This window comes from Pseudidiomarina salinarum (assembly GCF_000753715.1).
GTDB classification, from domain to species: Bacteria; Pseudomonadota; Gammaproteobacteria; order Enterobacterales; family Alteromonadaceae; genus Pseudidiomarina; species Pseudidiomarina salinarum.
The window spans coordinates 57,380-115,050 of record NZ_JPER01000001.1 but is presented as its reverse complement, the minus strand read 5'-3'; the positions used below and the strand labels follow the sequence as shown (position 1 = coordinate 115,050).

At 54.4% G+C, this 57,671-nt stretch carries 52 protein-coding genes, 1 other RNA gene, 1 pseudogene and 1 riboswitch (2 of these 55 running past the window's edge); of the genes and pseudogenes, 15 read left to right on the top strand and 39 right to left on the bottom strand.

What is annotated here, in order from left to right; genetic code table 11:
• The 10 genes from IDSA_RS00545 to ampD all read right to left on the bottom strand — a co-directional run.
• A protein-coding gene (locus IDSA_RS00545) for an efflux RND transporter permease subunit (protein WP_034773451.1) crosses the window boundary here: on the bottom strand, positions 1–922 show its 5' portion. The gene continues 2,207 nt to the left of window position 1, outside the view; 922 of the gene's 3,129 nt are visible here — the first part of the coding sequence; it begins with the start codon at positions 920–922; its stop codon lies off the left edge, out of view.
• Positions 912–2,153 (bottom strand): efflux RND transporter periplasmic adaptor subunit, encoded by a 1,242-nt coding sequence (locus tag IDSA_RS00540; RefSeq protein ID WP_051985962.1) that lies wholly within the window; start codon positions 2,151–2,153, stop codon positions 912–914. The genes IDSA_RS00545 and IDSA_RS00540 overlap by 11 nt, the downstream gene beginning before the upstream one ends.
• 51 nt (positions 2,154–2,204) lie before the next feature.
• A complete protein-coding gene (locus tag IDSA_RS00535; protein ID WP_034773449.1) occupies positions 2,205–2,552 on the bottom strand; it encodes a hypothetical protein in 348 nt (115 codons plus the stop codon).
• A gap of 21 nt (positions 2,553–2,573) precedes the next feature.
• The gene (locus IDSA_RS00530; RefSeq protein WP_034773448.1) at positions 2,574–4,637 is read right to left on the bottom strand and encodes a M13 family metallopeptidase; all 2,064 of its coding nucleotides are present in this window, start codon (positions 4,635–4,637) and stop codon (positions 2,574–2,576) included.
• A gap of 137 nt (positions 4,638–4,774) precedes the next feature.
• Entirely contained in the window at positions 4,775–6,202 is a 1,428-nt protein-coding gene (gene lpdA, locus IDSA_RS00525; RefSeq protein WP_034773446.1) for a dihydrolipoyl dehydrogenase, read from the bottom strand.
• Between the two features lie 80 nt (positions 6,203–6,282).
• Positions 6,283–8,091, bottom strand: coding sequence for a dihydrolipoyllysine-residue acetyltransferase (aceF, locus tag IDSA_RS00520; RefSeq protein WP_034773445.1), 1,809 nt, complete (start codon positions 8,089–8,091; stop codon positions 6,283–6,285).
• A 21-nt stretch (positions 8,092–8,112) separates the two neighbouring features.
• On the bottom strand, positions 8,113–10,782 hold the full coding sequence (aceE, locus tag IDSA_RS00515; RefSeq protein WP_034773443.1) for a pyruvate dehydrogenase (acetyl-transferring), homodimeric type: 2,670 nt from the start codon (positions 10,780–10,782) through the stop codon (positions 8,113–8,115).
• 9 nt (positions 10,783–10,791) lie between these two features.
• Positions 10,792–11,547, bottom strand: a complete 756-nt coding sequence (pdhR, locus tag IDSA_RS00510; protein WP_034773440.1) for a pyruvate dehydrogenase complex transcriptional repressor PdhR — start codon at positions 11,545–11,547, stop codon at positions 10,792–10,794.
• Positions 11,548–11,624: 77 nt separating this feature from the next.
• Positions 11,625–12,437, bottom strand: a complete 813-nt coding sequence (ampE, locus tag IDSA_RS00505) for a regulatory signaling modulator protein AmpE (protein ID WP_034773438.1) — start codon at positions 12,435–12,437, stop codon at positions 11,625–11,627.
• Positions 12,438–12,449: 12 nt separating this feature from the next.
• Positions 12,450–13,001, bottom strand: coding sequence for a 1,6-anhydro-N-acetylmuramyl-L-alanine amidase AmpD (gene ampD / locus IDSA_RS00500; RefSeq protein ID WP_034774868.1), 552 nt, complete (start codon positions 12,999–13,001; stop codon positions 12,450–12,452).
• A 213-nt stretch (positions 13,002–13,214) separates the two neighbouring features.
• Here ampD and nadC point away from each other — a divergent pair, with 213 nt between their 5' ends.
• The 7 genes from nadC to zapD all read left to right on the top strand — a co-directional run bounded on the left by nadC (position 13,215) and on the right by zapD (position 20,207).
• Positions 13,215–14,057 (top strand): carboxylating nicotinate-nucleotide diphosphorylase, encoded by an 843-nt coding sequence (gene nadC / locus IDSA_RS00495; protein ID WP_034774867.1) that lies wholly within the window; start codon positions 13,215–13,217, stop codon positions 14,055–14,057.
• Positions 14,058–14,163: 106 nt separating this feature from the next.
• A riboswitch (cyclic di-GMP riboswitch) is annotated at positions 14,164–14,264 on the top strand.
• A gap of 168 nt (positions 14,265–14,432) precedes the next feature.
• Positions 14,433–14,885, top strand: coding sequence for a pilin (locus tag IDSA_RS12230; RefSeq protein ID WP_051985961.1), 453 nt, complete (start codon positions 14,433–14,435; stop codon positions 14,883–14,885).
• 114 nt (positions 14,886–14,999) lie between these two features.
• Positions 15,000–16,697, top strand: a complete 1,698-nt coding sequence (pilB, locus tag IDSA_RS00485; protein ID WP_034773436.1) for a type IV-A pilus assembly ATPase PilB — start codon at positions 15,000–15,002, stop codon at positions 16,695–16,697.
• A 9-nt stretch (positions 16,698–16,706) separates the two neighbouring features.
• Positions 16,707–17,936 carry a type II secretion system F family protein gene (locus tag IDSA_RS00480; protein ID WP_034773434.1) on the top strand — a complete coding sequence of 410 codons (1,230 nt, stop codon included), beginning with the start codon at positions 16,707–16,709 and terminating at the stop codon, positions 17,934–17,936.
• 5 nt (positions 17,937–17,941) lie between these two features.
• Complete coding sequence (locus IDSA_RS00475; RefSeq protein WP_034773431.1) at positions 17,942–18,814, top strand: prepilin peptidase; 873 nt, start codon at positions 17,942–17,944, stop codon at positions 18,812–18,814.
• Positions 18,814–19,437: a dephospho-CoA kinase gene (coaE, locus tag IDSA_RS00470; RefSeq protein ID WP_034773428.1), complete on the top strand. Its 624-nt coding sequence runs from the start codon at positions 18,814–18,816 to the stop codon at positions 19,435–19,437. Before IDSA_RS00475 ends, coaE begins: the two co-directional genes overlap by 1 nt.
• Positions 19,434–20,207 carry a cell division protein ZapD gene (gene zapD / locus IDSA_RS00465; protein ID WP_051985960.1) on the top strand — a complete coding sequence of 258 codons (774 nt, stop codon included), beginning with the start codon at positions 19,434–19,436 and terminating at the stop codon, positions 20,205–20,207. Before coaE ends, zapD begins: the two co-directional genes overlap by 4 nt.
• Positions 20,208–20,216: 9 nt before the next feature.
• On the opposite strand, the gene mutT is transcribed toward zapD, so the two are convergent.
• From mutT to IDSA_RS00450, 3 genes are read right to left on the bottom strand one after another with little or no spacing between them, the layout of a single operon-like run.
• A complete protein-coding gene (gene mutT / locus IDSA_RS00460; protein WP_034773426.1) occupies positions 20,217–20,630 on the bottom strand; it encodes an 8-oxo-dGTP diphosphatase MutT in 414 nt (137 codons plus the stop codon).
• The gene (secA, locus tag IDSA_RS00455; RefSeq protein ID WP_034773424.1) at positions 20,617–23,313 is read right to left on the bottom strand and encodes a preprotein translocase subunit SecA; all 2,697 of its coding nucleotides are present in this window, start codon (positions 23,311–23,313) and stop codon (positions 20,617–20,619) included. The genes mutT and secA overlap by 14 nt, the downstream gene beginning before the upstream one ends.
• Positions 23,314–23,349: 36 nt before the next feature.
• On the bottom strand, positions 23,350–24,279 hold the full coding sequence (locus IDSA_RS00450; protein ID WP_034773421.1) for a M23 family metallopeptidase: 930 nt from the start codon (positions 24,277–24,279) through the stop codon (positions 23,350–23,352).
• A gap of 40 nt (positions 24,280–24,319) precedes the next feature.
• On the opposite strand from IDSA_RS00450, the gene IDSA_RS00445 reads away from it, so the two are divergent.
• The gene (locus IDSA_RS00445; RefSeq protein ID WP_034773419.1) at positions 24,320–24,796 is read left to right on the top strand and encodes a DciA family protein; all 477 of its coding nucleotides are present in this window, start codon (positions 24,320–24,322) and stop codon (positions 24,794–24,796) included.
• A 7-nt stretch (positions 24,797–24,803) separates the two neighbouring features.
• Here IDSA_RS00445 and lpxC read toward each other — a convergent pair whose 3' ends face one another.
• From lpxC to mraZ, 16 genes are all read right to left on the bottom strand, one after another.
• A complete protein-coding gene (gene lpxC, locus IDSA_RS00440; RefSeq protein WP_034773417.1) occupies positions 24,804–25,718 on the bottom strand; it encodes a UDP-3-O-acyl-N-acetylglucosamine deacetylase in 915 nt (304 codons plus the stop codon).
• Between the two features lie 124 nt (positions 25,719–25,842).
• Positions 25,843–27,063: a cell division protein FtsZ gene (gene ftsZ, locus IDSA_RS00435; protein WP_034773415.1), complete on the bottom strand. Its 1,221-nt coding sequence runs from the start codon at positions 27,061–27,063 to the stop codon at positions 25,843–25,845.
• Between the two features lie 77 nt (positions 27,064–27,140).
• Complete coding sequence (gene ftsA, locus IDSA_RS00430; RefSeq protein ID WP_034773413.1) at positions 27,141–28,373, bottom strand: cell division protein FtsA; 1,233 nt, start codon at positions 28,371–28,373, stop codon at positions 27,141–27,143.
• A 6-nt stretch (positions 28,374–28,379) separates the two neighbouring features.
• A complete protein-coding gene (locus IDSA_RS00425) occupies positions 28,380–29,126 on the bottom strand; it encodes a cell division protein FtsQ/DivIB (RefSeq protein WP_034773411.1) in 747 nt (248 codons plus the stop codon).
• A gap of 1 nt (position 29,127) precedes the next feature.
• Entirely contained in the window at positions 29,128–30,045 is a 918-nt protein-coding gene (locus IDSA_RS00420; RefSeq protein WP_034773408.1) for a D-alanine--D-alanine ligase, read from the bottom strand.
• Entirely contained in the window at positions 30,042–31,541 is a 1,500-nt protein-coding gene (murC, locus tag IDSA_RS00415; RefSeq protein WP_034773406.1) for a UDP-N-acetylmuramate--L-alanine ligase, read from the bottom strand. The genes IDSA_RS00420 and murC overlap by 4 nt, the downstream gene beginning before the upstream one ends.
• Complete coding sequence (murG, locus tag IDSA_RS00410; protein ID WP_034773403.1) at positions 31,528–32,637, bottom strand: undecaprenyldiphospho-muramoylpentapeptide beta-N-acetylglucosaminyltransferase; 1,110 nt, start codon at positions 32,635–32,637, stop codon at positions 31,528–31,530. Before murG ends, murC begins: the two co-directional genes overlap by 14 nt.
• The gene (gene ftsW / locus IDSA_RS00405; RefSeq protein ID WP_034773401.1) at positions 32,634–33,872 is read right to left on the bottom strand and encodes a cell division protein FtsW; all 1,239 of its coding nucleotides are present in this window, start codon (positions 33,870–33,872) and stop codon (positions 32,634–32,636) included. Before ftsW ends, murG begins: the two co-directional genes overlap by 4 nt.
• Positions 33,865–35,232, bottom strand: a complete 1,368-nt coding sequence (gene murD / locus IDSA_RS00400; RefSeq protein ID WP_034773399.1) for a UDP-N-acetylmuramoyl-L-alanine--D-glutamate ligase — start codon at positions 35,230–35,232, stop codon at positions 33,865–33,867. The genes ftsW and murD overlap by 8 nt, the downstream gene beginning before the upstream one ends.
• A 13-nt stretch (positions 35,233–35,245) precedes the next feature.
• A complete protein-coding gene (gene mraY / locus IDSA_RS00395; protein ID WP_034773397.1) occupies positions 35,246–36,328 on the bottom strand; it encodes a phospho-N-acetylmuramoyl-pentapeptide-transferase in 1,083 nt (360 codons plus the stop codon).
• Positions 36,322–37,758 (bottom strand): UDP-N-acetylmuramoyl-tripeptide--D-alanyl-D-alanine ligase, encoded by a 1,437-nt coding sequence (locus tag IDSA_RS00390; protein ID WP_034773394.1) that lies wholly within the window; start codon positions 37,756–37,758, stop codon positions 36,322–36,324. The genes mraY and IDSA_RS00390 overlap by 7 nt, the downstream gene beginning before the upstream one ends.
• Complete coding sequence (gene murE, locus IDSA_RS00385) at positions 37,755–39,233, bottom strand: UDP-N-acetylmuramoyl-L-alanyl-D-glutamate--2,6-diaminopimelate ligase (protein ID WP_126760546.1); 1,479 nt, start codon at positions 39,231–39,233, stop codon at positions 37,755–37,757. Before murE ends, IDSA_RS00390 begins: the two co-directional genes overlap by 4 nt.
• Positions 39,226–40,965 (bottom strand): peptidoglycan D,D-transpeptidase FtsI family protein, encoded by a 1,740-nt coding sequence (locus tag IDSA_RS00380; RefSeq protein WP_034773392.1) that lies wholly within the window; start codon positions 40,963–40,965, stop codon positions 39,226–39,228. The genes murE and IDSA_RS00380 overlap by 8 nt, the downstream gene beginning before the upstream one ends.
• Positions 40,956–41,273: a cell division protein FtsL gene (ftsL, locus tag IDSA_RS00375; protein WP_034773390.1), complete on the bottom strand. Its 318-nt coding sequence runs from the start codon at positions 41,271–41,273 to the stop codon at positions 40,956–40,958. The genes IDSA_RS00380 and ftsL overlap by 10 nt, the downstream gene beginning before the upstream one ends.
• Positions 41,263–42,213 carry a 16S rRNA (cytosine(1402)-N(4))-methyltransferase RsmH gene (gene rsmH, locus IDSA_RS00370; protein WP_034773387.1) on the bottom strand — a complete coding sequence of 317 codons (951 nt, stop codon included), beginning with the start codon at positions 42,211–42,213 and terminating at the stop codon, positions 41,263–41,265. Before rsmH ends, ftsL begins: the two co-directional genes overlap by 11 nt.
• Positions 42,213–42,671 carry a division/cell wall cluster transcriptional repressor MraZ gene (gene mraZ / locus IDSA_RS00365; protein WP_034773384.1) on the bottom strand — a complete coding sequence of 153 codons (459 nt, stop codon included), beginning with the start codon at positions 42,669–42,671 and terminating at the stop codon, positions 42,213–42,215. The genes rsmH and mraZ overlap by 1 nt, the downstream gene beginning before the upstream one ends.
• Before the next feature lie 466 nt (positions 42,672–43,137).
• Here mraZ and IDSA_RS12280 point away from each other — a divergent pair.
• Positions 43,138–45,102, top strand: a pseudogene (locus IDSA_RS12280) (putative bifunctional diguanylate cyclase/phosphodiesterase); the annotation flags it as partial.
• 76 nt (positions 45,103–45,178) lie between these two features.
• On the opposite strand, the gene rnpB reads toward IDSA_RS12280, so the two are convergent.
• An RNA gene (rnpB, locus tag IDSA_RS11825) (RNase P RNA component class A) lies at positions 45,179–45,541 on the bottom strand.
• 10 nt (positions 45,542–45,551) lie between these two features.
• The gene (gene rsmI, locus IDSA_RS00355; RefSeq protein ID WP_034773382.1) at positions 45,552–46,403 is read right to left on the bottom strand and encodes a 16S rRNA (cytidine(1402)-2'-O)-methyltransferase; all 852 of its coding nucleotides are present in this window, start codon (positions 46,401–46,403) and stop codon (positions 45,552–45,554) included.
• 84 nt (positions 46,404–46,487) lie between these two features.
• Here rsmI and IDSA_RS00350 point away from each other — a divergent pair, with 84 nt between their 5' ends.
• From IDSA_RS00350 to dolP, 4 genes are read left to right on the top strand one after another with little or no spacing between them, the layout of a single operon-like run.
• Positions 46,488–48,326: a penicillin-binding protein activator gene (locus IDSA_RS00350; RefSeq protein ID WP_034773380.1), complete on the top strand. Its 1,839-nt coding sequence runs from the start codon at positions 46,488–46,490 to the stop codon at positions 48,324–48,326.
• A 37-nt stretch (positions 48,327–48,363) separates the two neighbouring features.
• Positions 48,364–48,714, top strand: a complete 351-nt coding sequence (locus IDSA_RS00345; protein ID WP_034773378.1) for a YraN family protein — start codon at positions 48,364–48,366, stop codon at positions 48,712–48,714.
• Between the two features lie 12 nt (positions 48,715–48,726).
• Positions 48,727–49,296 (top strand): SIS domain-containing protein, encoded by a 570-nt coding sequence (locus tag IDSA_RS00340; protein WP_034773374.1) that lies wholly within the window; start codon positions 48,727–48,729, stop codon positions 49,294–49,296.
• Positions 49,293–49,865: a division/outer membrane stress-associated lipid-binding lipoprotein gene (gene dolP / locus IDSA_RS00335; protein ID WP_034773372.1), complete on the top strand. Its 573-nt coding sequence runs from the start codon at positions 49,293–49,295 to the stop codon at positions 49,863–49,865. Before IDSA_RS00340 ends, dolP begins: the two co-directional genes overlap by 4 nt.
• Before the next feature lie 15 nt (positions 49,866–49,880).
• On the opposite strand, the gene IDSA_RS00330 is transcribed toward dolP, so the two are convergent.
• The 8 genes from IDSA_RS00330 to zapE form a co-directional block, all read right to left on the bottom strand.
• Positions 49,881–50,294: a ClpXP protease specificity-enhancing factor gene (locus IDSA_RS00330; RefSeq protein WP_232221261.1), complete on the bottom strand. Its 414-nt coding sequence runs from the start codon at positions 50,292–50,294 to the stop codon at positions 49,881–49,883.
• A 5-nt stretch (positions 50,295–50,299) separates the two neighbouring features.
• Positions 50,300–50,929, bottom strand: coding sequence for a stringent starvation protein SspA (gene sspA, locus IDSA_RS00325; RefSeq protein ID WP_034773369.1), 630 nt, complete (start codon positions 50,927–50,929; stop codon positions 50,300–50,302).
• 21 nt (positions 50,930–50,950) lie between these two features.
• Complete coding sequence (locus tag IDSA_RS00320) at positions 50,951–51,697, bottom strand: cytochrome c1 (protein WP_034773367.1); 747 nt, start codon at positions 51,695–51,697, stop codon at positions 50,951–50,953.
• A complete protein-coding gene (locus IDSA_RS00315; protein WP_034773365.1) occupies positions 51,697–52,959 on the bottom strand; it encodes a cytochrome b in 1,263 nt (420 codons plus the stop codon). The genes IDSA_RS00320 and IDSA_RS00315 overlap by 1 nt, the downstream gene beginning before the upstream one ends.
• Positions 52,959–53,549 (bottom strand): ubiquinol-cytochrome c reductase iron-sulfur subunit, encoded by a 591-nt coding sequence (petA, locus tag IDSA_RS00310; RefSeq protein WP_034773363.1) that lies wholly within the window; start codon positions 53,547–53,549, stop codon positions 52,959–52,961. Before petA ends, IDSA_RS00315 begins: the two co-directional genes overlap by 1 nt.
• Positions 53,550–53,767: 218 nt before the next feature.
• Entirely contained in the window at positions 53,768–54,160 is a 393-nt protein-coding gene (rpsI, locus tag IDSA_RS00305) for a 30S ribosomal protein S9 (protein WP_034773361.1), read from the bottom strand.
• Positions 54,161–54,177: 17 nt separating this feature from the next.
• Positions 54,178–54,606, bottom strand: coding sequence for a 50S ribosomal protein L13 (rplM, locus tag IDSA_RS00300; protein WP_034773359.1), 429 nt, complete (start codon positions 54,604–54,606; stop codon positions 54,178–54,180).
• Positions 54,607–54,771: 165 nt separating this feature from the next.
• Entirely contained in the window at positions 54,772–55,869 is a 1,098-nt protein-coding gene (zapE, locus tag IDSA_RS00295) for a cell division protein ZapE (protein ID WP_198024025.1), read from the bottom strand.
• Between the two features lie 100 nt (positions 55,870–55,969).
• On the opposite strand from zapE, the gene IDSA_RS00290 reads away from it, so the two are divergent.
• Both IDSA_RS00290 and IDSA_RS00285 read left to right on the top strand, forming a co-directional pair.
• Positions 55,970–56,407 carry a Z-ring associated ZapG family protein gene (locus IDSA_RS00290; RefSeq protein ID WP_034773357.1) on the top strand — a complete coding sequence of 146 codons (438 nt, stop codon included), beginning with the start codon at positions 55,970–55,972 and terminating at the stop codon, positions 56,405–56,407.
• Positions 56,408–56,480: 73 nt separating this feature from the next.
• Positions 56,481–57,671: the 5' portion of a DegQ family serine endoprotease gene (locus tag IDSA_RS00285; RefSeq protein ID WP_415752589.1), read on the top strand. 156 nt of this gene lie beyond the right edge of the window; 1,191 of the gene's 1,347 nt are visible here — the first part of the coding sequence; the start codon lies at positions 56,481–56,483; its stop codon lies off the right edge, out of view.

Sequence of the window (57,671 nt, the reverse complement as noted above, 5' to 3'; positions counted from 1 at the left end):
TTTCCTTTACCCGCTCGATGGTGGCCAGGGCGTTTTCACCATGGCGCATCACCACGATACCACCAACCACTTCGCCCTCACCGTTCAGCTCAGCAATACCACGCCGGCTTTGGGGGCCACGCCGCACATCGGCGACATCGTCCAGGGTAATGACGGCGCCCGCTTCACTGCGCACCGGCAGCGGCAGGGTTCGTAAATCCTCCAGCGACTGGATGTAACCGGTTCCCCGTACCATATATTCGGCTTCAGCCATTTCCACGATACCACCGCCCACTTCACGGTTAGCAGCGGTAATGCTTTGCTGAAGCTGCTCCAGGGTCAGGCCATAAGCCTGCATGCGATCGGGATCGACCACCACCTGATAAGCCTGCACCATGCCGCCAACAGTGGCGACTTCGGATACGCCGGCAACACTTTGTAGTTCCTGTTTCAGGAACCAGTTCTGCAGGCTGGTGAGCTCGCCGAGGTTATGTTCGCCGCTGCGATCCACCAGCGCGTACTGAAACACCCAGCCGACACCGCTGGCATCAGGACCGAGTGAGGGGGTAACGCCGGCCGGCAAGCGATCGCTGGCCTGATTCAGATACTCCAGTACCCGGCTGCGGGCCCAGTAAATATCCGTGCCGTCTTCAAACAGGATATACAGATAAGAGTCACCAAAAAATGAATAGCCACGCACCTGGGTTGAACCCGGCACCGACAGCATCAGGTTGGCCAGCGGCCAGGTAACCTGTTCTTCGACTAACTGCGGAGCCTGCCCCGGATAAGGGGTTTTGACGATGACCTGTACGTCGGACAGATCCGGTATGGCATCCAGCGGGGTGTTCATCATCGCCCGCCAGCCCATCCAGGCCGCCAGAATAGCGGCGATGATCACCAGCATCCGGTTCGCCAGCGACCAGTTAATGATCTTAGTGAGCATGGGCATCTCCCGCAGGCTGCGGCTGACGCAGACGGCTGCCACGCAGGCTGGCTTCGGAATCCAGCAGGAACTGGCCTGAAGTGACTACTCTCTCTCCGGCGCTGAGACCATGCAAAATTTCAGCCTGGTTACCGACGACAAGGCCGACATGCACATCCCGTTGTTCAAAACTCTGATCCGGACGCTGCACAATCACGCGGTTCTTCTCACCGATGATGATCAGGCTTTCCAGTGGCACAGTCAGCACTTCGCGTTTCGGGCCGCCATAAAGTTCCACATTCGCCTGCATGCCAACCAGCAGATTGGACTGATCACTTTCTTTCGGCAGCATAATTCGGACCCGCTGAGTCCGCGCTACAGGATCCAGTTCCGGATAGATGTAATCCACTTCGGTTTCGTATTCATGGAGACCGGCTTGCGCCAGCGTGACATCAACCGGTGCCTGCACGTTCAGCCAACTGCTGTAGCGCTCTGGTACATCGGCAATCAGCCACATGCTGTTGTCAGCAGTGATAGTCATCACTTCGGTGCCGGGCTCAACGTACATGCCTTCAGCCACGCCAAGCGCGGTGACGGTACCGCTCTGGGGCGCGTACACGGCAACCTCGTACATGAGTTCTTTGCTTTTCTGGAGGGTTTCGATCTGCGCTTCGTTCATGCCCAGTAGCTTAAGCCGCAGCTTGCCATCGCGGATCAGCCGTTCACGCTGGATATTGTTAAAGGCACTAATAGCATCAAGGGTCTGCAGAAAATCCTGCTGGGCCACCACTAAATCCCGGCTATAGATTTCATACAGCTTATCGCCCTTATTTACCCGCTCGCCAACGCTGCGTACGTTCAGGGCTTCGAGCCACCCCGAGGCGCGCGGATGCACATGCATGCGGGCATTATCATTCCACTGGACAGTGGCTATGGTGGCGTAATAGCGCCAGAGCGTATCGTAGTCGACCACCGCAGTGGTGATGCCCAGATTCTGTTGCATCTGCCCGCTGACTTCGACGCGGATCTCTTCCACCATCACCTGCGGCTCCAGATCCATACCACAGATCGGACAATTACCCGGCTGGTCGCGCACAATATGGCTGTGCATGGGGCATACATACTGGATTTCTTCTTCGGCTTCTACCACGATGTCTTCGTGGTCGTGAATATCCGTCATGTCTTGCGCGACGGCCGGAAAAACGGCCAGCTGCAAGGCCAACAGAGCGACTAATAAATAGCGGTGTATCATACAAAACTCCTGCAAAAATAAACTACGGCTATCAGGCGATAGCGGAACCAGTTAGCTTATTACAGGAAGTGGGGGGCGATCCTGACGTTCGATTCGGTTTAACGGGGAAGTAATTTCAGCCGGCCACTGTGCCTGCCCAGCCAGATTGGAATCCAGTAACCGCACTGTCATCAGCCCTGAGGCGAATGAACTGCAGTGGTGCTGGCAATCGGTACAGTTGGGTTCACAGTCCTGATGTTGCATTTGCGCAACAGTCATCGTGCCCTGCTCATCGCAACAGTCATGTTCATCAGCAGCGACAGTCTGATGATGGGCCTGATCAGCAGCAACAGCCTGTGCCGGAGCCGCAAGCGGCCCCAGCATCAGACTTACTATGATCAGCATCAGAAATGTTTTCATAGCTCCAGTATACGCAATTTATTACCAGATAGTCACGCGTTCTTCTGGCGGCAGATACAATTCATCACCAGGTTTAACGTCAAAGGCTTCATAAAACGCCGGAATATTCACCACGGTACCGTTCACCCGGTAATCCGCTGGTGCGTGCGGATCGCTTAACACCTGATTACGGACATATTCATCACGCGCTTTGTTCTTCCAAACCTGAGCCCAGCCAAGGAACACCCGCTGTTCGCCGGTGAAGCCATCCATTACCGGTGCTGACTCATCACCGAGTGACTTCTGATAAGCACGGTAAGCGATAGTCAGGCCAGCCAGATCGCCGATGTTCTCACCTAAGGTCAGCTTGCCGTTAATGAACACATCGTCGATGACTTCATAGCCATCATACTGTGCCGCCAGCTTGCCACCGCGCTCATCAAAGGCGTTGCGATCGTCGTCGGTCCACCAGCTGCGCAGGTTGCCTTCGCCGTCATATTTCGAGCCCTGGTCATCAAAGCCATGACCCAGTTCGTGCCCTATAACCGCGCCGATGCCGCCGTAGTTCACCGCATCTTCAGCGTTCATGTTGAAGAATGGCGGCTGCAGAATACCAGCCGGGAATACGATTTCGTTACGCACCGGGCTGTAGTACGCATTAACCGTCTGTGGCGTCATGCCCCAGTCTTCTTCATCCACCGGCTTGCCGATCTTGCTGATATTTTCTTCATAATCAAAGGCTCTGGAACGCTTGTAGTTACCGACCAGATCGTCAGTCGCCACCACCAGCCCAGAGTAGTCCCGCCACTCGCTCGGGTAACCGATATAAGGGGTAAACTTGTTTAGCTTTTCCAGGGCTTTTTGCTTGGTCTCATCCGTCATCCACTCCAGATCCTGGATGGAATCTCCGTAAGCGACAATCAGGTTGTCAACCAGTTCTTCCATGCGGGCTTTGGCTTCCGGCGGGAAGTATTCAGCCACATAAACCTGCCCCAGCACTTCGCCTAAGGCATTATCGGTAGCTGAAACGCCACGCTTCCAGCGCTCTTCCTGTTCCGGGGTGCCTTGCAGCACCGCACCGTAAAAGGCGAAGCGGCGGTCATTGATTTCTTCGGTCAGCGCGCTTGAGAAGCGATCCACTAACTTCAGCGTCATGTAGTGCTTCCAGGTTTCCAGCGGCACATTGTCAAACAGCTCGCCAAAGGCGTTAAAGTACGACGGCTGGCGTACAATAGCGGCATCAGCGACAGTAATTCCGGCAGGCTCCGCGAAGGCGGCGAAATCAAAGCTGCCAAACAGTTCCTGCAGCTCTGCAGTGGTGTGCTTATTGTAGGTTTTATCCGCATTGCGGCTTTCCACCCGGCTCCACTGAATTTCTGCCAGTTTGGTTTCCAGCTCAAGGATAGCTTCAGCAGCGGCTTCAGTCTCGCTATAGCCAACCAGTTCCAGCATATCGGCGATATAGTCCTGATACTGGGCACGGATCTCGTTAAACTTCTCTTCGTCTTTCAGGTAGTAATCGCGATCCGGCAGACCCAAACCTGACTGTGACATGTACATGGCATTGGTTTCAGGATCTTTGGCGTCGGGGTAGACGTAAAAACCGAACGGATTGCTGACCCCCATGCGCGCATGGGTGGCCATATGCGTCGCTGCGTCAGTATGGTTATCCAGTAACGCGATCGCTTCCAGGTCGCCGGCAATCGGCGTGATGCCCAGGCTGTTCAGGCGCTCAACGTCCATAAAGCTGTTGTAGAAGTTACCGAGTTTTGCTTCGTTGCTACGTGGCTCAGGATTACTGGCGGCTGCGGTTTCGATGATTTTACGCAGACGTTCCTGGTTTTCATCACGCAGCTCATGGAAAGAGCCAATCCGTGATTTATCCGCGGGAAGCTCAGTACGCTCGTACCAGCCGCCGTTAACGTAAGTAAAGAGATCGTCCTGCGGACGCACTTCCGTATTAAAATCTGCCAGTTTCAGGCCTGACGTCAGCTCTTTTTGTTCTTGTTGTTGTGCTGTTTTCGTCTGTTCGCCCTGCTGGGGTGAGCAAGCTGCGACACCAAGTGCCAGCGCCACGCTCAGTGCTAAAGTTGATACTTTATTCATGTATGGGTTTCCACTGTAGAGAATAAATTTGTTCGCGTTACGACCATACTTGATCAGTACAGCGCAGACAATAAAAAACCGGTCATTGCGCCGCAATGACCGGTTGATTCGTCGACTTTAGCAAGACCGCTGCAGGCTTATTTCTTTTTAACAGCTTTCTTGTTTGGTAAGTCGGTAATTGAGCCTTCATAGACTTCCGCGGCCAGACCAACTGATTCATGCAGCGTTGGATGCGCGTGGATAGTCAGGGCGATGTCTTCTGCATCACAACCCATTTCGATAGCCAGGCAGATTTCGCCCATCAGTTCGCCACCGTTAGAACCTACTACAGCACCACCGATAATGCGGTTATTTTTGTCAAATAACAGCTTGGTCATACCGTCGGTAGAGCCCTGGGCAATCGCCCGGCCTGAAGCCGACCATGGGAACACCGCGGTGTGGTACTCGATACCCTGCTCTTTGGCTTCTTTCTCGGTGACACCAGCCCATGCGACTTCCGGATCCGTATAGGCAATCGAAGGAATCACCTTAGGATCGAAATAGTGTTTCTTACCGGCAATCACTTCAGCAGCAACATGGCCTTCATGGGTGCCTTTGTGTGCCAGCATTGGCTGACCTACTACGTCACCAATGGCGAAGATGTGCTTGGCGCTGGTGCGCATCTGCTTATCAACTTCAATAAAGCCGCGATCGCTAACCTGAACACCGGCATTTTCAGCGCCGATTTTCTTACCATTGGGTGAACGGCCTACTGCCACCAGCACCGCATCGTAACGCACTGGTTTTTCCGGAGCGTCTTTGCCTTCAAAAGTTACGTGTACGCCGTCTTTCTTTGCTTCAACTTTAGTGGCCTTGGTGTTCAGCCAGATATTGTCAAAGCGCTTGGTGGCACTTTTCATAAAGGCTTTCATGATGTCTTTATCAGCCGGTGGGATCAGCTGATCGGTCATTTCCACCACATCAACTTTAGAGCCCAGTGAGCTGTATACGTTACCCATTTCCAGGCCGATGATGCCGCCGCCCAGCAGTAACATGCGATCCGGTACAAAACGCAGTTCCAGCGCCGCGGTTGAGTCCCAGATACGTTCGTCTTCATGCGGCACGAAAGGCAGCTTGATCGACTCAGAACCTACCGCGATGATAGCGTTCTTAAAGTTAACCTTGGTATCGCCTTCATCGCCTTTTACGGTGATGCAGGTATCACTGGTGAACTCGCCATAGCCATTAACAACTTTGACTTTGCGCAGCTTCGCCATCTGATCCAGGCCGCCAGTTAACTGACCGACGACTTTGTCTTTGTGCTTGCGCATCTGGTCGAGGTCGATTTTCGGATCACCGAAATCCACGCCTTCGCTTTTCATATGCTTGGCATCGTCAATGTGCTTGGCAATGTGCAACAGGGCTTTGGACGGGATACAACCCACGTTCAGACAGACACCTCCTAAGGTGCTGTAGCGCTCAATCAGGACAGTGTCCAGGCCTAAGTCGGCAGCGCGGAACGCCGCAGAGTATCCACCAGGACCAGAACCAAGTACCACTACCTCGGCGTTAATTTCTTTGCTCATGACGACCTCTTTTATTCGTTCAAATCGGGGCTAAAATGCGATGGGGCGCATTATAACAGCCCCATCGGCAATTGTTTACTTTACAGCACAAGTTTCCGTATATCGGACAGCACATTGCTCAGGTACACACTGAAGCGCGCTGCCAGTGCACCGTCGATAACCCGGTGATCATAGGACAAGCTCAGCGGCAGTATCAGCCGTGGCTCAAACTCATCACCATTCCACTTCGGCTTCATCTCGCTTTTCGAAACACCGAGAATAGCCACATCAGGCGCATTTACGATCGGCGTGAATGCCGTTCCGCCAATGCCGCCAAGGCTGGAAATTGAGAAGCAGCCACCCTGCATATCCTGGGTTTTCAGCTTGCCATCGCGCGCCCGTGAACTGATATCCGCCAGCTCATCGGATAACGCGTAAATGCCTTTTTTATCGACATCACGAACCACCGGAACCATCAGGCCATTTGGCGTATCCACCGCAATGCCCAGGTGGATGTATTTCTTCATGATCAGGTGCTCGCCGTCTTCGGCCAGTGACGAGTTGAACTGCGGGTATTCCTGCAGTGCTTTGGCCACCGCCTTCATGATAAACACCAGCGGCGTGATCTTGATGCCGTCTTTTTTCTTCGCCTGCGCTTGGTTCTCGCTCTTACGGAACGCTTCCAGCTCAGTGATATCGGCTTCATCAAACTGCGTCACATGCGGGATAGTCACCCAGTTGCGGTGCAGGTTGGGGCCGGAGATCTTCTGAATACGCGTCAGCGGCACCTCTTCGATTTCACCGAACTTGCTGAAATCAACTTTCGGTTGTGCGATAACCTGCAGACCACCGGCGCCTTTGGCTGAACTACCGCCAGTTGCTTTGGGCCGTGACAGTTCGTATTTGACGTGATCCTGGACGTCTTCTTTGAGGATACGGTCTTTACGCCCCGAGCCTTCGACCTGATTCAGATCCACACCGAACTCGCGCGCCAGACGCCGCACTGCAGGCGAAGCGTAGGCCAGGCCTTCCGCCTTGCCCTTGCGGTCCATCGGATGATCAGGAACCGGCGGCTTGCGGATACCCATGGCTTCGTCCGGCGAGAACTCCGGCTCATTCTGATCATAAGCCTTGCCGCGCTGCTGGGATTTATCCCGGCGATCCGACTTGTCGTATTCTTTGTCTTCGCCCTCGTCAGATTCCTTTTGCTTCGGCTCTTCTTTCTTCTCTTCTTTTTTCGCTTCTGACTTCTCTGACTTTTTGCCGGCGCTCTTGATTTTCAGTTTGAGGATCAGCGAGCCTTCTTTAACCTTGTCACCGACACTGACTTCCACCGATTCCACCACGCCCGCTTCAGGGCTGGGGACATCCATGGTTGCCTTGTCGGTTTCCAGCGTAATCAGGCCGTCTTCTTTGCTGATTTCGTCGCCTTCACTGACCAGCACTTCGATGATCTCGACTTCGTCAGCTTCGCCAATATCAGGGACTTTGACTTCGATGACTTTGCTTTCACCTTCCTCTTCATCTTCATCTTCGTCAGAGGTTTCGGTTTCTGCAGCACGCTCTTTGTGCTCTTTTTCGTCTTCTTCGTCCTGATCTTCTTCAGGCTCTTCGCCCTTTTCTTCTTTCTGTTCTTTTTTATCCTCAGTGTCTTCGTCAGCTTCATCATCGCCGGCTGCTTCAAACATGGCGATCAGATCGCCTTCACTGATTTTGTCGCCGGTTTTGACTTTGAGTTCGGCCACTTTGCCAGCGAAAGGTGCCGGAATATCCATCGATGCCTTATCACTTTCAACAGTGATCATGGCGTCTTCCTGTTCCAGCTGGTCGCCTTCGCTGACCAGAACCTCAATCACTTCAACTTCTTCGCCGCCCAAATCGGGGGCCAGCACTTCTTTTTTATCTGCCATGGTTGCCTCCGCTCCCGTCGCTTATGCGTACAGTGGGTTGAGTTTATCGGTGTCGATATCGAAGTCTTTGATTGCTTTGGCAACCACTTTCTTGTCGATATCCCCGGCTTTAGCCAGCTCGCTCAATGCGGCCACAACAATATACTGCGGGTTCACTTCAAAGTGACGGCGCAGGTTCTCGCGGCTGTCCGAGCGGCCGAAGCCATCTGTACCCAACACGCGATATGGCGTCGGTACCCAGGCGCGGATTTGATCCGCATACAGCTTCATGTAATCCGTCGCAGCAATGGTTGGCCCTTTGGCCTTCTTCAACAGGTCCGTTACGTAAGCAGTTTTGGCTTTCTTATCCGGATGCAGCATGTTGTAGCGATCCACATCCATACCGTCACGCGCCAGTTCATTGAACGAGGTTGCGCTGTATACGGTGGCTGAGATACCAAAGTCATCCGCCAGCATTTTCGCTGCTTCGCGCACCTGCTGCAGAATAGTACCCGAGCCTAACAGCTGCACTTCGCCTTTGGCTTTTTTGGCTTTATGCTGCTCAAGTTCATACATGCCTTTGAGGATGCCTTCCTCAATACCTTCCGGCATTTCTGGCTGCAGGTAGTTTTCGTTCATTACGGTCAGGTAGTAGAAGACATTTTCCTGATCTTCATACATCCGGCGCATACCGTCCTGCACAATCACCGCCACTTCGTAACCGAAGGTCGGATCATAAGTAATACAGTTAGGTACTGTATTAAACAGGATATGGCTGCTGCCGTCCTGATGCTGCAGACCCTCACCGTTGAGGGTCGTTCGCCCGGCGGTACCACCGACCAGGAAGCCGCGCGCCTGCATGTCGCCGGCCGCCCACACCAGGTCACCGACGCGCTGGAAACCGAACATCGAATAATAGATGTAGAACGGAATCATCGGCTCGTCGTTGTTGGCATAGCTGGTTGCTGCGGCAACCCAGGATGCCATGGCACCCAGTTCGTTAATGCCTTCCTGCAGTACCTGGCCTTGCTTGTCTTCACGGTAATAAGCTACCTGGTCGGCATCCTGGGGCTCGTATTTCTGGCCCTGGCTGGAGTAAATGCCAACCTGACGGAACAGGCCTTCCATACCAAAGGTGCGGGCCTCATCCGGGATAATCGGCACAATGCGCTCACCGATTTTCTTATCTTTCAGTAAGGCGTTCAGTACCCGTACAAAGGCCATGGTAGTGGAGATTTGACGCTCACCCGAACCCTTGGTAACTACCTCAAAGGCTTTCAGTGAAGGAACTTCGAGTTCAACTTTGGTTTTTGGCTTGCGCACCGGCATGTAACCGCCTAACGCCTCGCGGCGCTCGCGCAGGTATTTCATCTCTTCGCTGTCATCAGGGAATTTGTACAGCGGAATGTCTTCCAGTTCACTGTCTTTAATCGGAATGTTAAAGCGGTCACGGAAATGCTTGAGCGCATCCATGTCCATCTTTTTCACCTGGTGGGCAATGTTCTTGCCTTCACCAGCCGCGCCCATGCCATAACCTTTAACAGTTTTCGCCAGGATAACCTGCGGCCGGCCTTTGGTATTTACCGCTTTATTGTACGCCGCGTACACTTTCACCGGATCATGGCCGCCACGATTCAGACGCCAGATATCTTCGTCTGACAGATTCGCAACCATAGCTTCAGTTTCTTTGGTTTTGCCAAAGAAGTTTTCGCGGGTGTAGGCGCCGCCCTTGGCTTTGTAATTCTGGTATTCGCCGTCAACGCTGTCTTGCATGATCTGCGCCAGCTTGCCTTCGGTATCCCGGTACAACAACGGATCCCAGTAGCGGCCCCAGATCACTTTAATGACTTCCCAGCCGGCACCGCGGAAGGTGCCTTCCAGTTCCTGGATGATTTTACCGTTACCACGCACCGGGCCATCGAGGCGCTGCAGGTTACAGTTGACGATAAAGGTCAGGTTATCCAGCCCTTCACGGGTCGCCAGGCCGATAGCGCCCAGGCTTTCCGGCTCGTCTACCTCGCCGTCACCCAGGAAGCAGTAAACGCGCTGGTTAGAGCAATCTTTAATGCCACGGTCGGTAAGGTATTTCAGGTAACGCGCCTGATAAATCGCCTGAATCGGGCCCAGACCCATAGAAACCGTAGGGAACTGCCAGAATTCCGGCATCAGCTTGGGGTGCGGGTAAGACGACAACCCTTTGCCGTCCACTTCCTGACGGAAATTATTCATCTGCTCTTCAGTAATGCGGCCTTCAAGGAAAGCGCGGGCATAGATACCCGGCGAAGCATGACCCTGGATAAACAGAAAATCGCCGCCGTCTTCATCAGTCGGAGCGCGGAAAAAATGGTTAAAACCAACGTCATACAACATTGCCGATGAGGCAAAGCTGGAAATATGACCACCTAGCTCGAGCTCTTTCTTGGAAGCACGTAATACCATCGCCAGCGCGTTCCAGCGAATTGCCGCGCGGATCCGTGATTCCATGCTCTGATTACCCGGAACTGTTGGCTCCTGGCTGGCCGGGATGGTGTTCAGGTACGCTGTGGTGGCTGCATAAGGTAAGAAAGCACCGCTACGGCGGGCTTTCTCAATCAGCGATTCCAGCAGAAAATGACCGCGCTCAGGGCCGTCTGCTTCCAGTACGACCTCAAGCGCGTCAATCCACTCGCGCGTTTCCTGTGGGTCGATGTCATCTTTCAAATGATCAGTCATACTTAATCCTTACCCTGTCTGAGTTCGGCGTAGCGACCGCTGAATCCGTGACTGTTCACGATTCGAGGTAAGCAACGCATGTTCAATATAGGCCAGCAGCTGGTGACAGGCTTCACGCGCCTGTTCCGGCTCGCCGGCAGTAATCGCAGCGACAATTTGCCGCCGGTGTTCATGAAGCTGCTGCATGATGCCCGGCTTATGGGCCAGGTCCTGCAGGTTTTGCTCAATATTCTTAACCAGTAACGGTTGCATACTGCGAACCAGATGCAGCAGGATCACATTGTGTGAGGCCTCGCAGATCCGCAGATTAAAATCGACTAAGGCCTGAGCCTGTGCTTTGAGCTCAGCGCCCGGGTCTTCCGCGATATTCCGGAAACTCTGTTCAATTTGCTCCAGATCCTGAGCGGTGCCGCGTAAGGCAGCATAGTAGGATGAAATGCCCTCCAGCGCATGGCGGAATTCCAGCAAATCAAATTGTGACTCAGGATGCTTAGCCAGTAGTTCTAATAACGGCTCGGCGACCCGCTGCTGCATGTTATCGCAGACATAAGTACCGCCACCTTGACGCCGCTCAAGCAAACCACGGGCTTCGAGCTTTTGAATTGCTTCCCGCAAACTGGGGCGGGAAACTGAAAATTTATGGGCAAGATCACGCTCAGACGGCAGCCGGGCACCGGCTGCCAGAGTGCCGTCAACGATCATGGCTTCAATGCGCTCCATGATCACATCCGACAATTTTGTCTGTTGTATACGTTCAAAAGCCATATGTTGTGACCGTGTTGGTAAGACCAATTACCCACACATTGTAGATCAAGTTCCGGCAAAGCCCAAACTTTTCTCGATCAGAACCAGCCGCCTATGGTTAGCACCGCCAGTAATACGATAAATAACAGCATGTTGCGTTTCACCAGCGCGACGGTGGTCAGAGCAGTACTGGTAATGTCATCCTCATGCTTTGGTGTCAGATCCTCTGCCGCTGCCGCAATTTTGGTTGCCGCCGCATAGTTGCCCTGTGGCACATTTCCAATTGAGCTCAGCCACACCGGTGCGGCTCTGGAGAAATTACCAACCAGCAGAAAGCCTAAGGTCATGATCCGGGTTGGCAACCAGTCGATGACCTGTTGTGCGGTCGACCAGCGCTCGTTGTGCGGATGACGCATATCACGCAAGGTGGCGTACACCAGCGCACCGACGATGCCAAATAGCAGGAAATACAGAAATACCGCAAAGTAATGACGCAGGTGGATCCACAGCAGCACATTTTCGATCGGTGCTTCTTCGTGGCGGTCCGCCATTTTCTGTAACTTCCGCAGGCAGTCGCTGGCAGTTTCGTCATCGCCGCTGGTAGCCGCATCAAGGTAGCCGCGATATGCCGCGCGTGCTGCCGGCACCCGGATGGCCAGAAACAGCGCACCTACACTGACCAGAAACGTCAGCAGCGTGTTATGAAATAAGGCGAGTACAAACCAGATGATCAGCGCCGGAATAATCGCCCACAGCACCTTACCCAGACTATGCTGACGCCATTCTTCAATCTTGCCCTGGGCAATCTGCAAATGCTGCCAGCGCAGCACCAGCCGGCGCCACTCCCAGTTACGGCCGAGCTGCACCGTCCGTTCTAACGAATAAGCCAGTAAAATCGCCAGCAAGTACATAGTTTTATCCTGTCAGTTGCTCAGCAGTGCTAATTGCTGCTTAAAGTAGGCCCAGTCAAAGGCCGGACCCGGATCCGTTTTGCGTACCGGGGCAATGTGCTGATGGCCTACAATACGCTGTCTGCTCAGTTGTGGATAGGTCGCAATAAGCTCAGCAGCAACCTGTGCAAGTTGTTGATACTGCTCTTTAGTGTAGGGTGCCGTGTCGGTTCCCTCAAGTTCAATACCAATTGAGAAGTCATTACAACGCCGCCGGCCGGCGTAGCTTGAGCGGCCGGCATGCCAGGCACGCTGATGAAAAGGCACATACTGCACCAGTTCGCCATCGCGGCGGATCAGACAATGCGCTGACACCCGCAGACCTTGTAACGGGGCAAACTCCGGGTGCGCCTGATGATCCAGCTGGCCCATAAAGAGATCATCAATATAAGCCCCGCCAAACTCCCCCGCCGGCAGACTGATACCGTGCACCACCAGCAAACTGATATCGTCCGGATCGGGCCGGGCATCTTGATGCGGCGACTGCCGTTGGGTTGCGCCGGGCAGCCAACCTTCTGCTATCATGGTTTTTGTTATCACGTTTTCGGTTACCAAAGTAAGTTGTCACACCTGCTCAGCCTGAACAGGCTACATCCTAGCGCGGCGTGGCAGTCGCGGTAAAGTAGCAGCGCTTGCCGGTTGAAACCTGGCACACTTAGCACCGATAATAGTTCACTCATTCTTTATAGCGCCTGACGGATCTGGAGCCCAATTATGGATACCCGAGTAGAAACTGAATTGCTTACCATTGACCGCCAGCAAATGGTGCAGCGGGCGCTGACCGAAGATTTAAACGGTGTACAGCCGGACAACGACATTACCGCGCAGCTCATTCCTGCGGATCAGCAGGCCCGTGCCACCATTATTACCCGCGAAGACGCTGTGCTATGTGGCCGGCCCTGGGTTGAGCAGGTCTTCCTGCAGCTTGGCGGTGAGGTGCATATTAACTGGCATGCTGACGACGGCGATGTGGTTACCGCCGGCAGTGTCCTCTGTGAATTGCAGGGGCCAGCCCGTGCTATTCTTACCGGCGAACGCACCGCGCTGAATTTTCTGCAGACTTTATCCGGCGTTGCTACCACCACCGCAGGCTATGTGGCTGAATTAACAGGTACGACCACCCGGCTGCTGGATACCCGTAAAACCATTCCCGGCCTGCGCACAGCGCTCAAATATGCCGTGGTTTGCGGCGGCGGTCATAACCACCGCGTTGGCCTGTACGATGCGTACCTGATTAAAGAAAACCACATCATGGCTTGCGGCAGTATTGACGCCGCTGTAACTAAAGCCCGTGAACTCAATCCCGGCAAGCCCGTTGAAGTTGAAGTGGAAAACCTTACAGAGTACCAGCTGGCGCTGGATGCCGGCGCTGACATTATCATGCTGGACAACTTCTCCATCGACGATATCCGTACCGCTGTGGGCGCCCGTACTGAAGGTACCCAGCTGGAAGTGTCCGGTAATATCACCCATGAGCGCTTGCGGGAGCTTGCCTCTACCGGGGTGGACTTCATTTCATCAGGAGCTTTGACCAAACATCTGCAGGCGATTGATCTTTCCCTGCGATTTGATGTTGCATAACTGATGTCACATCACTGATGTTGCAAAACTATTGACGGCGCCTTGCAATCTGCTATGTTTGAAGGGCAGTGCGCAACCACGGAACGGATTCGTGGTTTGCCAGGCGTGCTTTAAAAGGCAAAGTTGTCGAGAGACAATGACGCAAAACCTCCGGTCCAAACTCACCCGGGATAAAACCTGATGTGAACGGATAGCGGGGCTGCAGGCTAAAGTCTGGTGGATGGAGTGGCTTCTCGGCAGTTTGTAGTCGTAAAGCAAAACCACTTGTCTTTCGGCTAGTGCAGATAAGTTTGTTGTGTAATAAGGCAGGCTTACAGCAATGAACGCCACCTCTATACAACAATAAAAACAATTAGGATTTTCGGGAGATATTTCATGAACGCGAATAAACAACGTGGTTTTACTTTAATCGAGCTGATGATTGTAGTAGCCATCATCGGCATCCTGGCCGCCGTGGCCATTCCTATGTACAGCGATTATACCCAGCGGGCAAAAGCCAGCACTGGGTTAGCCGCACTTGCTTCATATAAAACGCATGTAGCTCTGTGCTATCAGACTATCGGTGCTTTGGACACCTGTAGCGCGGGCGCACATCGCATTCCTGCTGATACAACTGATTCGCCTGCTGCCGGACTAAATTCAGTTTCGGTTGCAGCGGGTGTCATTACTGCAGAACTAGATGCAATTAGTGCAGCTGGTGGGCAGATCAGCGTGCAGTTGACGCCGGACACCACTGACGACGCCAGTCTGTCCTGGACCATTTCCTGCAGCGACTTTGGCGATGACAGCCGGGTTGATGGCTGTACGGAACTATACACTGCTGTTTAAAAGCTTTAGAGTGAACGTACGATGATTGAGGAAAGCATTCTTTTGCTTACCCTTTAGTCAAACCGTGCAGCAGGCGCTATCAGGCCTGCTGCATTCTTTATTTAAAGGTCTATCATGCTGCACCACTCCCTCGCGGCGCTGTTGCTGCGTGATAAAAAAGTCCCGGAAGCGCAGCTCACTGCCACCAGTGAATATGCATGGGAAGCTAAACTGCCTTTCACCAGTGTATTGCTGGATCGTAAATTATTAAATCCCGAAGAACTTGCCGAATTTTGTTATAACGAATCCAACTGTCCCTGGCTGGATCTCAACGCTTTTAATCCTGATCTTGTTCCCACTGAATTTATCAACGAACGCCTGATTCGCAAAAATCATGCGGTACCGCTGTATCAGCGCGGCAATATTCTTTATATCGCGGTATCAGACCCGACCCGTATTGAAACCCTGGATGAGTTCCAGTTCCGCACCCGCATGCAGACCGAAGCGGTGCTGGTTGAAGAGCATAAGCTCCAGAAGCTGATCGATAAACTGCTGGAGAGCGAAAGCTCGATGCTGGGTGTGACTGCCGAAGATGAGCAGGAACTGCGCGACATTGACGCCCTGGATCAGGGTGCTGATGAGGCCGGTTCGGTGGCGGCGGAAGTCAAAAATGACGCCCCTATTGTTATTTATATCAACAAGCTGCTGCTGGATGCCATTAAGCGGGGCGCCTCAGACTTACACTTTGAGCCCTATGAGACCGAATACCGGGTACGTTTTCGTATCGATGGCGTGCTACATGAAATCGCCCGGCCGCCGGTTGCCCTCACCGGCCGTATCGCCGCCCGCCTGAAGGTGATGGCGCAGCTGGATATTGCCGAGCGCCGCCTGCCCCAGGATGGCCGGATTAAACTGAAATTATCCAAGCATAAAGCCATCGATTTCCGGGTCAGTTCACTGCCCACCCTGTACGGCGAAAAACTAGTGCTGCGGATCCTCGATTCCGCCGCCGCCATGATGGGCATTGAATCGCTGGGTTATGAACCCGAACAGCAGCAGCGCTTTGAAGAGGCGCTGACCAAACCCCAGGGCATGATTCTGGTCACCGGGCCTACGGGCTCAGGTAAAACAGTATCGCTTTATACCGGCCTGAATATCCTGAATACCCCGGAGCGCAACATTTCCACCGCCGAAGATCCGGTGGAGATCAACCTGCAGGGTATTAACCAGGTGCAGATTAATGTGAAGGCAGGGCTTGGCTTTGCCGATGCATTGCGGTCGTTTTTGCGGCAGGATCCTGATGTGGTTATGGTCGGTGAGATCCGCGATCTGGAAACTGCCGAAATTGCTATTAAGGCGGCGCAAACCGGTCACCTTGTGCTATCAACCCTGCACACCAACTCGGCATCAGAAACCCTGACCCGGCTGATGAATATGGGCGTACCGGCTTATAATATTGCCGGCTCAGTGACCCTGATCATTGCCCAGCGCCTCGCCCGGCGCCTGTGCAATATCTGTAAAGAGCCAGAGCAACTGCCCGAGGAAGAACTACTACGTCAGGGCTTTACCAAAGAACAGATTCCGGAACTGAATATCCATAAAGCAGTGGGTTGCGATCAATGCACCGGCGGCTATAAAGGTCGTACGGGTATTTACGAAGTTATGCCTATTACCGCTGCCATCCAGGAGCTTATAATGACCAGCGCCGGCGCCCAGAAAATAGCTAAACAAGCGCGAAGCGAAGGAATTCACTCGTTGCGGCAGTCCGCACTGCGGAAAGTGGCCTCTGGTTTGATAAGTTTAATTGAGGCCAACCGGGTTACCAGCTCCTAAGGGCGATACATGGCAAAGAAACCAGATAAAAAGATAGCAGAAATCACCGAATATACCTGGTCGGGGATTAATCGTCGCGGCGCTAAAGTAAAAGGCATGATGCGGGGCAATAATGAAAAACAAATCCGCACTAAGTTGCGCGACCAGGGAGTAACCCCCAAAAAGGTCAAGAAAAAGGCTAAGCCGCTATTTGGCGGTAAAAAGATTGGCGGTGGCGATATCGCCCTGTTCACCCGGCAAGTCGCCACCATGCTCGAAGCAGGCGTCCCCCTGCTACAAGGCCTGGAAATGGTCGCCAAGGGTACGGATAACCCTAAAATACGGGATTTGATGCTGAATGTCGCCAATGACGTGGCCGCCGGTTCACCGCTGGCCGATGCGCTGCGCAAGCATCCGCGGATTTTTGATGATCTTTATTGTGACTTGGTCGAATCGGGCGAGCAGTCCGGTTCACTGGAGTCCATTTTTGACCGCATCGCCACCTACCGGGAAAAATCGGAACAGCTTAAAGCAAAAATTAAAAAAGCACTGGTGTACCCGGCGTCGGTTATCGTCGTGGCTCTGGCCGTTACCGTGATTCTGTTGATTTACGTAGTGCCCCAGTTCGAGGCGGTATTTGCTGACTTTGGCGCCGAGCTACCCGCCCTTACCCAATTTGTGGTGACGCTTTCGGAAGTCGTGCAACAATACTTTATCTATGCGTTGGGGGCGCTCGTTATTGCCGGCTGGCTGTTTAAGCGCGCCCATCAGAAAAGCCTTAAGCTGCGGGACCGGGTCGATAAAATCATGCTCAAGATTCCGGTTATCGGTAATATCTTGCATAAGGCTGCAGTGGCCCGCTTCACCCGTACCCTGTCGACCACCTTTGCCGCGGGTGTACCGCTCATCAATGCACTGGAGTCCGCGTCCGGCGCAGCCGGCAACGCACTGTATCGCGACGCTATTTTACAGATCCGCGAAGAGGTGACCTCTGGCATGCAGATGAATACCGCTATGCAGAACACCGATATCTTTCCGACTATGGCCACGCAGATGGTTTATATAGGTGAAGAATCCGGCTCGCTCGATGATATGCTGGCCAGAGTCGCCACCATTTATGAGCGTGAAGTCGACGACCTGGTAGACAACCTGACCGCACTGCTGGAGCCGATGATCATGGTAGTGATTGGTGTGCTGGTGGGTGGCCTGATTGTGGCCATGTATCTGCCGATATTCAGCCTTGGTCAGGTGGTGGGCTAACACTTATGGAATTAGCTAATTTATATCCGGCGCTCAATCCCTGGGTAACCCTGTTCGGCGTGCTGCTGGGCCTGGTCGTCGGCAGTTTTCTCAACGTGGTTATTGGCCGTTATCCGCTCATGTTGCAACGCCAGTGGCAACGGGAATGCGCCGAACTGTCCGGCCAACCGTCCACCGAAGCCGACACTGCCCTGTTTAACCTGGCAACGCCCGGCTCACATTGCCCGAAATGCCGCCATGCCATTGCCTGGTACGATAATATTCCGCTGGTCAGCTGGGCCTGGCTGCGCGCCCGCTGCCGTCACTGCAAAACCCGTATTTCAGCCCGCTATCCGTTTATTGAACTCATCACCGGTCTGAGCTTTGGTGCCCTGACCTGGTATTTCGGCGCTTCCGCCGAGCTGCTCTGGTATCTGATCCTTGCCAGCATTTTGATTAGTTTGTTCTTTATCGATCTCGACCATATGCTGCTGCCTGATCAGTTAACCCTCGCGATGCTCTGGCTGGGCCTGCTGGTGGCGGTTATCGGCGGTCCCGTACCCCTGGCAGATGCGGTGATTGGCGCTATGGGGGGCTATCTGTTTTTATGGTCGGTTTACTGGCTGTTTAAACTGGTAACCGGCAAAGAAGGCATGGGCTATGGCGACTTTAAGCTGCTGGCGGCCTTTGGCGCCTGGGCCGGCTATCAGATGCTGCCGGTTATCATCATTGCGGCCGCCGGTAGCGGTGCGATTCTGGGCTTACTGATTCAGGCCGTCAATCGCCAGCAACGGGGCCAGCCAATTCCCTTTGGGCCGTTTCTGATCAGTGGCGGTGTCATCGCGCTGATCTGGGGCGAACAGCTGCTGTACGGCTACTGGGCCTGGTTGCAGCGCTGATGTGGGTGCTTGGCGTAACCGGCGGCATTGGCAGCGGCAAAACCACTGTCACGAACTTATTTGCTGAGTACGGCATCGAGGTGATTGATGCCGACCTTATCGCCCGCGCCGTAATGGCACCTGGCTCAGCGGCGCTGACCGCGGTCAATGAGCGCTACGGGCCACAAGCCTTGTTAGCGGACGGCAACCTGAACCGCGGCTGGTTGCGCGAGCGGGTTTTCAGCGACCCGTCAGAAAAAACCTGGCTCAATCAACTGACCCATCCGCTAATCCGTCAGAAACTGCTGGAGCAACTGGAACAAGCGCGCTCGCCTTATGTGATTTTGTCTGCGCCACTACTAATTGAAAACAAGTTAACGGCGTTATGTGACCGGGTTCTGCTCGTGGATGTGAGCCCGGCGGTACAGCGCGAGCGCACTGTGGCCCGCGATCAGGTCAGCAGCGCCCAGGTGGATGCCATTATGCAGGTCCAGGCCAGCCGGCAGGAACGTCTGGCGGTGGCCGATGATATTATCCATAACGACGGCCCGCTGGCTGATCTCAGCCCCCAGGTACAACACTTACATGAGCTTTACCTGACGCTGGCGTCGAAGGCATTGCAACCTGACGGTAAGCCGCTATGATAGAGCCTATGACCGGTCAAATTACTTCAACAATTACCTATGAGTACCCGCTGCATGAGCGGGTGCGCACCTATCTGCGCCTGGAACACCTGCTCGCCTCGCTGCAACCCGAGGTGGCCGTAGACAGCTGCAACTATACCCGCTATTTCAGCGCTCTTTTTTCTATTCTCGATTTATGTGAGCGCAGCGACGTACGTACCGACGTGCAGAAAGACCTGGATAAGCGCCGTGCTCAGCTGCAGATCTGGTCGCAGCATCCCGATGTAAACCAGCAGCAGCTGGCATTGACCAGTGAGCGGGTTATACATGCGCTACAAGCGATTCAGCCCATTAGCCGGGTTGGCAGCGCACTCAAGCAGGATCGCCTGCTGGGCCCAATCCGCCAGCGCTTCGCTATGCCTGGCGGCACCTGTAATTTTGATTTGCCACAGCTGCATTTCTGGCTGCATCAGGCGCAGGAGATACGCGATGCTGACTGTCAGCGCTGGTGGCAGGAACTCTCTGTTTTGCTGTCTGGGTTAACGCTGGAGTTAGAATTGTTGCGCGGTCAGTCGCGTTTTCGCACCGTCACCGCCGAAGCCGGTATGCTGCAGGAAAGCACTGAGCCGTTGTCGCTATTGCGACTGCAGGTAAACAAAGATATTCCGGCGTATCCGGTCATGAGTGGCCATAAGCAGCGCTTCAGTATCCGCTTTCTGCGCTACGAACCAGTGGCAGGACGGGCTTCCTATGAGCAGAATATTGAGGTGGCACTGGCGCTCTGTCCGTAAGAAATCTGCTTAAAACCCGGGAAAGTTCAGATCCTGTATTTTATCGATGATGTCCTGATTGGCTTCGGGAAACCGGTACGCACCCAGCTCCGGTACTGATACCCAGCGCCATTCCTGCCCCTCGCGCTGCTGAACCTGACCGCTGAAACGGGTCACCCGCCAGACATCCAGCAATACCCGCTTATCGGCGTAATCATGATGAATCACCGTCAGCGGCGTGGCATCCTGCACCTCAATATTGCATTCTTCAAGAAGCTCCCGGCATAACGCCCGGTAAACTTCTTCGCCCTGTTCGACCTTACCGCCTGGGAATTCCCATTTATCGCCCTGATGCAGGTGCTGATGGCGACGGCTGATAAAGATGTGGCCGTCGGCGTTTTCGATAACGCCGACAGCCACATGGATTCGATCAGAGCTTGCCATGACACTGCTTGAATTTTTTCCCGGAACCACAAGGGCATGGGTCGTTGCGGCCAACCTTGCCAAAGTCATCGGTCTGCTGCGGGCTGTCGGTACCGCTGGTGCTGCTGCCTTCGTGCTTAAACTCTTTCGGCATTGCAGCAGCTTTCTGGCGGCGTTGCTCTTCTACCTTTTCCACATCGTCTTCAGCGCGCACCCGGACTTTACTCAGCACGGTGATCACATCCAGCTTCAGGGCTTCCAGCATCTCCGCGAATAGCTCAAAGGCTTCGCGCTTGTATTCCTGCTTGGGGTTTTTCTGGGCATAGCCGCGCAGATGAATACCCTGACGCAGATGATCCATTGCTGCCAGGTGTTCTTTCCAGTGTGAGTCCAGGCTCTGCAGCATAATAGCTTTTTCAAACTGACGGATAACCTCAGGGCCTACCTGTTGTTCTTTGCGGTTAAAGGCCTCTTCCAGCTCTTTCAGAATGCGCTCGCGCAGGGTTTCTTCGTGCAGCTTGTCGTCTTCATCCAGCCACTGCTGAACGGGTAACGGCGCGTCGAAATCCAGCCGCAGGCGTTCTTCCAGACCTTCAACATTCCACATTTCTTCCAGTGACTGGGGTGGAATGTATTCGCTGATCACCTGGTCAACCACATCGGCGCGGATCACTTTTATCGTCTCTGAAATATCGCCTTCATCGAGCAGTTCATTGCGTTGCTCGTAAACCACCTTACGCTGGTCGTTGGCGACATCATCATATTCGAGCAACTGCTTACGCACGTCGAAGTTACGGCCTTCAACTTTACGTTGGGCGTTTTCGATGGCGCGGGTTACCCACGGGTGTTCAATCGCTTCGCCCGGCTTCATACCCAGCCGTTTCATCATGCTGGCCATACGCTCAGAAGCGAAGATACGCATCAGGCTGTCTTCAAGTGACAGGTAGAAACGTGATGAACCGGGGTCACCCTGACGGCCGGACCGACCACGCAGCTGGTTATCGATACGACGTGATTCATGGCGCTCAGTACCAATTATATGCAAGCCACCAGCGGCGACCACAGCATCATGGCGTTGCTGCCAGTCAGCTTTCAGCGCTTCGATCTTCTCCGGGCTCGGATCCTCAAGGTTTTCAATTTCAACCTGCAGGTTACCGCCCAACACGATGTCGGTACCACGACCAGCCATGTTGGTGGCTATGGTCACAGCGCCTGGCATACCGGCGTTAGCGACAATTTCTGCCTCTCTGGCATGGAACTTGGCGTTTAGTACGTTATGCGGAATCTTCCGCTTTTTCAGCAGATTGGAGAGCAGTTCCGAGGTTTCAATGGAAATAGTACCCACCAGCACCGGACGCTTCTGCTCGCGGCAGGTTTCGATATCTTCCACAATGGCATCGAATTTTTCTTCGGTGGTGATGAAAATCAGATCAGCACGATCATCACGGATCATCGGCCGGTTGGTTGGAACCACTACGGTTTCCAGACCATAAATCGATTTGAACTCGAAGGCTTCGGTGTCAGCAGTACCTGTCATACCGGCCAGCTTGGTGTACAAGCGGAAGTAGTTCTGGAAGGTAATCGAGGCCAGCGTCTGGTTTTCGTTCTGAATCTTCACGCCTTCTTTGGCTTCAATCGCCTGGTGCAGGCCTTCAGACCAACGCCGCCCTTCCATGGTACGACCGGTATGTTCATCAACGATAACAATCTGATCGTCTTTAACGATGTAATCGACATCGCGCTGGAACAGATGATTCGCCCGCAAGGCAGCATTTACATGGTGCAGCAGGGTAATATTACCGGCGGAGTAGAGTGAGTCGTCTTCACTCAGCATGCCGCGCTCTTTGAGGATCTGTTCCACGTGCTCCTGACCGTGCTCGGTCAGATGCAGCTGCTTAGCTTTTTCATCAATAGTGAAATCGCCTTCACCGCGCTCTTCTTCCGTGTCTTCTTTTTCCTGCTGTTGCAGCAACGGCACTATGGCGTTCATTTTCTCATAGAGTTCAGAGCTGTCTTCAGCAGCGCCGGAGATAACCAGCGGGGTGCGCGCTTCATCAATCAGGATGGAGTCGACTTCATCGACGATAGCGTAGTAGAGCGAACTCTGGACGCGATCTTTGGGACTGAACGCCATGTTATCGCGCAGATAATCAAAACCAAATTCGTTATTGGTGCCATAGGTAATATCAGCCTGGTACGCGGCTTTTTTGTCCTGGCCCGACATGCCGGGAATATTAAAGGCAACGGTCATGCCAAGGAACTCAAACAGCGGCCGGTTGGTTTCCGCATCGCGGCGGGCCAGGTAATCATTCACCGTGACGATATGCACGCCTTCACCGGTCAGCGCATTGAGATATGCCGGCAGGGTTGCGGTCAGGGTTTTACCTTCACCGGTACGCATTTCAGCGATGCGGTTATCGTTCAGAATCATGGCACCGAGCAACTGCACATCGAAGGGCCGCATATCAAACACCCGGCGGCTGGCTTCGCGCACTGTGGCGAAGGCTTCCGGCAGCAAATCATCAAGGGTTTCGTCTTGCTCAAGCCGCTGTTTAAACTCAACGGTTTTTTGTTTGAGTTCGCTGTCGCTGAGTGCTTCAAACTCGGGCTCGAGGGCGTTGATACGTTGAACGGCTTTTTGCATCCCTTTGAGGATACGATCGTTCCGACTTCCAAATGCCTTGCGGAATAAACTACCTAACATGTGAATTATAAGTCCTGTAGTGACAACCGGAACGCCTTAATTGGCATCCCGATAAACATATTTATAAGGGTCAATCTGCTTATTATTGCGCAGTACTTCGTAATGTACATGTGGCCCCGTTGAGCGGCCGGTATTACCTAGCACCGCAATCTGCTGGCCGCGGGTGACCACATCACCCTCTTCCACCAGCAGTTCATCACAGTGCCCATAGCGGGTCTTCAGACCGGCACCATGGTCAATCTCAATTAATTTACCATAACCGTAACGCTCGCCAGACCAGGTCACGACACCGGCACCGGTGGCATAAACGCCAGCGTTGGCTTCGAGGCTGGCGAAATCAAGCCCCTTGTGCATCGCCGGATTACCGTTGAACGGGTCTTTACGCACACCATATTGCGAAGACAACCAACCCGACTCGATCGGCCGACCAGCAACAAAGCTCTCAGCTGATATATGGTGACTCATCATCACAGACTCAAGGATCGCCAGCTGTTTTTGTTTCTCCGACAGTTTGCCGAGCATGCCATCAATGTTCTGCAGCAGATCCTCAACCCGCACTTCCGGCGCATCGGTGATAGCGGCTTCCGGACCGCCTACCGCCATTGGTCCTTCGCTGAAATCAAACTCACCGTTGTCGAGCTCGGCAACCTGGGCAAGGCGCTGCCCTAAGGCATCAAGCCGCCGCATTTGCGACTGCATTTCGCCCAGATAAATGGTCATCGCGGTGAGTTTCTTTTCGGTCTGATCTTTGAGTTCCAGCACCGCCGCTTCCTGCGCCGCCAGTGCGATCTGCTCTTTGGATATAGTCTGCCGCGCCAGCTCTGGGTCCACGCCACTGTATTCCCAGGGTTTGACCACAGCCAGGGTGACGAACACGCCTAAACCTGCCAACGACAGCAAGCGCCGTTGACTCAGGCGGAATCCGAATTTAACTTTGGTGCCTCGATAGAAGACTGATAGACTCATGCAATCTCTCGTTGCTTTGTTTCTTTTCCAGAAAACCAATATGGCACGTAACCGACCTCGCACAACCAAACAATTAATAGCTGGCCAACAGTTACAGCGTTTTGCTGACTTTACCGACCAACATCGTCGCTGGCAACAGCTATTACAGTCCTGCTTTCAGAAGCTGCAGCTGTCGCCGTTGCTGGAACACTGCGAAGTGCTCAACATTCGTGCCAATCATCTCATTTTGCAGGTTTCATCCGGGGCTATTGCCCAACGGATAAAATCTTATCAAGCGCGCATTATAACGCATTTTCAACCTGAAGCTACGGTAGAACTCGAACGCCTGGAAATCCGTATCCGCCCGGCCCACAAACCGGCCACACCAAAGCCGGCGAAGGTCAGCCCTGCGCCAGCTACGGAAACGTTAGAAAAAGAACTGGATGCGGTAGGCAGACTGCGCCAGCAAGCGGCCTTGTGTGACGAGCCGCTGCGTTCGCAGTTGCTCGCCCTGGCGCAAAAATATGAGGATAGTTAACGGCTGATCAGGCGAGAACCGGCGCCGCAAAAGCGATGGGCGCTGGTGCCTTAGGTGCTTCGAAGGTTACGAATTCCCAGGCTTCCTGATTCTGCAGTACTGCACGCAGCAACTGATTATTCAGTGCATGACCTGATTTGAACGCCCGCAGATGACCAAGAATGGCGTGACCGCACATATAAAGATCACCGACGGCATCCAGCATTTTATGCTTCACGAATTCGTCATCGTAACGCAGGCCATCGCTGTTCAGGATACGGAATTCATCCAGTACCACTGCGTTATCGAAACTACCACCCAGTGCCAGGTTATTGGCACGCAGCGATTCGATATCCTTCATAAAACCGAAGGTACGGGCCCGGCTAATCTGCTTGATAAAATTACGGCTGCTGAAATCCATGCTGGTCACCTGCTTGGTGTCAGCAATCGCCGGGTGGTCGAAATCGATGGCAAAATCGATGCGGAAGCCATGGTGGGGTAGTAGCTCCGCCCATTTGTCATCTTCTTCGACCCGAACCGGCTGCTTAATCCGGATAAACTTTTTCGCTGCCTGTTGCTCCCGAATTCCCGCGCTCTGTAGCAGGTAAATAAACGGATGCGAGCTACCATCCATGATCGGGATTTCGTGGCTGTCGACTTCAATGATCAGATTATCAATGCCCATCGCCGCCAGCGCCGCCAGCAAGTGTTCGACGGTGGAAATGCGGACATTGTCTTCGTTGATCAAACAGGTACACATGCGGGTATCCTTGACCAGTTCAGCACTGGCTGGAATATCCACAGCAGGACTCAAATCGACGCGGCGAAATACCAGCCCGGAATTTACCGGAGCCGGACGCAGGGTCAACTGAACCTTATTGCCTTTATGCAGGCCCACACCAGTGGTTGCAATCGGCTGTTTAATCGTACGCTGTTTAATCATGGTTACGCTTCTTCTAACCTTCTTAATCTGATCTGACCAGTAAAACGCGCAATAGTTTACCGAAATTGAGCAAAAATCGCAATTTTATCCATGGGTTTACCTGATTTTTACCCTGGCAGGCCTGTTAATCGACCTGCCGGCGCAAAAATGCTGGTATATCAAGGTAGTCCATGTCTTTACCGCTGCTCGCTTTCGGTTTGGCCGCTGGTTTGGTCACTTCCGGCTCGGCTTCAGCGTTGACATCGACATCTTCTTCTTCGAAGATTTGACGTGCCGTCGCGGCGGTTTCATAACCACCAGCTGAGCGTGAGTAACCACTACCGCTGCGCATACCAGCGCTCTGGGTTGCATTGTTCACCAGTGAGATGTCGGGCTTACGCTCAGCACCAATACCGGTGGCCACTACAGTTACCCGCAGTTCTTCTGACATTTCGGTATCGATAACGGTACCCACGATGACAGTGGCATTTTCAGAAGCGAAGGCCTTGACGGTGTTACCGACGATTTCGAACTCTTCGATGCTCAGATCCATACCGGCAGTAATATTGACCAGTACGCCACGGGCGCCGGACAGGTCGATATCTTCCAGTAGCGGGCTGTTAATAGCCATTTCTGCAGCTTCCTGGGCCCGATCTTCACCGCGCGCCACACCAGTACCCATCATCGCCGTGCCCATTTCACGCATCACCGCGCGCACGTCAGCAAAGTCGACGTTGATAAGACCAGTTTTGGTGATCAGTTCGGCAATACCCTGCACCGCACCCAGCAGTACGTCGTTGGCAGCGCCGAACGCATCCAGCAGACTGGTGCCTTTACCCAGAACTTTGAGCAACTTCTCGTTCGGGATGGTGATCAGTGAATCGACGAAACGACTCAGCTGCGCGATACCTTCATCGGCAACGGCCATCCGCTTACGTCCTTCAAACGGGAACGGCTTAGTGACTACCGCTACGGTCAGGATACCCAGCTCGCGGGCAATCTCAGCAACGACAGGTGCAGCGCCGGTACCGGTGCCACCGCCCATACCTGCGGCGATAAAGATCATATCGGCACCGGTCAGATGCTTTTTAATTTCTTCGCGGCTTTCTTCCGCTGCCTGGCGACCGACTTCCGGATTGGCACCGGCACCCAGGCCTTTGGTGACATCGCTTCCCAGCTGCACGGTAATGTGTGCGCCATGATCGCGTAATGATTGCGCATCGGTGTTAGCGACAATAAATTGCACGCCTTCAATCGACTGGCTAATCATATGTTTGACGGCGTTACCGCCGCCACCACCAACACCGACGACCTTGATTACGGCGTCGTTGTCGAAATTGTCGAGTACTTCAAATACGTCTGACATTATAATTCTCCTTTTACCTGCTTATTGTACTACTTGTTGTACTACCCCAAAACACTGTTTTCTAATTTATATAGTTATTAAAATTCGCCTTTAAACCAGCCGTGAACACGCTTCCATAACCCGATCACGTTGGCGGCGCCCGCTTCTTTCTGGCGGTTTTGCACATCCTGCTGGCCGTAACGTAACAAACCAACAGCTGTTGCATAAGTCGGATCCTGCACATAATCGCTCAGACCCTTCATGCCTAAAGGTTCGCCAAGGCGAACCGGCATCTGAAAAATTTCTTCGGCAAACTCAATTGCCCCTTCCATGCGGCCACAGCCTCCGGTCATCACAATACCGGCGGCAATCTGCTCATCCAGCCCGCTCTGTTTAATCTCATCGCGGATCAATTCGAACAGTTCCTGGTAGCGGGGCTCAACCACTTCGGCCAGGATATGGCGCTGCATAATACGGGATGGCCGGCCGCCCACTGAAGGCACTTCGATATTGTCGTCTTTGCTGACCAGCTCGCGCAGCGCGCAGGCATATTTGGTCTTAATCTCTTCAGCGTGATTCAGCGGCGTACGGAAAATCTTGGCAATATCGCTGGTCACCTGATTACCCGCCGCCGGAATCACCGCGGTATGGCGCAACACGCCCTGGGTATAAATGCAGATATCTATAGTCCCGGCGCCCATATCCACCAGCGCCACACCTAAGTCTTTTTCATCGTCAGTCAGTACCGAGTAGCTTGACGCCAGCGCCGAGAAGATCAGGCGATCGACGCTCAGGCCACAGCGCTCAACGGCTTTAACAATATTCTTGGCCATGTCGTTGGCACAGGTGATGATATGCACCTTGGATTCCATGCGCACCCCGGACATACCGATCGGGCTCTTTATGCTTTCCTGAGAATCAATCACGAATTCCTGCGGCAGCACGTGCAGAATGCGGCGTTCCTGCGCAATAGGAACGGATTTGGCGGCATGGATGACGCTGTCGACATCGTCCTGGGTCACTTCGGCTTCATTAATCGGTACCATGCCACTCTCGTTCTGACATGAGATATGCCGCCCGGAGATGTTCAGGTAAACCGAGGCAATGCGGCAATCGGCCATCAGTTCGGCTTCTTCGACGGCGCGCTGAATCGACTGCACCACCAGGTTCAGGTCGTTGACCCCGCCTTTATCCATGCCCCGCGCCGCGGCAGCACCAACGCCAATCACGCTGATTTCATTGTCGGCCATGACTTCACCGATCAGGGTCACCACTTTACTGGTGCCGATATCAAGGCCTACAACCATGTTCCGTTCCGCTGCTTTTGACATCTTGTGTTAACTCTCTTTTGGTTGTTTTGCCGCAGTGCGCCAACTGACGGCAACTCCGGTGTCATAACGTAAATCGACATATTCGATCAGGCTGTCGCGATGCGCTGCAATCTGCGGGTATAAATCAATAAAACGCTGAACCCGCTCCAGCAAACCCTCGCGTCCCAACCTCAATTCAATGCCCGACTGCAGTACCACATCCACCGCAAACCGCTCGGACAACTGCAAACTACTAATCCAGTGGCCATTCAGCTCCAACAGTTGCTGGACCTTATGAAACTGCGCGACAGTTTCATCCACTGCGTGCTCCGGTCCGCTCAGGTAAGGTAGCGGTTTGGTCAGCACATCTTTATCCGCTTCAAATACCTCGCCCTGCTCATTCAGCAGCGCCCGCGGTCGCTGTTGTACATTCCAGTGCGCCAGTGGCTGTTGCTCAACCAGAAACACCTTTAATATATCCGGCCATTCCTTACGTACCGACGCGCGATCCACCCAGGGTAACGCTTCAATACTGCTGCGGATGCCATCGACATCAGCTGAGAAAAAGCTGCCCAGCTCGGTATCAGTCAGTGCACTCCGCACCTCGTCACTACTGACATATTGCAATTCGCCCTGCACGACCAATTTCCGCAGCGGCACTTCATTGGCATCCATTGCCAGGTAATATAGCCAGATGCCCCCGCCTATGGTGCCCACCAGCACACTGAGAAAAAAACTCAGTCCCAGCCAGAACTGCCAGCGCACCGCGGCCATATCAGAGCTCGCTGAGCTCTAGAATTCGCAGCACCAGTTGCTCAAAGCTCATGCCGCGGGCCCGCGCCGCCATAGGTACCAGGCTTTTAGCCGTCATCCCCGGCACCATATTGGCTTCCAGCAGGCGAAAGTTACCGTCGCTGTCGCACATCACATCAATTCGTCCCCAGCCCCGGCCATCGAGGGCGCGAAACGCGCTCAGGGCCAGATGCTGCAGCGCCTGCTCCGCAAACGGGGTTAATCCGGCCGGACAGTGATACTGGGTATCAACCGCCTGGTACTTGGCATCGTAATCATAAAATTCGTGGGTGGTCTGCAGCCGGATGGACGGTAAGGCTTCGTCCCCCAATATCGCCACCGTGTATTCAGCACCGCTTAACCAGCTCTCGACCAGGGCTTCGGCGTCGTACTGATGCGCCAGCTCCAGCGCTGCCTGCAACTGTACGGCGGTGCTGGCTGAACTCATGCCGATGCTTGAGCCTTCCTGAGCTGGCTTGACCATGACTTTGCCGCCCAGCTCCGCCAACAACGACTCTGCGTCAACTGCCATTGCGCCGCGCCGCACCACTACACTGGGCGCGACCGGCAGACCAGCGGCCTGCCATACCTGCTTGGTCCGTACTTTGTCCATCGCCAGCGCGCAGCCCAGTACGCCGCTACCGGTGTAAGGAATATTGAGGTACTGCAGCGCGCCCTGCATGGCGCCGTCTTCCCCGCCACGACCATGCAGCACAATAAAGGCGCGGTCAAAGCGTTCAGCCACCAGCTCAGTCAGGCTCTGGCGTGCGGGATCGAAGCCATGGGCATTAATGCCCTGGGCCTGCAGCGCATGTAACACAGCCGCGCCGGAGCGCAGCGATACTTCGCGTTCCGCCGAATCGCCGCCCAGTAATACCGCTACCTTGCCTGGTTCTCTCATTGATCCTTCCCCGGTACTGATCCTGACACCGATAATTCGCGCAACACTTCCGGCTGCAGCGCCGATTGTTGCAGTTCCTGCGCCAGGGTACCTATATTGCCGGCGCCCTGTGCCAGCACTAAATCCCCCGGCCGTACGATATCCGCCAGCGCCGCCATAAGTTCACTGCGGCTGCCGGCATAAATAGGCTCAACCTGCCCGCGCATCCGTAAAGAGCGTGCCAGCGAACGGCTGTCAGCACCGCTGACCGGTGCTTCACCGGCACTGTAAACGTCCAGCAGTAACAGCACATCCACCTGCGCCAGCACCTGCACAAAATCATCATAGAGGTCGCGGGTGCGCGAATACCGGTGTGGCTGAAATGCCATGACCAGCCGCCGTTGCGGCCAGCCAGCGCGGGCCGCGGCTATGGTTGCCGCCACTTCTGACGGGTGATGGCCATAATCATCCACCAGCATCACATCGCCGCGGGCCTCATCGCGCTCCAGCGGGTAGCTCCCCAGATGCTGGAAGCGCCGGCCAATACCGCCAAACTTGCTCAGGGCCCGGGTGATTGCCGCATCATTGAGACCTTCATCCGTTGCCACGGCAATGGCTGCCAGCGCGTTCAGCACGTTATGGCGCCCCGGCAGATTCACCGTGACGGACAACGGCTGACGATCACGGCGGTGCACCACAAAGTGGCTCTGGCCACCGGTTTGCCGGTAATCACTGCCACGCACATCCGCATCATCGCTAAAGCCATAAGTCACCAGCTGGCGGCCGACCCGTGGCAACAGTTCACGCACTACCGGGTCGTCAACGCACATGACCGCCAGACCGTAAAACGGCAGGTTATGCAAAAATTCAATGTAGGTATCGAGCAACTTGTTAAAGTCACCGCCATAGGTGTCCATATGATCGGCTTCAATGTTGGTCACCACGGAGACCATTGGCTGCAGATGCAAAAACGAGGCATCGGATTCATCTGCTTCGGCAATCAGGTATTTACTGGTACCCAGCCGCGCGTTGGTGCCCGCGCTGTTCAACAAGCCACCGATAACAAAGGTCGGATCCAGCTCACCTTCGGCAAAAATACTGGCGATAAGCGAGGTGGTAGTGGTTTTGCCGTGGGTACCGGCAACTGCTACGCCGTGACGGAAGCGCATCAGCTCAGCCAGCATCTCGGCCCGCCGTACCTGCGGGATGAAGGCTTCCTGTGCCGCGATAAGCTCAGGGTTACTGGCGGCGATTGCTGAGGAAACCACAATCACATCGGCGCCTTTCACGTTACTGGCGGCGTGGCCGATAAAGATGTGCGCGCCAAAATTGCGTAAGCGCCGGGTATTGGCATTTTCGGCAATATCAGAGCCCGCAATTTCATAGCCTTGATTCAGCAGCACTTCAGCGATACCGCCCATGCCTGCGCCGCCGATACCGACAAAGTGGATACGCCGCACCCGGCGCATCTCAGGTACGCTGACTACAGTAAATGGCGCTGAGTTACTTCTTATCATAATCGCCTGCCTTTGATTGTTCTGCGTTTGCCCAGCGTTCACACTGACTGACCACGGCTTCGGTGGCATCAGGACGCGCGGCTTTCGCGGCATTTTGTCGTAATTGCAGCCGTAACTCTGGCTGTGAGCGTAACTCACCGAGCAGCCGGGTCAGGGGCTTAACTGATTTCAGTTCAGATTGCGGCAGCAGGTAGGCTGCGCCGGCATTAACCAGTTCCCTGGCGTTGGCGGTCTGGTGATCATCAACCGCATGGGGCAAGGGCACAAAAATCGCCGGCGTGCCAACCACCGCCAGTTCACTGACAGTTAGCGCGCCTGCACGGCAAATCACCACATCAGCCTGCTGGTAGGCGTAGTGCATGGCTTCGATAAACTCAACCACCTGCACCTGCTCAATGCACGCCCGCTGATAGGCCTGTTCAACGTCGGCAATGCGGCCGGTGCCGCACTGATGAATTATTTTTAGCTGCGCTTTATTATTGAGCTGACCGACTGCTTCGGGAACCGCTTCATTAAGCGCCTGCGCGCCTAAGCTGCCGCCTACGACCAGTACCGTGAATGGCTGCTCAGTGGTCGGCTCATCGATGATCTCGCTAAGCCAGTCCTCGCGCAGCGGATTACCCGTAACTTCGGCATTATGGAGCTGCTGCCGGGCAGCGGCAAAACCAACCATAGTGTGGCTGGCAACCCGCGCCAGCAGTTTATTGGTCAGGCCCGCGACCGCGTTCTGTTCATGCACCAGCAATGGAATACCACACCAGCGCGCAGCCAGGCCGGCCGGACCGCAAACGTAACCGCCGAATGTCAGCACCAGCTGACTACGGTGCTGACGCAGCAGCTTACGGCATTGCAGAAAGGCCCGGAATAGCTGCCAGGGCGCCAGCAGTTTGCGCACCACGCCGTGGCCACGCATACCGCGCATATCAATTTGTTCCAGGGTAAAACCGGCAGCCGGCACAATACGCGCTTCTAAACGCTGCTCGGTGGTGCCCAGCCAGACCACCTGCCAGCCATAGCGGCGCAGGCGCTCTGCCACTGCCAGTGCAGGAAATACATGTCCGCCAGTGCCGGCTGCTGCAATGAGTATCCGGTTCATCGGCTCCCCCCGCGCCGTGGCGCAACTTTTAACTGAGCCAGCCGCACTTCATAATCGATGCGCAGCAGTATTCCTACGGCAACGCAGCTGGTCAGCAGACTGGTACCGCCGTAGCTGATCAGCGGCAGGGTTAAGCCTTTGGTGGGCAACAAGCCCGCCGCCGCACCAATATTGACCATGGCCTGAAAGGCAAACCAGATACCAATGCCGTAGGCAACAAAGCCGCCAAACTGCAGCTTGCTCTGCTGATCACTTTGCAGGGCCCGGTGACCAAGTTGCATGGCGCGCAGTACCAGGCCAAAGACCAGTATCAGGATCAGCAGGATGCCGATGAAGCCAAGCTCTTCGCCTACCACTGCCATAATAAAATCGGTATGGGCTTCAGGCAGATATTGCAGTTTCTGAATGCTGTTACCCAGGCCTTGTCCTAACCAGTCTCCGCGGCCGAACGCCATCAGTGACTGGGTCAGCTGATAACCGCTGCCGAAGGGGTCCTGCCAGGGATCAAGGAAAGAAACGATACGACGCATACGATAGGGCTCGTAGACAATCAGCAGGGTCAGCACCAGCGCGAATACAATAATAACCCCGAAGAACTGCCACAACCGGGCACCGGCCAGAAATAACATACCGACCACGATGCATGACATGACCACCAGCGAACCAAAGTCGGGCTGTAGCAGCAATAACATGGCAAAGCAGAAGAGTACGGCCAGTGGTTTGATAAATCCGCGCAGGTTTTCCTGTACCTGGTCAAAACGACGGTGCAGATAACTGGCCATATAAATCAGGAAGAACAGCTTGGCAAGTTCAGCGGTCTGCAAGGTCACAGGGCCGACCCGGATCCAGCGTTTGGCACCATTCACTTCGTGACCGATAATCAGCACCATGATCAGCATACCCAGCGCAATCATCAGTAGCGCAGCGCTGCCATTAAACCAGTAGCGCACCGGTATCTGCACAACCAGTGCCAGCAGACCAAGGCCAAGTACCAGGTACATGCTATGGCGCATAACAAAATGAAACGGATTATTGGTCAGCCGTTCACCGACCGGAAACGATGCTGAAGTCACCATCACCAGGCCGATTGCGAGCAACGACAAGGCCAGCCATAACAGCACGCGATCGTAGAGCGCATTTTCCTGTGGCCACCACCATTCGCGCAGGCGCAGCCAGGGTGACTGCTGCAAGGCAGTCTGCTGAATACCGAGCTCGAGTTGCTGTTCGTTACGCATGGCAGGCCTCCACAGCTTGCCGGAACTGCTCGCCCCGATCTTCGTAATTGCGGAACATATCCAGGCTGGCACAAGCCGGCGACAACAACACCATACTGCCTTCACCGGCAACGCCTTTGGCGGTCGCAACGGCTTCGCGCAAACAGCTCACTTTTTTAGCCCCCGGATAATAGGCGGCAATGCGGTCACCGTCTTTTCCCAGGGTAATCAGCGCGTCAACGTGGCGTAGCGCATCACGGAACTGGCTGAAGTCAGCACCCTTGCCGTCGCCGCCGGCAATCAGAATCAGCTTGCCGGGTACTAGTTCGCGTACGCCTTTGATAGCGGCTTCTGCAGCACCAATGTTAGTCGCTTTGGAGTCATTGACCCATTGCACACCCTGATATTCACCAACCAGTTCGCAACGATGGGGTAAACCGCGGAACTGGCGCACCGCCTCAATCACTTCAGGAGGGTTTATACCAAGCGCTGAAACCAGCGCCAGTGCCGCCTGTACATTCAACAGGTTATGTACGCCGGTTAACTGTAATTCCGATGCTTTCAGTAACACCTTGCCGTTCCAGCCAATGGCTGGCTGACCGTCGTCCTGATGCAGCCCGAATAACCCGGGCAATTGCTCATCACTTTCATCAGCGCCAAAACTAAGCTGTTGATCCAGTGGCAGATACCGTGGCGCGGTTAACCGCTGCTCACGGTTCCAAACCGCCGTACTGGTAAAGTTATAAATCCGCTGTTTGGATGCCGCGTATTCCTGCGCGCTCGCATACCGGTCGAGATGGTCGTCACTGATATTGAGTATGGTCGCCGCGGTAAGTTTCAGGTTGTGAATAAGATCAAGCTGAAAGCTGGATAACTCAAGCACATAGACGTCTACCTGATCCTGGTCATCCGCCATAATCAGATCCAGCACCGGTACGCCAATATTTCCGCCCACAGCCACTTTACGGCCGGTCGCCTGTACCAGCTCACCCGCCAGTCGTGTGACCGTAGACTTGCCGTTCGAGCCGGTGATACCAATAATGGGCTTGTCCACCAGAGTGCCAAAGATTTCAATATCCCCGGTTAACGGGATGTCAGCGTCTTTGGCCAGTTGAATCGCTTCCAGCCGGGTATCAATACCGGGACTGAGGATCAGCAAGTCCATTTCCATCAATAGCGCCGGATCAAGGGGCCCGGTATGCACTTCAACTGTCGGATCCAGGTCTTGCAATGCGGTAATACCAGCCGGCGCTGAGCGGGTATCAAACACCACCGGCTTCAGGCCCTGGCTCAGCAAGTAGCGCACACACGACAGACCGGTCTGGCCGAGGCCGACCACTCCGATAGTGTCATATGTGTCCAGTGCTGCCAGTTGCTGCATTTTCTTACCTTAATTACCTTAGTTTCAGTGAAGCCAGCGCGATCAGTACGAACACCAGCGATAAGATCCAGAAGCGCACAATGACGCGCGGCTCTGGCCAGCCTTTAAGTTCGTAATGATGATGAATCGGTGCCATGCGGAAAACCCGTTTGCCGCGTAGTTTGTACGAGCCTACCTGCAACATGACGGAGACGGTTTCCATCACGAACACGCCGCCCATAATAAAGAGAATTAGTTCCTGCCGGACCATGACCGCGATAACGCCCAATGCCGCGCCTAAGGCGAGCGAGCCGACATCGCCCATAAATACCAGCGCCGGGTAGGTGTTAAACCACAGGAAGCCAAGGCCAGCCCCGCAAATCGCGGTACAAACCACAATCAGTTCACCGGCCAGCGGCAGATGCGGAATGTTCAGGTAGCCGGCAAAATTAATATTGCCCGAGGCATAAGCGAAAATACCGAGCGCGGCGGCAACCATAATCGTTGGCACTATGGCCAGGCCGTCGAGTCCGTCAGTAAGGTTCACCGCATTACTGGTACCGACAATCACAAAATAGGCCAGCAGGATGTACAGCAAGCCTAACTGGGGCATGACATCTTTGAAAAAGGGCACCAGCAACTGCGTTTCCGCGCCGATAGTGGCGTTGGCATATAAAAATACCGCGGCCAGGGTGGCAATCGCCGATTGCCAGAAGTATTTCCAGCGCGCCGGCAGCCCGCGTGAGTTTTTCTGTACCACCTTGCGGTAGTCATCAATAAAGCCCACCAGCCCGAAGCCAATTACCACACCGAGCACCACCTGAACGTAACGGTTACTGAGGTCAGCCCAGAGCAGTGTCGAAAGGACAATAGAGGCGATAATCAGCACACCACCCATAGTGGGCGTACCCGCCTTGCTCAGATGCGATTGTGGTCCGTCATCCCGCACCGACTGGCCAATCTGCAGCCGCTGCAGATAACGGATCAAGTGCGGCCCCATCCACAGCGATACCAGCAACGCCGTCAGTACGCTCAGGATCGCGCGCATCGTCAGATACGAGAAGACGTTAAACGCCGTCGCAAATTGGGTCAGGTATTCCGCAAGCCACACTAACATGCGTGGGTTCCTTTTCTGGTTGTGCCGGGTTGTAAGTCAGCGGCGCGTTGCTGTAAAGCCTCGATGACCCGTTCCATATGGGCACTGCGTGATCCTTTCACCAGAATAGTGACCGGTGCTGCCGTGGCAGAAACGGTCTCAATTATGGCTTCAACCAGGCGCTCCAGGTAGGAGAAGTGACGACCGCCACGGCCGTTAAATACTTCACTGGCGCTCTGACTCAACACCCCCAGGGTATATAAATTATCAATGCCGGCACCAATGGCGTAGGCGCCGACTTCTTCGTGATATTGCCGGGCCTGACTGCCCAGTTCACCCATATCTCCAAGCACCATCATCCGGTAGCCGGGATAAACCGCCAGCATATCCAGTGCCGCTTTAACCGAGCCGACATTGGCGTTATAACTGTCATCAATGAGCTTCACACCGGGGTTGATTTGGATAACCTGCAGGCGGCCGGTAACCGGTGTTAAGTTCGCCAGCGCGACCCGGGCGTCAGACAGCGGACAACCTACCGCAACTGCCGCACTGATCGCTACCAGAGCATTGTCAACATTGTGTAAACCTGGCAGATTCAGCTGGATCTGTTCCTGCTGAGCGGCGCCGGTCAGGGTTGCCGGTAAGTGTACGGTAAAAGCGGCACAGCCCTGTTCGTTTAGCTCAACGTTACTGGCGGTGATTGCCGGCTCACTCTGTTCGTCGGCGCGGCGCCCGAATGTCAGGTGGCGACGATCCGCAAGCTGTTGCTGCCAGCAACTGGCAAACTGAGAATTGGCCGGGGTCAGTGCCAGACCACCGTCGCCTAAGCCCCGGAAAATCTCGGATTTAGCCCTGAATACGCCATGCAGGTCACCGAAGCCCTCAACATGAGCCGGCGCGACATTGTTAATGATCGCCACATCGGGATTAGTCAGACGCGTGGTATAGGCAATTTCGCCAATGTGATTGGCGCCGAGTTCAATCACCGCAAAGTCATGCTGGGGTTCAAGCCGCAACAGCGTCAGGGGCACACCGATATCATTGTTGAAGTTACCGGCGGTCGCCAGTACCTGACCCTGGGTGCGCAAAATAGCGGCCAGCATCTCTTTTACCGTGGTCTTGCCGCTGCTGCCGGTAATGGCGATGGTCTTCGGCTGCACTTTGGCTTTTACCGCAGCGCCTAATTCACCTAACGCATGATGGGTATCGGCAACCACAATCTGCGGCACCGATACCGCTAGCTTGCGGCTCACCACTAATGCCGCGGCGCCTTTTTCAATCGCTTGCTCAGCAAAGTCATGAGCATCAAAGTTCGGCCCTTTCAGGGCAATGAACAGGCAGCCCCGCGGTAACTGTCGGGTATCGGTACTGACCGTGGATACCGGCTCATTAGCACCAATAAGCTCGCCGTTGACGGCGCTACAAATCCACTGCAGATCGGTATTAATCATGACCGCACCCCGCGATTCTGATGTTGCGCAAACCAGTCCGCAACAACCTGACGTTCGTCGTATGGCAAGCGCTTTTGCCCAACGACCTGATAATCCTCATGGCCTTTGCCGGCCAGCAAGACGATGTCATCGGCGCCGGCTTTACCTATGGTTGCCAGCACGGCTTCGTGGCGGCCTTCAACCACTCTGACATGGTCACGTACCGGCATGCCGGCAAGAATATCCTGAACGATTTGCTGCGGCTCTTCGGTACGTGGATTATCATCTGTGACCACAACCTGATCGGCGAGTTTCGCCGCAACGCCGCCCATTTGCGGACGCTTGCCGCGATCGCGATCGCCACCGCAGCCAAACAGACACCAGAGCTTGCCCCGACAGTGCGGACGCAGGGCTTCAAGCACCTGCTGCAACGCATCAGGAGTATGCGCGTAGTCCACGATCACCAGCGGTTGCCCGGCGCTGCCGCCAAAGGCTTCCATCCGCCCCGGAACGGCATGAAGGCGCTCGGCAGCGGCAGCGACTGCCGGCAGTTCATAGCCCAGCGCCACCACGCTGGCGATAGCAACCAGCAGGTTATAGACATTGAAGCGGCCCAGTAAGGCCGAGCGCACCTGCACCTGCTTGCCGCCATAATTAATGGTGAAGGCAGTGCCCTGGTCATTAAATTCAAGATCGCTGGCCCACAGCGCCTTCTCGTGCTGTTGCGGGCTGAGACTGACGCGCCAGCTGTCGGAGCGGTCCGGCAGCCAGGCCGACAGCGCGGCATCGTCCACGTTCAGAACGCTGTGGCGGGTATCGAGTTCAGTAAATAATCGCCGCTTGGCGCCGGCATAATTTGCCATGGTGCCATGATAGTCCAGGTGGTCGCGGCTGATATTGGTCGCGGCACCGACGGCAAACTGGATAGCTTCTACCCGGCGCTGCACCAGCGCGTGGGAAGATACTTCCATAGCCACCACGCCGGCGCCCTCGGCCACCAGGGTTGCCAGCCGCTGTTGTACGGTAATTGCATCAGGGGTGGTGTGCTGTTCAGGCAACAACATGCCGGGGAAGCCACTGCCGGTGGTGCCGATCACACCAGCCCGTACGCCCAGCGTTTCCAGCAGCTGTGCAATCAGATAGGTTACTGAGGTCTTACCGTTGGTACCGGTTACACCAATGATTTTCGCGCGCCGGGCAGGTTCACCGTAAAAACGCGCAGCCAGCTGCGACAAATCGTCTTTCAGCTGCGGAACTTCAATCACCCAGGCGGTGCCGCGCTCGGCCACACCGTAGCTATCGGAGGCGCTGAATATCACTTTGGCGCCAGCCAGAATGGCGGCGTCTATATAATCTCTGCCGTCGGTCTGGTAGCCCGGCACCGCAACGAAAGCATCGCCCGGAGCTACTTGCCGGCTGTCGGATTTCAGGCCGCTAATTTCAAGCTGGGGTAGTTGCAGCGGATAGTCGGGCAACAGTTGCCTGATACTAATCATGGACACCTCCGAAGCCAGCTACTTTCAGTTGGGTATCTTCGAGATTATCCGGTGGCACGTTCAGCAGCCGCAAAGCATCACCGACAATTTCGGCAAATACCGGCGCCGACACGTCACTACCATAATATTCATCACCGCGGGGCTCATTAATGGTCACAACCACCGCGAGCCGCGGGTCGCTGACCGGCGCCACCCCGGCAAATAAGGTCACATATTCATCACCATAGCCACCGGCTACTGCTTTACGGGAGGTTCCGGTTTTACCGGCAACCCGGTAACCGCGAACCCGCGCCCGCTTGCCGGAGCCATCAACGACCACCTGCTCGAGCATGCCCAGCACCGCTTTGGCATTGGCCTCGCTGACCACCCGCTGGCCAGCCGGCGCGCCTTCACGGCGTTGCACGGTCAGTGGCCGCTGAATACCGCCGTTGCCAATAATGGCGTACATCTGCGCCAACTGCAGGGTAGTGACGGATACGCCATACCCGTAGGACAAGGTCGCGGTTTCGAAATCTGAGGAGCGCCGCCGGTTCTGCAGAATACCGTAGCTTTCGCCGAGCAAGGCGACACCGGTATCGTTGCCGAATCCAACTGCCGCATAAGTGGCCAGCATTTTATCAATGCCCGTGGCCAGCGCAATCTTGGCTGAGCCCACATTACTGGATTCTTTCAGTACCTCGGTTACCGTCAACTTACCGCGGTTAACCGGGTCGCTGACCCGCCGGCCACCTAAGCGCAACCAGCCTGGTGAGGTATCAATCACCTGATCGGCAGTAATGGCGCCGGCTTCAAGGCCAGCCAGCACCGTCAGCGGCTTCACCGTCGAACCGGGCTCATAAGCATCGGTTACCGCGCGATTGCGCATGCGGTGGGCTTGCAGGTCGGTACGATTATTCGGGTTGTAGGACGGGCTGTTGACCATCGCGAGGACCTCGCCGGTCTGCACGTCGACAATCACTGCTGAGCCGGATGTTGCCTGGTGATAGCGCACGGCTTTTTTCAGCTCAGCGTAAGCGAGTGATTGCAGACGTTGATCAATGCTCAGCGTCAGTTGTTTTGGTTGTTCTGCTGCAGTTACCCGCACTTCCTCAACAACCCGCCCTTGTGCGTCCTTGCGGTAAACCCGCTCCCCCGGGGTGCCGGTTAAAACACTGTCGTAAATCGCTTCCAGGCCTTCAATGCCGCGGCCGTCGATGTCGGTAAAGCCCACCACATGGGCAGTAATTTCGCCGACCGGGTAAAAACGCCGTGATTCGGTTTTCAGATAGATGCCCGGAATACCCAACTGCCGCACAAACTCCGCAACTGCCGGGGTGACTTTACGCTCCAGGTAAACAAAGCGCCGGTCTGGATCCGCCACTTTCGCAATCAGCTCATCGACATCAGTACGAAATACTTCTGCCAGCGCCAGCCAGCGCTCGCGGTTATCCAGGCCAAGTCCTTCATGTATGCGTTGTGGATCTGCCCAGACGGTCTGAACCGGCACACTAACAGCCAGCTCGCGGCCATTACGATCAACTATGGTACCGCGCTGGACTTCGGTGGTATCTGCCCGTAATGAACGGCGATCACCTTCAAAGATCAGTCGTTCGGGCTCAATTACCTGAATATAGGCCGCGCGCGCAACCAGCGAGCCAAACACCAGCGCCAGCACCAGCATGGAGAAATAGAAACGCCCGCTGCCCTGCTTCGGAGTCATTTTTTTATTACGACGGTTCGGAGTTACTGCCATGGTACCAGCACCTCCTGTTTGCCTTCCGGACGGATCATGTCCAGCCGCTGTTCAGCGATGCGCTCTACCCGGCTATGCTCGGTCAGGGCGTTCTGTTCAATCTGCAGATGGCGCCATTCGATATCCAGGTTATCCCGGTCGGAGAGCAGGTTGTCACGCTCGGTAGTGATCAGACGATGTGCATGAGCGACATAAACCACCGTCAGCGAACTCAACACCACCGCCAGAAACAACACCACCAGCAGCAGTTGCTGGCGAATGTCATCGAACATGACGGTAAACAAAGCGGGTACGCGGCTAGTCGTCATAAGCTAACCTCGCTGCAATCCGCAGAACCGAACTACGGGCCCGCGGATTTTCCTGAATTTCACCGGTAGAAGGCTTAATCGCTTTACCCACCAGCCGCAGCGTTTCGCCGCGATCAATCTGATCGTCACGCAAGGGCAATCCGGGCGGGATCTTCCGCCCCTGGCTCTGGGCCCGCATGAAACGTTTTACAATCCGGTCTTCCAGACTGTGGAAGCTGATCACCACCAGCCGGCCTTCTGGCTTCAGACCGTAAACTGCTGCCGCCAGCGCTTCTTCAATTTCTTCCAGCTCCCGGTTAATGTGGATGCGGATAGCCTGGAAGCTGCGGGTTGCTGGATGCTTATGCTTATCTTTAAAAGGTACGGCGGCATCAATCAGCGCAGCCAGCTCATGCGTAGTTCGCAGCGGCTGGTCCACGCGGCGCGCCAGGATCGCCTGAGCAATCCGCCAGGCAAACCGCTCTTCGCCGTAATCTCTGAGTACGCGGGCAATTTCATCAGCGCTGGCGGTATTAACAAAGTCAGCTGCGGTGGGGCCGCTGCTGGTATCCATACGCATATCAAGGGGGCCTTCGCGCATAAAACTGAAGCCCCGTCCGGCTTCGTCCAGTTGTGGGGAGGACACGCCGAGGTCAAACAAAATACCATCAAGCCGGCCACGCAATTGCTGCGTTTCCAGCACCTCATCAAGGCGGGAAAACGGGGTGTGGATTATGGTAAAGCGAGGATCTTCCGCCAGTGACTGAGCGGCCTCGATCGCGGTGGGGTCGCGATCCAGAGCTATAAGTTGTCCCTGACTATTTAATTGTGACAGGATAGCGCGCGAATGCCCCCCCCGGCCGAAGGTAGCATCAAGATAAATTCCGTCTGGTCTGATGGCAAGAGCCTCAATGGACTCCTGTAGCAGCACCGAGACATGTTGCGGCGCTTTTATTGTCATTATAATGAGAAGTCTTGTAATCGATCACTGAGTGCCAAGTCATCTTCCTGTTCTGCTGCCATATCGGCGGCAACCTGCGCTTGCCACGCGTCTTCTGACCAGAGTTCAAATTTATTGAGCTGACCGATGATCATGATCTTTTTGCTCAGATCGGCATGCTGGCGCAGGGTTGGTGCGATCAGAATGCGACCATTCTTATCCATCTGGCAGTCTTCGGCGTGGCCTAGTAACAGGCGTTGGAGACGACGCTCCGCGGGGTTCATACTGGATAACGTGGTGAGTTTCTGTTCGATTAGCTGCCATTGCGGCAGCGGGTACAGCAGTAAACAAGGTTGTTTGATATCAATGGTACAAACCATTTGCCCTTCGCAATCCAGCAGCAGGCTCTTCCGATACTTTGACGGTATCGCAAGTCGACCTTTGTCATCAAGACTGAGTGCTGCTGCGCCACGAAACATGGTTGTCCCCACTGAATCCCTGCGATCCTTTCCTTTTGATCCAGAGCGATCCACAATTATCCACAAATCCCCACAATTAGACAGTCTAGGTGCGAGTCTTGACCCCTGTCAAGGAAAAACACAATCTTTGCGCTATCTGATCGCACGAGCTCCCGGGCGTGACAAGAGGTCTTGACGGAATAAGCCTTCTGCATGATGATGTCTGTTACAACAACCAATAAAAATAATAATAAAACCATTGCGCAAACTTTCAGAGCTTAGCCTGCACAACAAGAACACAGAACTTCCCCAGGCGGCCTCCGACCAGCACGGTGGGAGCCGTCCGCGCTGGCATTTATTGCGTGATATTGCCGGTTTGTTTTTTATTGCCTCAGCGCTGCTATACGCGGTTTACCTGATTGTCGACAGCGAACGCCAACAGCAGCTGGAATATGAAAAGCGCCGCGCCACCGAACAAATCAGCTCGATGCGAGCCCAACTGGAGCAACGAATCCAGGCCAATGTCATGGTGCTGCGCGCGTTGCGACCTGAAATTCTCTGGCAGGACACCCCCGATCGACTGCGCCTGCAGCGCATCATGGACGAATTTATTACCTCAGATTTAGACATCTCGCATCTGGCCCTGGCACCTGACCTCATTATCAGTTTTGTCTACCCGCCAGCGGGCAACCAGCAGATGCTTGGTTTTAACTACCGTACGTCACCGACTCAGTACGGCGATATCCTGCGCACCGTTGGCGCCCAGGACATGGTGCTCACCGGCCCGATTAAATTAGTGCAAGGCAATCAAGCGCTGGTTGCCCGCATGCCGATTTTCCATGATGACCGTAGCTTCTGGGGTATTGCCTCGCTGGTTATTGATCATCAGCACCTGTTGGACCGCATCGAGTTTTTTCAGCACCCGGAATACGTATTTGCCGTGCGCCCGGTGGCTGATGAAGCAACCAACGACAACGAACGTGCACCGGCCTTCGCCGGGCCTGACAGCCTGTTTAGCCAGGATGCCGTAACCACCAGCGTACGCCTGCCCCGCGCCGAGTGGGAGCTGGCTGCCTTCCCTCGCAGCGGCGTATGGGTGCAACAGCATTACAGCTATCTGTTGCACTGGTCGATCGGGCTGGCATTGACGGGCCTTATTGTTATCGCTTTTCTGATCCTGATCCTTACGCAGAACCGGTTGCGCCGGGCGCTGCATACTATTGGTTATCAGGCGCGCTTTGATCCGCTGACGGACCTGCCAAACCGGAACTATTTTCAGCAACAACTGGACAGCACCATCCGCAGCAGTATCCGCCATGAGCAACAATTCGCGGTACTCATCCTTGATCTTGACCAGCTGCGCGACATTAATGACGCACTGGGTCACGCCGTCGGTGATGAACTGCTCCAGCATGTGGCGCAGCGAATTCGCAGCAGCATTCGCGAAGACGATTTACTGGCGCGGATTGGCGGCGATGAATTCGCCGTGGTGCTGCGCGATATCGATGAGCCGGCCCAGGCCGAAATGCGCGCTAAAGCGATTATGAGTGACCTGCTCAATACCCTGGATATTGAACACAACCATATTAATATGACCGCCAGTATCGGCATCACTGTGTTCCCGCAGGATGCCACTGAGGTGCAGGAACTGATCAAGCTGGCGGAACTGGCCATGTACGCGGCGAAATCGACGGGCTCGCTCAGCGTGCACTTTTTCGACGAAGGCCTGCGTCAGAGTACCGAGCAATATATTGCGCTGCATCATCAGATGATCACCGGCCTTGAGCAGAACGAGTTCCGGGTTTACTACCAGCCGGTAATAGATACCAATAGTGGTTTACTGACCCGCTGCGAAGCGCTGATCCGCTGGCACCACCCCACCCGCGGCATGGTCTCGCCGGCCGAGTTTATTCCGATTGCTGAAAAAACCGGTGCCATCATCTGGCTGGGTGAGTTTGTGCTGTCACAAGTGGTGAAAGACTGGCAGCTCATGCGCAGTGATGATCTTGATGTGACCATTGCAGTGAACCGGTCACCACGCGAATTTAATGACCGGGAAGCCGCGGCCAAGTGGTTACAGGTACTGAAAACAGCGGATATGCCGGCGGATCGGTTGATGCTGGAAATTACGGAATCGATGCTGATGCGCAATAAAGAACGCCAGTTGGCCAATCTGCGTGAACTGCGGGCGGCCGGCGTGCATCTGGCCATTGATGATTTTGGTACCGGTTACTCAAGCCTGAATTATTTACGTTCTTACCCTATTGATATCATCAAGATTGATCGGGGCTTCCTGCAGAACGTACCTTTTAACAGCCAGCAGACGGCGCTGGTTGAAGTGTTGATCCGAATTGCCCATACCCTGGACATGAAAGTGGTCGCCGAAGGGGTGGAAACAGAAACTCAGGTCGACTTTCTGCGTTCGCAGAATTGCCATTACCAGCAGGGATTCTTTTATGGTCCGGGCATGCCGCTTGATGAGTTCATGCACTTCGCGCAGGATTTCAATCGCAAAGTGCTTGAGAAAAGAGGGGAGTCAGCCGCTAAGCCGGGTTTTGTCGTGGACAATCATTCGTCTAGTCGTTAGGTCACCCTAACGATCAAGCGGTCTACCCGGGTTCAACGCGGGCCGCGCCAATGAACCCCTATTTGACCTTGCTCCGGGTGGAGTTTACCGTGCCGCGAACTGTTGCCAGCCGCGCGGTGCGCTCTTACCGCACCCTTTCACCCTTACCTGATCCTGCTTGCGCAGGCCATCGGCGGTTTGCTCTCTGTTGCACTAGTCGTCGGCTCACGCCGCCCAGGAATTACCTGGCACCCTGCCCTATGGAGCCCGGACTTTCCTCCCCTGTGCGGTTTCCCACACAGCAGCGATTGTCTTGGCTGACTCCGGCGTGCATTCTACTCGTTTTCAGCTTCCAGAGCCAGCTGATAAAGCGTGTTTTTGCGCTGGCCGTGAATTTCTGCCGCCAGCGCTGCCGCTTTCTTCAGTGGCAATTCGCGCCGAAGCAACTGCAATGTCGCCAAAGCCGGACCGGTATCATCGCTATTGGTTGACTGTGGCGCGCCGGCAAGCATTAACACCATCTCGCCACGCTGCTGATTAGAGTCGGCCAGCACCGCAGCTTCCACTTCGGCAATAGTACCGCTTAAGTAGGTTTCAAACTGTTTTGTCAGTTCGCGCGCTAACACCAGGCTGCGCTCAGCACCGAAGGTGGCATGAAGATCTGCCAGCGCATCAACAATGCGGTGGGGTGATTCATAAAACACCATAGTACGCGGTTCAGCTAGCAGTGCATTAAGCGTTTTGCGCCGCTGCTGCCCTTTGGCGGGTAAAAACCCTTCGAAGGTGAAGCGGTCGGTGGCCAGTCCGGCTCCTGACAACGCGGTGGTAATAGCACAGGGCCCCGGCAAGGCCACCACCGGTACGCCGGCGGCGCGACACTGTTGCACCAGCACATAGCCCGGGTCACTGATAAGCGGCGTACCCGCATCGCTGATGAGCGCCAGTGACTGCCCCTGTTGCAGGCGCTCAATGACATGAGCGGTGCGCTGTCGTTCGTTATGCTCATGCAGTGCAAAAAGTTCATTACGAATGCCGTAATGCTGCAATAACTGTCCGCTATGGCGGGTATCTTCGGCAGCAATGGCGTTCACTTCGCGCAGTACCGCCAGTGCCCGTTCGCTGATATCGGCAAGATTACCGATAGGGGTAGGCACTATGTATAAGGTTCCGACCGCTGGCTGCGCCATGTTAATTCCTCGTAAGAATAGTTCCCCGCGCGTTGTGTCGTATCGGCGCTGGGTTTATAGTAGGCCTATCAGGATAGACTAAATATGGATGCCATTGTGCCAAAGAAGTTGCTGCTCTGCATCGTGATTCTCGGACTTGCCGGTTGTGCCGCAGGTCCGCGCGATTCCGACGACCGGGTTCAGGACGATCGCGTTGCTGATCACGAGGCCCCGCGCGCCGAAGATCGCGCCCGGGCTGATGCCAACGAACTGCTGCGCAAAGCCCGCCAGGCTGAGGGCAATCGCCGTACTGATTTGCTGCTGGAAGCTGTTGACGCATTGCAATATGAACAACGCTGGCAGGCCAGCGCGGCGGTACTCAGCCAGCTCGAACCGCTGGTGACCGCAAATCAACTGACGCGCACCCAACTCCATGGTTATACGTTATTCCGGGCGCAGTTTGCTGCCCACCAGCAGCAATGGCAACAGGTCGATGCCCTGCTGGCACCCTTGTTAGCGCCCGGCCTGACCGAAACCTATGCGGTAGCAACGCTGGAGTTGGCGCGACAGAGCCACATTGCCCGCCGTAACTGGACCCAGGCTGCCAACTATCAGTTACGCTTAATTGCCAATGATCAGGCAGTCGAAGACGTTGAAGCTATCTGGCAATTGCTGAGCCGGGTTACCGACCCGGCTGAACTTCAGGTGCCCAGCGATAAAACCGCCGTTGGCTGGCAACGGCTGCTACGCGCCGTACATATGGGGCTAAGGGAGCCGACTGAAGTCACCACCCGGCTGCAACGCTGGCAGGCCGAATTTAGCGACCATCCGGCCCAGATCATCGCACGACGTTTTACCGACGTGTCAATACCAGCGGTTGATCGCCGTGCTGTCATATTACTGCCTCTTACCGGCCAGTACCGGGAACAGGGACAAGCAGTGCTCGATGGTATGGTTATGCGACTGAGCCAGCAACAGCGGTTGCGGATTGAAGCCATTGATACCAACCAACTCAACTTTGCTGACCTGCCTGAATTGCTGCGGGCGGAAACCACGCATTTGCTGATTGGTCCGCTTCTGAAAGAGAACATAGCCAAAGTTGACCCTACCTATCTGCCTGACAAGCTGCTGTGGCTGACCCTTAATGAACCACCGCCATCGCTGCTTGGCAGCGACCCGATGCGGCTCTATTTTGCGCTCGACGGCGAGACCGAGCTGCGCCAGGCTGTGAACTTTATGGTGGCCCAGGGCTATAAAAAGCCTCTGATTCTGGCTCCCGACAATAGCCGCGGGCAGCAGCAAATTTCCTTATTTACCAATACCTGGCAAAACCACTACCCGTCGATTTCGGTTGCCCACGGGCGCTATAAGACACCCGAAGATATGAAAGCCGTGGTGCAGGAGCAGCTTGGCGTGGCCTCCAGCGAAGCACGCATCCAGGAAGTTAAAATTGCCGCCGGTAAGATCATTGTCGATGCGACCCCGCGCAGCCGCGGTGATATTGACGCGATTTACCTGGTTGGTGGCATCGAACACACAAGACTGCTCAAACCTTTTATTGACGTCAATATCGCGCCCTTTATGCAGACCATTCCGGTCTATGCCAATTCCGCCAGCCATACGCTCGCGAACCAGGTCAGCGAGAATGATCTGGACAATGTGCGCTTCACTGACGCACCCTGGTTACTACCGGATCACCCCCAGCATGAAACCCTGGAGCGCATCCTGACGCTGCGTCGCAACTGGAGCTATGATCTGGCGCGGCTAGCAGCCTTTGGCCACGATAGTATGTTGTTTGCCGAGCGCGCGCCCTGGATAGAGATGGTACCGGGCTTTACTATGGACGGTTTAACCGGGACACTCTCGGTGCGTGACCAGCGCATTCACCGGCGCTTGTCCTGGGCACGGTTTGACGGTCACCGGGTGGTGCCGTTCAGCGACTAACGCCATTGCGGCATGATCGACGCGGAGGTGACAAGGAATGTCACGAAAGTCAGATGGTAACCTGGGTGAACAACAGGCTTGCGAGTATCTTGAGCAGCAGGGCCTGCAGCTCATTGAAAAGAATTTCAGTTGCGATATTGGTGAAATTGATCTCGTTATGCAGCACCAGGACATCCTGGTGTTTGTGGAAGTGAAATACCGCGCCAATGAAAATTTAGCCACAGTAGTGGAACAAATCACTGAGAAACAGTGTCGACGGATCAGACAGGTTGCACAATTTTATCTGATTAAAGCAAAATATAACGAGCATCGCACCAACCTGCGTTTCGACGTGGTCGCAATTAGTGGCTTCCCGTACGAGTTGCAGTGGTTACCGGATGCATTTTAAAACAGAGGTTTTATGCACGAACCCGTTAAAGCCATTTTTACGGAATGTATTCAGACGCAGATAGCAGCTGCCGATTTACTGCAGGAGCCGGTCATGAATGCCGCCGGCTTGCTGGTTGATTCCTTGCTCAGCGGCCGTACGGTATTTTGCTGTGGCGAACGCATGGCCCATGCTAGTGCCCGCCACCTGGCGCATATTATGCTCACCGGATTGCACTTTGACCGGCCACCGTTTCCGGTGCAGGCGCTGCATGCTGATTTTGGTTCTAAAGAACACGAATATACCTTTGCTCAGCAAATTCTCGCGGCCGGTCAGGCTGGTGATGTGCTAGTGGCACTTAATGCCGGTACCACTGCCCCGCGGGTGAGTAAAGCCATGGAAGCCGCGTTATCCCGCGGCATGCTGATTATTGCCCTGACCAGCGATGCCGATGTCGATGTGGCCGGCTTGCTGGGTCCGGAAGACGTTGAAATTCGTATCCCATCGCGTAATAGCGCGCGGGTGAGTGAACACTTACTCCAGTTGGTGAATATGCTTTGCAGTCTGGCGGAACAGCAAATTTTTCCACAGGAATCTGAATGATGAAAACTCTCATTAAGCTGGTACTGGCATTAGCCGTTGTCGTTAGCCTGTCGGGTTGTACCGCAGCAGTAATTGGCGCTACGGCGGTTGGAATTTACTCGGCAGCTGACACCCGTACCGTCGGCACACAGATTGATGACCAGACGGTTGAGGTGCGGGTCATCGCCGCGCTGCAGGGCGAGGAGCGGCTCGAGGAGTCACGCATCAAGGTGGTGTCTTATAATCGCCGGGTATTGCTCATGGGCCAGACCCCCAATGAGTCACTAAAGCGACTGGCTCAGCAAATCGCTCGTGACACCAAAGGCGTTGATCAGGTGCATAACGAAGTCAGAGTCACCGAAGTGATTGGGATGGCGACCATTTCCAAAGACACCTGGATTACCAGCAAGATCAAAACCAAACTACTGGCTGATGACGAGGTTAGCGGAGCAAAGATCAAGGTGGTTACCGAAAACGGCGAAGTTTTTCTGATGGGTTTGGTTGAAAAAGCTCAGGCCGAACGCGCGATTGAACTGGCGCGTAATACCAATGACGTAAAGCGCGTCATTGATGCCTTTGAGATTATCTGAGGGCTAGCAGGGAGATTACTTAACCAGAGTCAGGTGTGAGCCCGGCTTGCGGCTTTGCTGATTTTCTTCAGCTTCAGCGGGTTCAGCAGGCTGGGTGGGATTACTCTCAAATACTTCATCTTCAAAGATGGTACCGGCGCCATTTTCACGCGCATAAAGTGCCATTACCGCTGCCATAGGTACCCATACCCGATGGGGTTTACCGGAAAAGCGTGCACTGAACTCAATACGATCATTGCCCAGTTGCAGCTGACCCACTGCGGTTGGTGCAATATTCAGAACGATCTGACCGTCCTGCACAAACTCCCAGGGTAATTCACAACCAGGTTGCTCGGCATCGACGACCAGATGGGGCGTCAGTTGATTGTCCACCAGCCAGTCGTACACCGCCCGTACCATATACGGGCGGCGCGGGGTCATACCGGTCACATCACTCACCGTGCCAGGTCCCGCTCACTTTCTGTCAGCGACTCCTGGAATGAATCGCGCTCAAACACGCGAACCATATAAGCTTTCACAGCTTTTGAACCGGCACCGTCGATTTGAATGCCATAGGCTGGCAAGCGCCACAATAGTGGTGCCAGGTAACAGTCGACGAGGCTGAACTCTTCGCTCATAAAATAAGGAGAATCAGCAAAAATCGGTGCCAGCGAGAGGATACCCTCACGCAGTTCCTGCCGTGCCGCATCAGCGCCCTTACCACCTTTGGCGATCTGCGCCGCCAGTGCATACCAGTCACGATCGATGCGATACATCATCAGACGACTGGTACCACGGGCGACCGGATAAACAGGCATTAACGGCGGATGCGGGAAGCGCTCATCAAGATATTCCATGATGATATGAGCGTTATATAACACCAGCTCACGATCGACCAGCGTCGGTAACGCATCCGGATACGGATTGAGTTGAAGTAAATCTTCCGGACGGTTATCCGGATCGACAAAAGTGATTTCAACTCCGACGCCTTTCTCCGCCAGCACGATACGCACCTGATGGCTACGTAAATCATCTTTGCTCGCGTACAAGGTCATCACTGACCTCTTGTTGGCCGCAACCGACATGTTACTCTCCATAAAACTAGCTTACTTAATGTCTCTAAAAAACTCGCGCTTCAACAGCCACGCGAACACCGTAAAGACGAATAAGAACCCGAATACATACCAGCCTAAACGGCGCTGCTGTAGCAGCATAGGCTCGCCGGTGTAGACCAGAAAATTGGTCAGATCCAGCATTGCCTGGTCGTATTCATCCGGACTCATGGTCCCGCTACCGTCTGTTTTGATGCCGACATAAACGTCCTGCATCTCGCCGTCAATCATACGGCTCTCATAGGTTTTGCGGGGAACTCCTTGTAACTCTTGCAGCACATGCGGCATACCCACATTCGGGAAGACCGCATTGTTCACGCCAAATGGCCGTGAATCATCAGCATAGAACGCGCGGAAATAGGTGTATAACCAATCAGCGCCACGCACCCGTGATACCAATGTCAGATCCGGGGCAGCAGTGCCAAACCAGTTGCCGGCCATGTCCGCGGACATATTATTCGTGATCCGGTCACCGACTTTTTCACCGGTAAACTGCAAATTTTCAACACCCAGCTCCAACGGGATCTCAAGATCATTAAAGGTCCGGTTGTAACGCTGATACTGCATCTGGTGGCAACCCAGACAGTAATTCATAAATAATTGCGCACCACGCTGCAGTGAAGCTTTGTCGTGCAGATCAACCTTGGCTTCATCCAGCGGGATATTTGGGCCAGCCGCTAAAACAGCGACTGACCAGAGTGATGCTGCGGCAAGGATGCAGGTTCTGAATAATGTTTTCATCACTTAGTAATCCTCTCTGGAACTGGCTTCGTTTTTTCGTTCTTACTGTAGAACCACAGCAGAATAAAGAAAGCGAAGTACAAGAACGTGAACAGCCGCGCAAGGAAGGTATACACTTCTGTTACCGGTTTCACACCCAGATAGCCCAGCACAATGAAGCTGATCACAAACACCGTCAGGTTCACTTTATGGAAGGTGCTGCGGTAGCGGATTGACCGCACCTTGCTACGATCCAGCCATGGCAGCAGGAACAGGAATACAATAGCGCCAAACATCAGTAACACGCCCATCAACTTATCGGGCACCGCCCGCAAAATTGCGTAGAAGGGGGTGAAGTACCAGACCGGAGCAATATGCTCAGGTGTTTTCAGCGGGTTCGCCGCTTCAAAGTTTGGTGGCTCAAGGAAGAATCCGCCCATTGCCGGGTTAAAGAAAATGACGTAACTGAAGAAGAACAGGAAGATTCCCACCCAGAAAATATCTTTCACCACATAGTACGGATAGAACGGGATCGCATCGACGATATCGTATTTACTGGTAAAACGGTGGTGGAATTTAAACTTCGGTTTCTCTTCGTCAGGTACCGAGTTTTTCTTCTTCTTAATCGAGATGCCTTCCGGGTTATTGGAACCGACTTCGTGCAAGGCAACAATGTGCAGGAATACCAGAATAACCAGTACCAGCGGCAGCGCAATAACATGCAGCGCAAAGAAACGGTTCAGGGTGGCGCCGGAAATAACATAATCACCACGGATCCACAGGGTCAGATCATCGCCAATCCACGGAATGGCACCGAACAGCGAGATAATGACCTGGGCGCCCCAGTAGGACATCTGTCCCCATGGCAGCAGATAACCCATGAAGGCTTCAGCCATCAGCACCAGGAAAATCAGCATGCCGAAAATCCAGATCAGTTCGCGCGGTTTCTGATAGGAACCGTACATCATGCCGCGGAACATATGCAGATAAACCACCACGAAGAATGCCGAGGCACCGGTGGAGTGCATATAACGCAACAGCCAGCCGAACTCGACATCACGCATGATGTATTCGACTGAGCGGAAAGCCCCGTCAGCAGTCGGGACGTAATTCATGGTCAGCCAGATACCCGTGAGGATCTGATTAACCAGTACCAGCATGGCCAGTGAGCCGAAAATATACCAGACGTTGAAATTCTTCGGTGCCGGATATTCCGTCACGTGAATTTTCATCGTCTTGGACATCGGAATACGTTCGTCAATCCAGTCAACTAATTTACCCATCAGGCTTGCTCCCCGTCTTCACCAATCCGAATGTTTTCATCATCAAGATAGTAATGTGGCGGGACTACCAGGTTATAAGGGGCTGGAACGCCTGCAAAAACCCGGCCGGCAATATCAAAGCGTGAGCCATGACACGGACAGAAGAAGCCAGCATTGACGCCTTCAACCTGCTCCGCAAATTCATTTTCAAGATATTGCGGCGAACAACCCAGGTGGGTACAGATCCCTACGGCAACAAAATATTCCTTACGACGAGAGCGGTATTGGTTCTCGGCGTACTCGGGTTGCTGCGGTTCTTCGGAGTTCGGATCGCGCAGACGATCCTCAACCAGGCTCAGGCTTTCCAGCATTTCTGGTGTACGACGTACAATCCAGACCGGCTGACCACGCCATTCAACCCGGATCAACTGTCCAGGTTCGGCTTTTCCGATGTTCACTTCCACTGGGGCACCCGCGTTTTTAGCTCGTTCGCTCGGGTTCCACGATGCAATGAAAGGAACGGCAACACCAACCGCACCCGCGGCTCCCACGACGGAAGTCGCGACAGTCAGGAAACGACGGCGGCCTTTATCTACAGGCGCATTGCTCATCCACTTACTCTCCAGTTTGGACGCTTCATGAGACATTGTCATGAAGTCAGTAATTAGCTGCTGCGTAAGATCCGCTACACGCAAGCGTATCAGCGAATCGCAAAAAAATCGCTTTCAGATGATAAAGAAATACCCTGATTTTTACAAGGATTAACACAAAAAACCCGGCACCAGGGCCGGGTTTTTTCAATGTAGGACGTATCCAGTACGTAGCGAAATTAACGCTTCGAGAACTGAGGACGCTTACGTGCTTTGTGCAAGCCGACTTTCTTACGCTCGACTTCACGTGCATCACGGGTAACGTAACCGGCACGGCGTAAATCGCCACGCAGAGTTTCGTCATATTGCATCAGGGCACGAGTGATACCGTGACGGATTGCGCCCGCCTGACCACTTGAACCACCGCCTGCAACAGTGATGTATAAATCAAATTTTTCAATCATATCGACCAGCTCTAACGGTTGACGAACAACCATACGAGCGGTATCACGACCGAAATATTCTTCTAAGGTACGCTGGTTAACAGTAATGGTGCCTTTGCCCGGACGCAGAAATACGCGTGCAGTAGAGCTTTTGCGACGACCAGTACCGTAGTATTGATTCTCTGCCATTTTCTTAATGCTCCGTCTTAAATTTCAAGTTGTTTAGGCTGCTGAGCAATATGGTTGTGCTCTGCGCCTGCATATACTTTCAGTTTACGGAACATGGCACGACCAAGTGGACCACGAGGCAACATACCCTTCACCGCTTTCTGAATGACCATTTCCGGTGCCTTGGCAATCAACTTTTCAAAAGTGATGTCCTTGATACCACCTGGATACCCAGAGTGTGAATAATAAATCTTATTCTGTGCCTTGCGACCTGTAACAGTCACTTTCTCAGCGTTAATGACGACGATGTAATCGCCGGTATCAACGTGCGGAGTATATTCAGGCTTATGCTTTCCGCGCAGACGGGTGGCAATTTCAGTGGCCAGACGACCTAAAGTTTTGCCTTCAGCGTCAACGACGTACCAGTCACGTTGGACGGTTTCTGGTTTTGCTACAAATGTTTTCATTGAAACGTACTCTGTATTAAAGGTTCACGACAGTAGTTCCGGGCTTCCCCGCGAACCACAACAAAACCGCACACGCGGTTAGTTGTACCTGTAACGTGGGCTGGCGCGGATTATACGGAAAAGCACCTACATGATCAACTGCTCTTGCAGGTTATTCGCAGGGCTTCAGGGTTTGTGTGGCAAAGCCAGGTAATCATGGCTTTGCATCTCCTGTAAGCGGCTGATACAGCGCTGGAATTCGAAGTTCAGCCGGCCGTCGGTGTAGAGTTCCTCAAGGGGAGCCGCCGCCGAAAGTATCAGTTTCACCCGGCGCTCGTAAAACTCATCCACCAGCGCAATAAAGCGGCGCGCGGCATCGTCCATGTGTCCGCCGAGCTGCGGCACATCACTGATCAGCACCGCATGATAGAGCCGGGCCAGCTCAATATAGTCATTTTGCGAGCGGGGTCCGCCGCAAATTGCCGCAAAGGCAAACAGAACCACATCATCACACTCCAGCCTGACGTTAATATCACGCCCCTGTACCCGGATGGTGCTGTTGGTATTCCGGCTGCAGTGGTCCGGAGCCAGATCCGCGAAATAGCGCTGCAGATTGGCATCGGCTTCCTCATCCAGTGGCGAATGATAGATTTCCGCCCGGCTCAGGGTGCGCAGGCGATAGTCCACGCCATTGTCCACATTCAGCACCTCACAGTTGGCTTTAATCAGTTCAATGGCTGGCAGAAAGCGCTGCCGCTGCAGGCCATTGCGATAAAGTTCATCAGGGACAATATTGGAGGTGGCCACCAGTACCACATGGCGCTTAAACAGTTCCTGCATCAGGGTGCCGAGCAACATGGCATCGGTAATATCCTGCACAAAGAATTCATCAAAACAAACGACCTGCGCTTCAAGGGCCAGCTTATCCGCGATGATGGGTAAAGGATCGCTGCGCCCTTTCAGTTGCTCCAGCTCTTCGTGTACCCGCTGCATAAACCGGTGAAAGTGCACCCGCAGCTTCTGTTCAAACGGCAACGTGTCGAAAAACGTATCCACCAGATAGGTTTTACCACGGCCCACTCCGCCCCAGAGATACAGGCCTTTGGGTGGTTCAGCAGGTTTTCCGATCAGTTTCCCGAGCCAGGCGCTGATACCTGATTTCTGCTGCTGCCGCCGATAATCAATTAACTCGTCATAAAGACGCTGCAATGCTTCTACCGCCCGCCGCTGCGCCTTGTCTTCGACAAAGCCGCCGCTGGCCAGATCGGTTTCATACTTGCTCATTGGGGTTATGTTTGTCGTTGTCACTACCACTCACACCCTGTAATAGATTATGCTATAGGCATAGAGTTTATCATGTGACATGCGTTTTTAAGGAGTTTTTATGAGCTGGATCATTGGCATTTTACTGGTTGCGGTCGGTGCGGTGATCGGAGTTTTCGTCGCCCGGTACTGGTTACATGAGCACTCCGATGAAGCCCGTTTAACTGAGGAAGTCACCCAGAGCCGCGAGCAGCTGGCGGCTTATCAGCGTGAAGTGGTGGAGCATTTCGCTACCGCTTCGGCGCTGGTAGAGCAACTGGAACAAACCCAGGACAAGCTGAAGGCCTACCTGCACAACAGCCAGGACATTCTGGAACGCGAACAGAGTCAGCCCAGCCTGCCATTTTTTGCTGAAGACACTATGCGCCAGCTGCGGATGGCAAATAAAATCAATGATGATCGCAAACGCCCCGGTCAGGACACCACGGATGCCCCTATTCGTGACTATTCCGATACCAAAAGCGGTCTGTTCAAAAAAGGCAGCAAAAAAACATCTTGAAACATCTCCGGGGTGAACCTATTACTTAGGGGTCGGTCTATACAGCACATGTGACCTAAAGGAGAAAGCCCCTATGAGAATGAAGTTCATTGCGGTACTCGCACTTTGCAGCCTGGTCTCAACAGCCCCGGTCGGTGCCAGTATTCCGTTCTTTTCCGACAAAGATGAAACCCCGACTCTGGCGCCGATGCTGGAAGAGGTAACCCCCGCAGTAGTCAATATATCCGTGAAAGGTAAACGCGAAGTTCGTCAGCGTGTGCCCGACATGTTCCGCTACTTCTTTGGCCAGAATGGCCCCCGTGAGCAAGTTCAGGAACGACCTTTTCAGGGCCTTGGTTCCGGCGTCATCATTGATGCTGACAACGGCTATGTCGTGACCAATAACCACGTTATTGATGATGCCACAGAAATTGTCGTGACCCTTAAAGACGGCCGTCAGTTCGACGCCAAAGTACTGGGCACTGATGACCGCTCCGATATCGCCCTGCTAAAAATTGAAAACGGCAGCAACCTGACGGAAATCGAAATTGGCAGCTCTGATGCGTTGCGAGTTGGTGATTTTGTCGTTGCTATCGGCAACCCCTTCGGCCTCGGCCAGACGGTGACCTCAGGTATCGTCAGTGCGCTTGACCGCAGTGGGCTGGGTATCGAAGAGGTTGAGAACTTCATTCAGACCGACGCCGCCATTAACAGCGGCAACTCAGGGGGCGCGCTGGTGACCCTGAAAGGCGAGTTAATTGGTATTAACACCGCTATTCTGGGGCCGACCGGCGGCAACATTGGTATCGGCTTTGCGATTCCGTCCGACATGATGAAAGCGCTGGTTCAGCAACTGGTTGAGTTCGGCGAGGTTCGCCGGGGCGTGCTGGGCGTACGTGGTAACGATCTGACCCACGAAATCGCCCAGGCACTGGATCTGGATGTAAATCAGGGTGCCTTTATTGCTGAAGTTATTCCTGAAGGCGCCGCCGCTGAAGCCGGCCTTAAATCCGGCGATGTGATTATTGCTGTTGATGGCCGCCCCATCCGCACCTTTGCTGACCTTGGCGCGCGCGTCGGCTCCATTGGTGCCGGCAAGGAAATTGAGCTGACGGTGCTACGCGATGGCAAAGAACGGGACTTTGAAGTCACCCTGTCAGAAATGGAAACTGCTGTGACCGCGGAAGAGCTGCACCCGGCCCTCAGCGGCGCAACACTGGCCGTTGATGAAGGTGGTGGTGTCGTTATCGCGGAATTGGAAGAAAACTCCATAGCAGCCCGTTAC

Excerpts from the sequence above, each read along its gene's own strand:
- IDSA_RS00480 (WP_034773434.1), top strand. The coding sequence starts at position 16,707 with ATGGCAAAGAAACCAGATAAAAAGATAGCAGAAATCACCGAATATACC.
- lpxC (WP_034773417.1), bottom strand. The coding sequence starts at position 25,718 with ATGATTAAACAGCGTACGATTAAACAGCCGATTGCAACCACTGGTGTG.
- mraY (WP_034773397.1), bottom strand. The coding sequence starts at position 36,328 with ATGTTAGTGTGGCTTGCGGAATACCTGACCCAATTTGCGACGGCGTTT.
- sspA (WP_034773369.1), bottom strand. The coding sequence starts at position 50,929 with ATGTCGGTTGCGGCCAACAAGAGGTCAGTGATGACCTTGTACGCGAGC.
- rplM (WP_034773359.1), bottom strand. The coding sequence starts at position 54,606 with ATGAAAACATTTGTAGCAAAACCAGAAACCGTCCAACGTGACTGGTAC.
- IDSA_RS00315 (WP_034773365.1), bottom strand. The coding sequence starts at position 52,959 with ATGGGTAAATTAGTTGACTGGATTGACGAACGTATTCCGATGTCCAAG.
- IDSA_RS00345 (WP_034773378.1), top strand. The coding sequence starts at position 48,364 with ATGTCACGAAAGTCAGATGGTAACCTGGGTGAACAACAGGCTTGCGAG.
- murG (WP_034773403.1), bottom strand. The coding sequence starts at position 32,637 with ATGAACCGGATACTCATTGCAGCAGCCGGCACTGGCGGACATGTATTT.
- mutT (WP_034773426.1), bottom strand. The coding sequence starts at position 20,630 with ATGGCAAGCTCTGATCGAATCCATGTGGCTGTCGGCGTTATCGAAAAC.
- murD (WP_034773399.1), bottom strand. The coding sequence starts at position 35,232 with ATGCAGCAACTGGCAGCACTGGACACATATGACACTATCGGAGTGGTC.
- lpdA (WP_034773446.1), bottom strand. The coding sequence starts at position 6,202 with ATGAGCAAAGAAATTAACGCCGAGGTAGTGGTACTTGGTTCTGGTCCT.
- IDSA_RS00380 (WP_034773392.1), bottom strand. The coding sequence starts at position 40,965 with ATGGCAGTAACTCCGAACCGTCGTAATAAAAAAATGACTCCGAAGCAG.
- IDSA_RS00530 (WP_034773448.1), bottom strand. The coding sequence starts at position 4,637 with ATGAATAAAGTATCAACTTTAGCACTGAGCGTGGCGCTGGCACTTGGT.
- IDSA_RS00535 (WP_034773449.1), bottom strand. The coding sequence starts at position 2,552 with ATGAAAACATTTCTGATGCTGATCATAGTAAGTCTGATGCTGGGGCCG.
- IDSA_RS00540 (WP_051985962.1), bottom strand. The coding sequence starts at position 2,153 with ATGATACACCGCTATTTATTAGTCGCTCTGTTGGCCTTGCAGCTGGCC.
- aceF (WP_034773445.1), bottom strand. The coding sequence starts at position 8,091 with ATGGCAGATAAAAAAGAAGTGCTGGCCCCCGATTTGGGCGGCGAAGAA.
- ftsZ (WP_034773415.1), bottom strand. The coding sequence starts at position 27,063 with ATGTCAGACGTATTTGAAGTACTCGACAATTTCGACAACGACGCCGTA.
- IDSA_RS00425 (WP_034773411.1), bottom strand. The coding sequence starts at position 29,126 with ATGGCCGCGGTGCGCTGGCAGTTCTGGCTGGGACTGAGTTTTTTTCTC.
- IDSA_RS00450 (WP_034773421.1), bottom strand. The coding sequence starts at position 24,279 with ATGAGTCTATCAGTCTTCTATCGAGGCACCAAAGTTAAATTCGGATTC.
- coaE (WP_034773428.1), top strand. The coding sequence starts at position 18,814 with ATGTGGGTGCTTGGCGTAACCGGCGGCATTGGCAGCGGCAAAACCACT.
- IDSA_RS00475 (WP_034773431.1), top strand. The coding sequence starts at position 17,942 with ATGGAATTAGCTAATTTATATCCGGCGCTCAATCCCTGGGTAACCCTG.
- rsmH (WP_034773387.1), bottom strand. The coding sequence starts at position 42,213 with ATGACAATAAAAGCGCCGCAACATGTCTCGGTGCTGCTACAGGAGTCC.
- zapD (WP_051985960.1), top strand. The coding sequence starts at position 19,434 with ATGATAGAGCCTATGACCGGTCAAATTACTTCAACAATTACCTATGAG.
- ftsA (WP_034773413.1), bottom strand. The coding sequence starts at position 28,373 with ATGTCAAAAGCAGCGGAACGGAACATGGTTGTAGGCCTTGATATCGGC.
- ampD (WP_034774868.1), bottom strand. The coding sequence starts at position 13,001 with ATGATAGCAGAAGGTTGGCTGCCCGGCGCAACCCAACGGCAGTCGCCG.
- ftsL (WP_034773390.1), bottom strand. The coding sequence starts at position 41,273 with ATGACGACTAGCCGCGTACCCGCTTTGTTTACCGTCATGTTCGATGAC.
- rsmI (WP_034773382.1), bottom strand. The coding sequence starts at position 46,403 with ATGGCGCAGCCAGCGGTCGGAACCTTATACATAGTGCCTACCCCTATC.
- pdhR (WP_034773440.1), bottom strand. The coding sequence starts at position 11,547 with ATGGCTTTTGAACGTATACAACAGACAAAATTGTCGGATGTGATCATG.
- ampE (WP_034773438.1), bottom strand. The coding sequence starts at position 12,437 with ATGTACTTGCTGGCGATTTTACTGGCTTATTCGTTAGAACGGACGGTG.
- IDSA_RS00420 (WP_034773408.1), bottom strand. The coding sequence starts at position 30,045 with ATGAGAGAACCAGGCAAGGTAGCGGTATTACTGGGCGGCGATTCGGCG.
- aceE (WP_034773443.1), bottom strand. The coding sequence starts at position 10,782 with ATGACTGATCATTTGAAAGATGACATCGACCCACAGGAAACGCGCGAG.
- ftsW (WP_034773401.1), bottom strand. The coding sequence starts at position 33,872 with ATGCGTAACGAACAGCAACTCGAGCTCGGTATTCAGCAGACTGCCTTG.
- IDSA_RS00340 (WP_034773374.1), top strand. The coding sequence starts at position 48,727 with ATGCACGAACCCGTTAAAGCCATTTTTACGGAATGTATTCAGACGCAG.
- dolP (WP_034773372.1), top strand. The coding sequence starts at position 49,293 with ATGATGAAAACTCTCATTAAGCTGGTACTGGCATTAGCCGTTGTCGTT.
- murE (WP_126760546.1), bottom strand. The coding sequence starts at position 39,233 with ATGATTAGTATCAGGCAACTGTTGCCCGACTATCCGCTGCAACTACCC.
- pilB (WP_034773436.1), top strand. The coding sequence starts at position 15,000 with ATGCTGCACCACTCCCTCGCGGCGCTGTTGCTGCGTGATAAAAAAGTC.
- IDSA_RS12230 (WP_051985961.1), top strand. The coding sequence starts at position 14,433 with ATGAACGCGAATAAACAACGTGGTTTTACTTTAATCGAGCTGATGATT.
- IDSA_RS00320 (WP_034773367.1), bottom strand. The coding sequence starts at position 51,697 with ATGAAAACATTATTCAGAACCTGCATCCTTGCCGCAGCATCACTCTGG.
- IDSA_RS00290 (WP_034773357.1), top strand. The coding sequence starts at position 55,970 with ATGAGCTGGATCATTGGCATTTTACTGGTTGCGGTCGGTGCGGTGATC.
- zapE (WP_198024025.1), bottom strand. The coding sequence starts at position 55,869 with ATGAGCAAGTATGAAACCGATCTGGCCAGCGGCGGCTTTGTCGAAGAC.
- rpsI (WP_034773361.1), bottom strand. The coding sequence starts at position 54,160 with ATGGCAGAGAATCAATACTACGGTACTGGTCGTCGCAAAAGCTCTACT.
- petA (WP_034773363.1), bottom strand. The coding sequence starts at position 53,549 with ATGAGCAATGCGCCTGTAGATAAAGGCCGCCGTCGTTTCCTGACTGTC.
- IDSA_RS00390 (WP_034773394.1), bottom strand. The coding sequence starts at position 37,758 with ATGATTAATACCGATCTGCAGTGGATTTGTAGCGCCGTCAACGGCGAG.
- mraZ (WP_034773384.1), bottom strand. The coding sequence starts at position 42,671 with ATGTTTCGTGGCGCAGCAGCACTCAGTCTTGATGACAAAGGTCGACTT.
- IDSA_RS00350 (WP_034773380.1), top strand. The coding sequence starts at position 46,488 with ATGGATGCCATTGTGCCAAAGAAGTTGCTGCTCTGCATCGTGATTCTC.
- secA (WP_034773424.1), bottom strand. The coding sequence starts at position 23,313 with ATGTTAGGTAGTTTATTCCGCAAGGCATTTGGAAGTCGGAACGATCGT.
- murC (WP_034773406.1), bottom strand. The coding sequence starts at position 31,541 with ATGATAAGAAGTAACTCAGCGCCATTTACTGTAGTCAGCGTACCTGAG.
- IDSA_RS00445 (WP_034773419.1), top strand. The coding sequence starts at position 24,320 with ATGGCACGTAACCGACCTCGCACAACCAAACAATTAATAGCTGGCCAA.